This window comes from Burkholderia sp. APQ4-4ca (assembly GCF_057837105.1).
In genome coordinates this window covers 11,452-68,237 of the sequence record NZ_JBYQCG010000231.1, presented here as the reverse complement: position 1 = coordinate 68,237, position 56,786 = coordinate 11,452, and the positions used below count along the sequence as shown (strand labels likewise).

The 56,786-nt window shown below is 67.5% G+C and carries 48 protein-coding genes, 1 tRNA gene and 1 pseudogene (1 of these 50 running past the window's edge); 26 read left to right on the top strand and 24 right to left on the bottom strand.

The features are described 5' to 3' along the window. On the top strand, positions 1–275 hold the 3' end of the coding sequence (gene gluQRS, locus AC3IFE_RS27650; protein WP_489193262.1) for a tRNA glutamyl-Q(34) synthetase GluQRS. 622 nt of this gene lie to the left of the window's left edge; 275 of the gene's 897 nt are visible here — the last part of the coding sequence; its start codon lies off the left edge, out of view; the stop codon is at positions 273–275. A 254-nt stretch (positions 276–529) separates the two neighbouring features. Here the strand turns inward: gluQRS and AC3IFE_RS27645 are convergent, their stop codons facing one another. The 4 genes from AC3IFE_RS27645 to purT all read right to left on the bottom strand — a co-directional run bounded on the left by AC3IFE_RS27645 (position 530) and on the right by purT (position 4,354). Then, positions 530–2,011: a DEAD/DEAH box helicase gene (locus AC3IFE_RS27645; protein ID WP_489193260.1), complete on the bottom strand. Its 1,482-nt coding sequence runs from the start codon at positions 2,009–2,011 to the stop codon at positions 530–532. A gap of 450 nt (positions 2,012–2,461) precedes the next feature. Next, a complete protein-coding gene (locus tag AC3IFE_RS27640) occupies positions 2,462–2,842 on the bottom strand; it encodes an MliC family protein (protein ID WP_301739727.1) in 381 nt (126 codons plus the stop codon). Positions 2,843–2,935: 93 nt separating this feature from the next. Next, positions 2,936–3,121, bottom strand: a complete 186-nt coding sequence (locus tag AC3IFE_RS27635; RefSeq protein ID WP_089468073.1) for a DUF6726 family protein — start codon at positions 3,119–3,121, stop codon at positions 2,936–2,938. A gap of 18 nt (positions 3,122–3,139) precedes the next feature. Further along, positions 3,140–4,354, bottom strand: coding sequence for a formate-dependent phosphoribosylglycinamide formyltransferase (gene purT, locus AC3IFE_RS27630; RefSeq protein ID WP_489193257.1), 1,215 nt, complete (start codon positions 4,352–4,354; stop codon positions 3,140–3,142). Positions 4,355–4,570: 216 nt separating this feature from the next. On the opposite strand from purT, the gene AC3IFE_RS27625 reads away from it, so the two are divergent. Then, complete coding sequence (locus AC3IFE_RS27625) at positions 4,571–5,116, top strand: META domain-containing protein (RefSeq protein ID WP_089468075.1); 546 nt, start codon at positions 4,571–4,573, stop codon at positions 5,114–5,116. Between the two features lie 177 nt (positions 5,117–5,293). Then, positions 5,294–9,856, top strand: a complete 4,563-nt coding sequence (locus AC3IFE_RS27620) for a DNA translocase FtsK (protein ID WP_489193254.1) — start codon at positions 5,294–5,296, stop codon at positions 9,854–9,856. A 121-nt stretch (positions 9,857–9,977) separates the two neighbouring features. Here AC3IFE_RS27620 and AC3IFE_RS27615 read toward each other — a convergent pair whose 3' ends face one another. Next, on the bottom strand, positions 9,978–11,225 hold the full coding sequence (locus tag AC3IFE_RS27615) for a lactonase family protein (RefSeq protein ID WP_301739724.1): 1,248 nt from the start codon (positions 11,223–11,225) through the stop codon (positions 9,978–9,980). 167 nt (positions 11,226–11,392) lie between these two features. Here AC3IFE_RS27615 and AC3IFE_RS27610 point away from each other — a divergent pair, with 167 nt between their 5' ends. Further along, positions 11,393–13,222 carry a glycoside hydrolase family 15 protein gene (locus AC3IFE_RS27610; protein WP_489193252.1) on the top strand — a complete coding sequence of 610 codons (1,830 nt, stop codon included), beginning with the start codon at positions 11,393–11,395 and terminating at the stop codon, positions 13,220–13,222. Positions 13,223–13,433: 211 nt separating this feature from the next. Next, the gene (locus tag AC3IFE_RS27605) at positions 13,434–14,924 is read left to right on the top strand and encodes a polyhydroxyalkanoate depolymerase (RefSeq protein WP_089468079.1); all 1,491 of its coding nucleotides are present in this window, start codon (positions 13,434–13,436) and stop codon (positions 14,922–14,924) included. Positions 14,925–15,034: 110 nt separating this feature from the next. Here the strand turns inward: AC3IFE_RS27605 and AC3IFE_RS27600 are convergent, their stop codons facing one another. Continuing rightward, positions 15,035–15,667: a TetR/AcrR family transcriptional regulator gene (locus tag AC3IFE_RS27600; protein ID WP_006478198.1), complete on the bottom strand. Its 633-nt coding sequence runs from the start codon at positions 15,665–15,667 to the stop codon at positions 15,035–15,037. 263 nt (positions 15,668–15,930) lie between these two features. Between AC3IFE_RS27600 and rsxB the strand changes: the two genes are divergently transcribed. Continuing rightward, entirely contained in the window at positions 15,931–16,848 is a 918-nt protein-coding gene (gene rsxB, locus AC3IFE_RS27595) for an electron transport complex subunit RsxB (RefSeq protein WP_089468081.1), read from the top strand. Beyond that, a complete protein-coding gene (nth, locus tag AC3IFE_RS27590; RefSeq protein WP_089468082.1) occupies positions 16,845–17,489 on the top strand; it encodes an endonuclease III in 645 nt (214 codons plus the stop codon). Before rsxB ends, nth begins: the two co-directional genes overlap by 4 nt. Positions 17,490–17,592: 103 nt before the next feature. Here nth and AC3IFE_RS27585 read toward each other — a convergent pair whose 3' ends face one another. Beyond that, positions 17,593–18,522 carry a DMT family transporter gene (locus AC3IFE_RS27585; protein ID WP_089468083.1) on the bottom strand — a complete coding sequence of 310 codons (930 nt, stop codon included), beginning with the start codon at positions 18,520–18,522 and terminating at the stop codon, positions 17,593–17,595. A 217-nt stretch (positions 18,523–18,739) separates the two neighbouring features. Here AC3IFE_RS27585 and AC3IFE_RS27580 point away from each other — a divergent pair, with 217 nt between their 5' ends. Beyond that, positions 18,740–19,207 carry a DUF1841 family protein gene (locus tag AC3IFE_RS27580; protein WP_371090871.1) on the top strand — a complete coding sequence of 156 codons (468 nt, stop codon included), beginning with the start codon at positions 18,740–18,742 and terminating at the stop codon, positions 19,205–19,207. A 108-nt stretch (positions 19,208–19,315) separates the two neighbouring features. Here AC3IFE_RS27580 and AC3IFE_RS27575 read toward each other — a convergent pair whose 3' ends face one another. Both AC3IFE_RS27575 and AC3IFE_RS27570 read right to left on the bottom strand, forming a co-directional pair. Next, entirely contained in the window at positions 19,316–19,675 is a 360-nt protein-coding gene (locus tag AC3IFE_RS27575; RefSeq protein WP_089468084.1) for a c-type cytochrome, read from the bottom strand. A 40-nt stretch (positions 19,676–19,715) separates the two neighbouring features. Beyond that, positions 19,716–20,075 carry a c-type cytochrome gene (locus tag AC3IFE_RS27570; RefSeq protein WP_043189035.1) on the bottom strand — a complete coding sequence of 120 codons (360 nt, stop codon included), beginning with the start codon at positions 20,073–20,075 and terminating at the stop codon, positions 19,716–19,718. Between the two features lie 266 nt (positions 20,076–20,341). On the opposite strand from AC3IFE_RS27570, the gene AC3IFE_RS27565 reads away from it, so the two are divergent. From AC3IFE_RS27565 to AC3IFE_RS27545, 5 genes are all read left to right on the top strand, one after another. Continuing rightward, positions 20,342–21,184, top strand: coding sequence for an AAA family ATPase (locus AC3IFE_RS27565; RefSeq protein ID WP_489193248.1), 843 nt, complete (start codon positions 20,342–20,344; stop codon positions 21,182–21,184). A 21-nt stretch (positions 21,185–21,205) separates the two neighbouring features. Further along, positions 21,206–22,381, top strand: a complete 1,176-nt coding sequence (locus tag AC3IFE_RS27560) for a vWA domain-containing protein (RefSeq protein ID WP_034208037.1) — start codon at positions 21,206–21,208, stop codon at positions 22,379–22,381. A 55-nt stretch (positions 22,382–22,436) separates the two neighbouring features. After that, positions 22,437–23,648, top strand: a complete 1,212-nt coding sequence (locus tag AC3IFE_RS27555) for a benzoate/H(+) symporter BenE family transporter (RefSeq protein WP_489193245.1) — start codon at positions 22,437–22,439, stop codon at positions 23,646–23,648. Positions 23,649–23,816: 168 nt separating this feature from the next. Continuing rightward, positions 23,817–24,770 carry a transaldolase gene (tal, locus tag AC3IFE_RS27550; protein ID WP_175789460.1) on the top strand — a complete coding sequence of 318 codons (954 nt, stop codon included), beginning with the start codon at positions 23,817–23,819 and terminating at the stop codon, positions 24,768–24,770. A 241-nt stretch (positions 24,771–25,011) separates the two neighbouring features. Then, positions 25,012–25,467, top strand: a complete 456-nt coding sequence (locus AC3IFE_RS27545) for a VOC family protein (protein ID WP_489193243.1) — start codon at positions 25,012–25,014, stop codon at positions 25,465–25,467. A 63-nt stretch (positions 25,468–25,530) separates the two neighbouring features. Here the strand turns inward: AC3IFE_RS27545 and mctP are convergent, their stop codons facing one another. From mctP to AC3IFE_RS27530, 3 genes are all read right to left on the bottom strand, one after another. Continuing rightward, positions 25,531–27,081 (bottom strand): monocarboxylate uptake permease MctP, encoded by a 1,551-nt coding sequence (gene mctP, locus AC3IFE_RS27540; RefSeq protein ID WP_089468087.1) that lies wholly within the window; start codon positions 27,079–27,081, stop codon positions 25,531–25,533. Continuing rightward, complete coding sequence (locus AC3IFE_RS27535) at positions 27,078–27,320, bottom strand: DUF3311 domain-containing protein (protein WP_089468088.1); 243 nt, start codon at positions 27,318–27,320, stop codon at positions 27,078–27,080. The genes mctP and AC3IFE_RS27535 overlap by 4 nt, the downstream gene beginning before the upstream one ends. A 198-nt stretch (positions 27,321–27,518) precedes the next feature. Then, positions 27,519–28,436, bottom strand: coding sequence for a class I SAM-dependent methyltransferase (locus tag AC3IFE_RS27530; protein ID WP_489193240.1), 918 nt, complete (start codon positions 28,434–28,436; stop codon positions 27,519–27,521). Positions 28,437–28,581: 145 nt separating this feature from the next. On the opposite strand from AC3IFE_RS27530, the gene AC3IFE_RS27525 reads away from it, so the two are divergent. Both AC3IFE_RS27525 and AC3IFE_RS27520 read left to right on the top strand, forming a co-directional pair. Further along, complete coding sequence (locus tag AC3IFE_RS27525) at positions 28,582–28,737, top strand: YlcI/YnfO family protein (protein WP_489193297.1); 156 nt, start codon at positions 28,582–28,584, stop codon at positions 28,735–28,737. A 56-nt stretch (positions 28,738–28,793) separates the two neighbouring features. Continuing rightward, complete coding sequence (locus AC3IFE_RS27520; protein WP_306427123.1) at positions 28,794–29,186, top strand: nucleotidyltransferase domain-containing protein; 393 nt, start codon at positions 28,794–28,796, stop codon at positions 29,184–29,186. Between the two features lie 191 nt (positions 29,187–29,377). Here the strand turns inward: AC3IFE_RS27520 and AC3IFE_RS27515 are convergent, their stop codons facing one another. From AC3IFE_RS27515 to AC3IFE_RS27500, 4 genes are all read right to left on the bottom strand, one after another. Then, a complete protein-coding gene (locus AC3IFE_RS27515) occupies positions 29,378–29,854 on the bottom strand; it encodes a DNA-deoxyinosine glycosylase (RefSeq protein WP_089468089.1) in 477 nt (158 codons plus the stop codon). After that, the gene (locus tag AC3IFE_RS27510; protein WP_089468259.1) at positions 29,854–30,450 is read right to left on the bottom strand and encodes a chorismate--pyruvate lyase family protein; all 597 of its coding nucleotides are present in this window, start codon (positions 30,448–30,450) and stop codon (positions 29,854–29,856) included. Before AC3IFE_RS27510 ends, AC3IFE_RS27515 begins: the two co-directional genes overlap by 1 nt. A gap of 8 nt (positions 30,451–30,458) precedes the next feature. Next, entirely contained in the window at positions 30,459–32,357 is a 1,899-nt protein-coding gene (gene htpG / locus AC3IFE_RS27505) for a molecular chaperone HtpG (RefSeq protein WP_489193237.1), read from the bottom strand. A 198-nt stretch (positions 32,358–32,555) separates the two neighbouring features. After that, positions 32,556–34,016, bottom strand: a complete 1,461-nt coding sequence (locus AC3IFE_RS27500) for an aminotransferase-like domain-containing protein (protein ID WP_489193235.1) — start codon at positions 34,014–34,016, stop codon at positions 32,556–32,558. 230 nt (positions 34,017–34,246) lie between these two features. Between AC3IFE_RS27500 and AC3IFE_RS27495 the strand changes: the two genes are divergently transcribed. From AC3IFE_RS27495 to AC3IFE_RS27465, 7 genes are all read left to right on the top strand, one after another. Next, a complete protein-coding gene (locus AC3IFE_RS27495; protein ID WP_489193233.1) occupies positions 34,247–34,939 on the top strand; it encodes a VOC family protein in 693 nt (230 codons plus the stop codon). 55 nt (positions 34,940–34,994) lie between these two features. Next, entirely contained in the window at positions 34,995–35,903 is a 909-nt protein-coding gene (locus AC3IFE_RS27490; protein ID WP_069618088.1) for a DMT family transporter, read from the top strand. Between the two features lie 165 nt (positions 35,904–36,068). Then, entirely contained in the window at positions 36,069–37,250 is a 1,182-nt protein-coding gene (locus AC3IFE_RS27485) for an aminotransferase-like domain-containing protein (RefSeq protein WP_089468094.1), read from the top strand. A 43-nt stretch (positions 37,251–37,293) separates the two neighbouring features. After that, positions 37,294–37,752, top strand: coding sequence for a RidA family protein (locus AC3IFE_RS27480; RefSeq protein WP_006478174.1), 459 nt, complete (start codon positions 37,294–37,296; stop codon positions 37,750–37,752). A 13-nt stretch (positions 37,753–37,765) separates the two neighbouring features. Further along, entirely contained in the window at positions 37,766–38,650 is an 885-nt protein-coding gene (locus tag AC3IFE_RS27475) for a PhzF family phenazine biosynthesis protein (RefSeq protein ID WP_489193230.1), read from the top strand. A gap of 216 nt (positions 38,651–38,866) precedes the next feature. Next, positions 38,867–41,206: a bifunctional diguanylate cyclase/phosphodiesterase gene (locus AC3IFE_RS27470; RefSeq protein WP_089468260.1), complete on the top strand. Its 2,340-nt coding sequence runs from the start codon at positions 38,867–38,869 to the stop codon at positions 41,204–41,206. Positions 41,207–41,407: 201 nt separating this feature from the next. Then, the gene (locus AC3IFE_RS27465; RefSeq protein WP_489193227.1) at positions 41,408–42,613 is read left to right on the top strand and encodes a chromate transporter; all 1,206 of its coding nucleotides are present in this window, start codon (positions 41,408–41,410) and stop codon (positions 42,611–42,613) included. A gap of 45 nt (positions 42,614–42,658) precedes the next feature. Here AC3IFE_RS27465 and AC3IFE_RS27460 read toward each other — a convergent pair whose 3' ends face one another. Further along, entirely contained in the window at positions 42,659–43,105 is a 447-nt protein-coding gene (locus AC3IFE_RS27460) for a multidrug/biocide efflux PACE transporter (RefSeq protein WP_489193225.1), read from the bottom strand. Between the two features lie 112 nt (positions 43,106–43,217). Between AC3IFE_RS27460 and AC3IFE_RS27455 the strand changes: the two genes are divergently transcribed. Continuing rightward, complete coding sequence (locus tag AC3IFE_RS27455) at positions 43,218–44,102, top strand: LysR family transcriptional regulator (RefSeq protein ID WP_089468097.1); 885 nt, start codon at positions 43,218–43,220, stop codon at positions 44,100–44,102. Positions 44,103–44,154: 52 nt separating this feature from the next. Here the strand turns inward: AC3IFE_RS27455 and AC3IFE_RS27450 are convergent, their stop codons facing one another. From AC3IFE_RS27450 to AC3IFE_RS27430, 5 genes are all read right to left on the bottom strand, one after another. Next, positions 44,155–44,613: a CopD family protein gene (locus AC3IFE_RS27450; RefSeq protein ID WP_089468098.1), complete on the bottom strand. Its 459-nt coding sequence runs from the start codon at positions 44,611–44,613 to the stop codon at positions 44,155–44,157. Between the two features lie 263 nt (positions 44,614–44,876). Beyond that, positions 44,877–47,198, bottom strand: a complete 2,322-nt coding sequence (parC, locus tag AC3IFE_RS27445; RefSeq protein WP_489193222.1) for a DNA topoisomerase IV subunit A — start codon at positions 47,196–47,198, stop codon at positions 44,877–44,879. 227 nt (positions 47,199–47,425) lie between these two features. Next, positions 47,426–49,408 (bottom strand): DNA topoisomerase IV subunit B, encoded by a 1,983-nt coding sequence (parE, locus tag AC3IFE_RS27440; RefSeq protein ID WP_050017499.1) that lies wholly within the window; start codon positions 49,406–49,408, stop codon positions 47,426–47,428. A gap of 220 nt (positions 49,409–49,628) precedes the next feature. Continuing rightward, complete coding sequence (locus tag AC3IFE_RS27435) at positions 49,629–51,578, bottom strand: ATP-binding cassette domain-containing protein (RefSeq protein WP_489193220.1); 1,950 nt, start codon at positions 51,576–51,578, stop codon at positions 49,629–49,631. Positions 51,579–51,844: 266 nt separating this feature from the next. Further along, positions 51,845–52,249, bottom strand: a complete 405-nt coding sequence (locus tag AC3IFE_RS27430) for a DUF4399 domain-containing protein (protein WP_089468101.1) — start codon at positions 52,247–52,249, stop codon at positions 51,845–51,847. Between the two features lie 198 nt (positions 52,250–52,447). Here AC3IFE_RS27430 and AC3IFE_RS27425 point away from each other — a divergent pair, with 198 nt between their 5' ends. The 3 genes from AC3IFE_RS27425 (at position 52,448) to AC3IFE_RS27415 (ending at position 54,233) form a co-directional block, all read left to right on the top strand. Beyond that, the gene (locus tag AC3IFE_RS27425) at positions 52,448–52,630 is read left to right on the top strand and encodes a rubredoxin (protein ID WP_006478164.1); all 183 of its coding nucleotides are present in this window, start codon (positions 52,448–52,450) and stop codon (positions 52,628–52,630) included. Between the two features lie 150 nt (positions 52,631–52,780). Next, positions 52,781–52,855 (top strand) — tRNA-Arg (locus tag AC3IFE_RS27420). Positions 52,856–53,018: 163 nt separating this feature from the next. After that, positions 53,019–54,233 (top strand): tyrosine-type recombinase/integrase, encoded by a 1,215-nt coding sequence (locus AC3IFE_RS27415; protein ID WP_089446173.1) that lies wholly within the window; start codon positions 53,019–53,021, stop codon positions 54,231–54,233. A 111-nt stretch (positions 54,234–54,344) separates the two neighbouring features. Here AC3IFE_RS27415 and AC3IFE_RS27410 read toward each other — a convergent pair whose 3' ends face one another. Continuing rightward, positions 54,345–55,163, bottom strand: coding sequence for a toll/interleukin-1 receptor domain-containing protein (locus AC3IFE_RS27410; RefSeq protein ID WP_060254821.1), 819 nt, complete (start codon positions 55,161–55,163; stop codon positions 54,345–54,347). A gap of 766 nt (positions 55,164–55,929) precedes the next feature. Beyond that, positions 55,930–56,786 (bottom strand): annotated as a pseudogene (locus tag AC3IFE_RS27405) (DUF927 domain-containing protein); the annotation flags it as partial.

The following is a 56,786-nucleotide window of genomic DNA, read 5'->3' as shown; positions in this document are numbered from 1 at the left end:
CGACCGCGCGCCAGATCTACCTGCAGCGCTGCCTCGGCATGCCCACGCCCGCATACCTGCACGTGCCCGTCGTCATCGATGCGAACGGCGAAAAGCTGAGCAAGCAGACGGGCGCGACGGCGCTCGAACGCAACGATCCGCTGCCGGCGCTGCGGGCGGCCGCCGCGCATCTCGGTCTGTCGGAGGATGGCGATCTACCCGGCCATACGATCGACGCGTTCTACGCGGCCGCGACCGATGCGTGGGCACGTCGCTTCGGGCCGCGCACCGGTTGAACCGCGTGCACGGCGCCGCCCGCACCGATTATGTTCCAGCATCCATCCGCGGCGAATCCGCTCGCATGAAAGCGTGACGGCAGCCTGAGAGCCGCATCCGCTGCTACACAACAGCCTCGAAATATCCGCCGCCGCAGCCGACAAGCAATCGCTGCCGCGCGCACGCCCAACCCCGATCGCGTCGCCCAATGAAAAACGGGCACATGCTCGTCGCATGCACCCGCTTGTCCGGCAGCGCTGACGCGCCGCCCGGCTTACGCCGACGGCTTGCGCGGCATCCCGAACCCGCCGAGCAGCGCGGCGACCTGGCGCTTCGGCCCTTTCTTCTCCGGCTGCTGCGCGGGCTGCGCATCGTCCGGCTGCTTCGCCGACGCCGACGGCTCGTACGGTTTCAGGAAGAAATCGTCGACCGGCGCTTCGTGGCGGCGATGATGGCCGCCGCGCTCGGCGCTGCCCGACCGGCGACCCGATGCACCGCGATGCTCGTCGCGATCGCGACGACCGCCGCGCTCGCCACCGCGCTCGCTGTTGCGTTCGCCGCCGCGTTCGTCGTGACGCTGGCGCGACGGCTTGTCGAGCGTGAGCGTCTGCACGTCGAGCGGACGCTTGATCAGCTTCTCGATATCGGCGAGCTGCTTGCGCTCGTTCGGGCTGCACAGCGACAGCGCGTCGCCCGTCGCACCCGCGCGGCCGGTACGGCCGATCCGGTGCACGTAGTCTTCCGCGCTGAACGGCAGGTCGAAGTTGATCACGGCCGGCAGCTCGGCGATGTCGAGGCCGCGCGCGGCCACGTCGGTCGCGACCAGCGCCTCGATCTCGCCGCGCTTGAACGCGTCGAGCGCCTGCATCCGCTCGATCTGCGTCTTGTCGCCGTGAATCGCCGACGCGACCACGCCGTCGCGTTCGAGATTGCGCGCGAGACGGCTCGCGCCGATCTTGCTGTTGCAGAACACGATCACCTGCTTGAGGCCGCGATCGCGCAGCAACTGCACGACGGCCGCCTGCTTGTCGCCTTCGGCGACGTCGTAGACGATCTGCGTGACGTTCGCGTTCGTCGAGTTGCTGCGCGCGACCTCGATCGTCTGCGGGTTGCGCAGGTAGGTCGATGCGAGCTTCTTGATTTCGCCCGAGAACGTGGCCGAGAACAGCAGCGTCTGACGCTCCTTCGGCAGCAGGTTCAGGATGCGCTGCAGATCGGGCAGGAAGCCCATGTCGAGCATCCGGTCGGCTTCGTCGAGCACGAGGATCTGCACCTGGCCGAGGTTCGCCGTCTTCTGCTGCACGTGGTCGAGCAGGCGGCCCGGCGTCGCGATCAGGATCTCGACGCCGCGGCGCAGTTCGGCCGATTGCGGATTCATGTCGACGCCGCCGAACACCACCGCGCTGCGCAGCGGCGTGTGCTTCGCATACGCGTGCACGTTCGCGGCGACCTGGTCGGCGAGTTCGCGGGTCGGCGTGAGGATCAGCGCGCGCACCGGGTGGCGCGCCGGAGACGCGCTCGTGTTCGCTTGCGGCAGCAGGCGCTGGATGATCGGCAGCGAGAAGCTCGCGGTCTTGCCGGTGCCCGTTTGCGCGGCGCCCATGACGTCGCGGCCGGCGAGCACGACCGGAATGGCCTGCGCCTGGATCGGCGTCGGCGTCGTATAGCCCTGCTCGACAATGGCTTTCAGGATATCGGGGGCAAGGCCGAATTGATCGAAGGTTGCGTCGACGGGCTTGGCGACAGAATCGGACATGGTGGCGTTTCGCTCAAAAGGCGCGGCGGGGACATCGTGCGTCAGGCCGGCCGGGCCTGCGCTCATCACAATTCGGAAATAGACGGAGCCGCGGCGCGCCGCGCGGCGCCGCTCTGGTGCTTGGGACCGGTTCAATGCGAACGCTGGACGCCAGGCCGTGCGGACTCCGTTCGGCGCGAATGCCGGCGGAAAGGGCCGTATTGTAGCACCGTGCGGGAATCTGTCCGTGACAACGCCGCGAATGGTCGCGACGGCGGTTCATGCGGCGAGTCTGCCGGGGCTCGCGGGGGCGAGCAGCCGGCCGATCGGGGTAACCGTATCGGCCGGTGAACACTATTAGGGGTTCGATCGCGCAGTCTCGCCTCAGCATGCCCGCCGCCAGCCGCGCGTATCGGGCGTTCAACCCGACGCAGCCAGTCGACCCGGCCGTATAGGCTCCGCGCGCGCCGCTCAGCCCTTCTTCTTTTTCTTCTCGACCTGCACGCAGTCGGCCAGCAGCGGCGGCGACTTCGGGTCGGCAATCTCGTCGCGCAGCGTCGCCTCCTTGCCCTTCGTCCACCACGTATAGCGGCCGGCCTGATAGCGCGCGCCCGACCCCGACACCGTGTCGACGAACAGCATCTGCTTGCCGTCGACCGGCACGAGCGCGAAGCTCTGGCCGTTGCCCGCGAGCCAGTACGACACGCGTACCGGCGCCTTGTGGTTCGCGCACTGGTAGACGGTGGGCTGGCGCGCGTCGGCGTCGATTTCTTCGACGGTCAGTTGCGCGGCATGCGCGGCGGAAACGGCGCTGCCGGCGAGCGCAAGCGCGGCGAGGGTTCGGCGAATCATGCAGGTCCTCTCACGAGACGGTGGAAGCGCGCCGTCGAAGGGCGCGCGGTTATTGTTTATGAGGCTGGCGGGCAATCGCGCCGGCTGCCGGAATCAGGGGTCGATCACGTCCGCGCACGCATCGGTCGGCGCCGCGGCGACATGGCCGACGAGCGGCACGATCTTGAGCCCGGCCGACGCCACCCGGCACGGCGCGGCCGCGAGGCCGCAGCCCGCGAGACTCGCGACGAGCGCCAGCACGGCGCCCAGCTTTCCGATACGCGACCACCTCGACGCCATCGTCGTCTCCTCGTTCCGTCAGCGCGCCGACACGGGCCGCACAGCCGCGGCCGCGCGCTTCGCGCGTTCGCGCGCTTCGTCGACGGTTGCGCCGGTCGCCAGCGCGACGCCCATGCGCCGCTTCGCAAAACTTTCCGGCTTGCCGAACAGGCGCAGGTCCGCGCCCGGCACCGCGAGCGCGTCGCGTACGCCTTCGAACGCGATCCCGCGCTCGTCGAGCCCGCCGTAGATCACCGCCGACGCAGCCGGCGTGCCGAGCGCCGGATCGACCGGCAACCCGAGAATCGCCCGCGCATGCAGCTCGAATTCCGACTGGCGCTGCGACGCGAGCGTGACGAGGCCCGTATCGTGGGGCCGCGGGCTCACCTCGGAGAACCACACGTCGTCGCCGCGCACGAACAGCTCGACGCCGAACAACCCGCGCCCGCCGAGCGCCTCGGTCACCTTGTGCGCGATTTCGCGCGATTTCTCGAGCGCCGCCGCGCTCATCGGCTGCGGCTGCCATGATTCGACGTAGTCGCCCGCCACTTGCACGTGGCCGACCGGCTCGCAGAAATAGGTGCGCGTGTCGAGCGTCGCCGGGTCGATCGCGCGCACGGTCAGCTGCGTGATCTCGTAGTCGAAATCGACGAAGCCCTCGACGATCACGCGGCCGTGGTTCACGCGCCCGCCCGCCATCGCGTAGTCCCACGCGGCTTTCACGTCGGCGTCGGTCTTCACGACCGACTGCCCCTTGCCCGACGACGACATCACGGGCTTCACGACGCACGGCATGCCGATCTTCGCGACGGCCGCGCGGAAAGCGTCGAACGAATCGGCGAACGCGTACGGGGAAGTCGGCAGGCCGAGTTCCTCGGCTGCGAGCCGGCGGATCCCTTCGCGATTCATCGTGAGCTGCGTCGCGCGCGCGGTCGGGATCACCTCGGCGAAGCCGGCCGCCTCGATCGCCGCGAGCGCGTCGGTGGCGATCGCCTCGATCTCGGGAACGATCAGGTGCGGGCGCTCGGCCTCGACGACGGCTCGCAGCGCGGCCGAATCGGTCATGTCGATCACGTGCGCGCGATGCGCGACCTGATGGCCCGGCGCATCCGGATAGCGATCGACCGCGATGACTTCGACGCCGAGACGCTGCAACGCGATGATGACTTCCTTGCCGAGCTCGCCCGCGCCGAGCAGCATGACGCGCGTGGCCGAGGGTGAAAGCGGCGTACCGAGCCGCTGACCGATCTGCATGTGATTTCCCGCTGGTTCTGTTGGAGGACGAAAACGGCTTCGATGTTAACACGGGCATCGGAGCCGGTTTGGGCGGTTTGGCCGCAACCGCGCGTGATCGCGCGAGGCCCGTGGGCGGCCCGCGAACGTTTTCGCGCGCGAAGTGTCGGCTCGCCTGTCGCGGGGCGGGTGCGTTACTCTTACGCCTTGATCAGAATCCGAAGAGGAACGAGGCTCATGTCCCACCTGTCCGCCGCCGCACGCGCACGCACCGGCCTGCTTCGCCCGTTGCGCGCGCCGCTCTGCGCGTTGACGCTTGCCACGCTTCTCGCCGCCTGCGCGATGCCCACCCATCCCGATTCCGCCGCCCCCGCACCCGACCCGTACAACCCGGCCGCCGTCCAGCTGCTCGACGACACGAGCTGGGAACTCACCAGTTGGGTGAACGCCGACGGCACGCAACGCGCGATCCCGCACGGCGACAACGGCGAGCCGATCAAGCTCGCGCTGTCGACCGACTCGGGCATCCGGCGCGCGAGCGGGTTCTCGGGCTGCAACCGCTACATGGGCACCTACGCGATCAAGAACGGCCTGCTGAGCTTCGGCCCGCTCGCCGGCACGCGGATGGCCTGCCCGAACACGCTCGGCGGCCAGCTCGAAGCCGCGTACCTCGACGCGCTCGCCCACATCGAGAAGACCGGCGTGCAGATGCGCGCGCCCCAGCAATTGCAGATCGTGACCCAGGCCGGCGCAACGCTGACGTTCACGCACCGGAGCCCCTGATGCACGGCGCGCGCGAAGGCCGACCGACCGCCTTCGCGTGGCGCGCCACGCGCATGTGCCGTCCACGTGCGTCGTGCGGCGTGAATCGGAATCACGCCGCGTTAGAGTCTTGTTCGCCGGCCGGTTAAACTCGGCGGGTCGCGCCCCGCGCGCCCCTCCCCACTCCTGTTTCAAAGCATGCACACGGTTGTCTTCGGCTGGTTCGGCATCTCCGCCGTCTGGTTCCTCCTTCTCTTCTGGCGTCTCGTGCAGGCGATGCTGCCCGGCGGCGGCGGGCTTGCCGGCCGCGGCTCGATCCGCCTGTGGCTCGGCTTCGTCGCGGTATTCGTCGCCAGTTGCACGCTGACGAGCCCGCTGTCGGGCCCCGACACGAACGCGCTCGGCCATGCGTTCTCGGCCGGCTTCGCCCACGTGCTCGGCCCGATCGGCACGCCGGTCGCGATGGTCGTGCTGTTCTTCGCCGGCTTGCCCTGGCTGTCCGGCATCGGCTGGCGGCAGTTCGCCGCGTGGGTCGACACGTCGTTCGGCGTCAAGCTGTCGCGCGACGGCGGCGACGACGACGCGCGCGGAATCGCCGACCTGCCGCGCAGCGCGCTGCATCGCGACGACGACGTCGTACAGCCGACCACCGCACACACCGTCAATTCGATGGCGCCACGCCAGAATGGCCGGTATTCGCGTCCGACCGTGTGGAAACCCGATCCGCAGGCGCGACCGAAGCCGCGCGGCAAGACACCGCCGCGCCCGCTTGCGGAACCCGTCGCGCCGTCGGGCTGGCTGAAGCCGGCCACGCCGCAGCGCACGCCGGCGGCGCCCGCGCCGATGCCGGCCAGCGCGATGCCGCCGCCGACCACCGGCAGCACCGCCAGCCTCGCGCGCGCCGCGGCGAACGCGCAAATGCCGCGCCCCGCGCCGGCTCCGCTTCCGGCCGGATTCGAACCCGTCCGGCCGCGTCCGACCGTCGCGCGGCCGGCCACCGCCGCGCTGACGCAGACGCCGCCGCGCGCCACGGTCACGCCACGACCGGCTGCCACGCAGCCGCAGCGTCCGCCGGTGCGCCCGGTCGCGGGCACGACGGCAGCCGGCCTGTCGCCGGACGCGGCACGACGCCGCCCGGCGCCGCCCGCGCCGGCCCGCGCGCCGCTCTATGCGTGGAACGAGAAGCCGGCCGCGCCGATTACGCCCGCGCCGAGCGTTCACGACACGCTGCGCTCGATCGAGGCCAGCACCGCGCAATGGGCAACGCTGGGCGGCGCGCAGTCGGGCGATGCAACGCAAACGGCGACCGCAGCCGCTGCCGTGGCCGGTGGCGTAGCCGCGGCAGCAGGCGGCGTCGCCGCGCCGGCATCGGCGGCCGCGTCGAATACGTTCGCCTCCGTAGCGCAGGGCGTCGCGACCCGGGACGCCAATGTTTCGGCCGAACCCGCTGCCGCGCCCGCGTACGACGACGACGACGACGACGACGCACCGATCGTGCTCGACGCCTTCATGCCGGCGGCATCCGGCATCGCGCAGGCTCCGGTCGGCGATGGGCTCACTCCTGCCTTCGATAACGCCGAACCGCACGCACGGTCGAATGCCGGCATCGACGAGGCCGCGGTCTCGCATCGTGCCGACGACGAGATCCCTCCGGTCGACGAAGCGCCGGCCGCGCCGGCATTCGGACGCGCCGCCGCACCGTCGAGCGACGCAGCCATCGATCTCGCGCCTTGGGAAGACGTTGTCAGCCCGCCGGTTTCTGTGCTCGACGTGTCGACCCAAAACCCGCTCGCCGAGTCGCTGGCGCACACCGCGGGATCGGAATCCGCTCATTCGGCGTTCGCGCCGGCACGCGATGCAGTCGTTCGCGACGTCGGCACCAGCAAGCCGACCGGGTCCGTCGATATCGACGACAAGGAAGACGCGCACCCGGCGCCTGCAATGGATCGCGCTGCACCGGCTTATTTGCGTCAAGGGGTTGCCGATGCACACGCCGACGTGAAACCGGCCGACAGCATCGCTCCGTTCGCGGCCCTTCCCTCTTCGTCGATGGCGGGAACGTCGGCGCGCGCGCTTTCGGAGACCACGTCGATTGCGGCAACGTCCGCACCGGCCGGGTCGCGGATCGCACCGAACGCTGCGCAGCCGGTCGACGCGGAACCCGCCGCACCGCTGCCGGCCGTCGCTCAACGCGCGACGCCCGCTACATACTGGACGCCGCCGACGATGCAGCCGGCCGCGACACCGACGACCGTCGCCGCGGAATTGCCGAAATCGCCGACGGTTCAGCCGTTTGCCGCGGCATCGACGGCTTCGGTCGTCGCTACATCGTCGCAAGTCGGCACGGCGCCTGATTCGACCGCCTCCGCATCGAGCATCGCGCCCGTCGCCGCCGTTTCGCCGGTCGGCGTAACCGGCACCGCGTCCGCTTCGCTGTCGCAACCGGCCGCATCGGCGCCGCCCGTTACTTCGGCCGCATCAGCACCGCCTGCCGGTGTCGCGGGCATGACTTACGGCTCGCCTCCCCTCGCTTCGACGTCCGCATCGACCGATGCGCGCGCCGGGATGCAGTCGACGACCGGCACGCCGGGCTCGACGTTCGGTTCGACCGCACAAGCGCCCGCAACACCGGCGCCGGCCACCGCGACACTCGCGACTTTCACGTCCGCGCCCATCGCTGCACCGTCTTCCGCGCTGGCATCGACGTTGTCCACCGACACGGCAACCACGTCGATCGGCCCGACGACCTTCGCGACATCAAGCTCATCGGGCGCAGTCGCTCCGCAGCCGGCAATCGGCCTGCCCGTGTCGCCCGCCGCGTCGGCCACGGCGTCACCGTCCTCCGGTACGATCGCGCCGCCGACTACAACCGCCGCGACTCCGGCTTACCCGAGCGCAGCCGCGCCTGCCGCTGCGGCCGGATCGCCGACGGCCCTCGGTGCGGCCGCTGCGACGCAGGCTCCGTCGATCGCGGCCGTCCCTGCCGCAGTCGCAACCCAAACGTTCACGACACCGTCCGCGCCTGCCGCCTCGTCGGCAAGCTGGCCCATGTCGCATGACGTGACCACAACGCCGACCGCTGCACCGCCCACAGCAACCGTTCCCGGCGCGGCGCTCCCGGCCACGCCGGCAACCGTCATTTCCGCGCCGCCGCCCGTCGCGATCCCGCCGATCGGCGCACCGGCCACCGACGCGATCGAGCCGCCCGAACCGGCCCCGGCCGCGCCCCCCGCCCCTCAGCCGCGCCCGAACGCGTTCGAATTCCACGCACCGGCGTCGTTCAACGTCGAACTGCCGACGCTCGACCTGCTCGAGCCCGCGTCCGACGACGTCGAAACGATCACCGAGGAGCACCTCGCGCAAACCGCGCAGGTGATCGAACAGCGGCTGCAGGAATTCAAGGTGCCGGTGACGGTGGTCGGCGCGTCGGCCGGCCCCGTGATCACGCGCTTCGAGATCGAACCGGCGCTCGGCGTGCGCGGCAGCCAGATCGTCGGGCTGATGAAGGACCTGTCGCGCGGCCTCGGCCTCACGTCGATCCGCGTCGTCGAGACGATCCCCGGCAAGACCTGCATGGGCCTCGAACTGCCGAACGCGAAGCGCCAGATGATCCGCCTGTCGGAGATCCTCGAATCGCGCCAGTACCAGCATTCGCCGTCGCAACTGACGATCGCGATGGGCAAGGACATCACCGGCCACCCGGTCGTCACCGATCTCGCGAAGGCGCCGCACATGCTCGTGGCCGGCACGACGGGCTCGGGCAAGTCGGTGGCGATCAACGCGATGATCCTGTCGCTGCTGTACAAGGCGACGCCGGAAGACGTCCGGCTCATCATGATCGACCCGAAGATGCTCGAGCTGTCGGTCTACGAAGGCATCCCGCACCTGCTCGCGCCGGTCGTCACCGACATGAAGCTCGCGGCGAACGCGCTGAACTGGTGCGTCGGCGAAATGGAGAAGCGCTACCGGCTGATGTCGGCCGTCGGCGTGCGCAACCTCGCGGGCTTCAACCAGAAGATCCGCGACGCGCAAGCGAAGGAAAAGAAGATCGGCAACCCGTTCTCGCTGACGCCCGAGGATCCGGAGCCGCTGTCGACGCTGCCGCTGATCGTCGTCGTGATCGACGAGCTGGCCGACCTGATGATGGTCGCCGGCAAGAAGATCGAGGAGCTGATCGCCCGCCTCGCGCAAAAGGCGCGCGCGGCCGGCATCCACCTGATCCTCGCGACGCAGCGGCCGTCCGTCGACGTGATCACGGGCCTCATCAAGGCGAACATCCCGACGCGCGTCGCGTTCCAGGTGTCGTCGAAGATCGACTCGCGCACGATCCTCGACCAGATGGGCGCCGAGTCGCTGCTCGGGATGGGCGACATGCTGTTCCTGCCGCCGGGCACCGGTTATCCGCAGCGCGTGCACGGCGCGTTCGTCGCCGACGAGGAAGTGCACCGGATCGTCGAATATCTGAAGCAGTTCGGCGAACCGCAGTACGAGGAAGGGATTCTCGACGGCCCGGCCGCCGACGGCGCGACGCAGGACCTGTTCGGCGATGCGCCGGATGCGGAAGCCGATCCGCTGTACGACGAAGCCGTCGCGTTCGTCGTGCGCACGCGGCGCGCGTCGATCTCGTCGGTGCAGCGGCAGTTGCGCATCGGCTACAACCGCGCGGCGCGGCTCGTCGAGCAGATGGAAGCCGCGGGCCTCGTGTCGGCGATGGGCATCAACGGCAGCCGCGAGGTGCTCGTGCCGGCCGCGGCCGACTGAGGCCGGCGGCCCGCCGGCCGCGACTCGTCGATACGGGCGCGCCGCGCAAGCGGCTGCCCCCAATACGAAGGGCGCTGCCTCGGCAGCGCCCTTCCTGCATCGACCGGGAATCGGCCGCGATTTACTGCGCGACCGGCACCAGCTTGAAATCCACCGGCTTGCCGACCGCGACCTTCTGCGGATTCGCGCCGAGCTGTCCCGTTTCGACGTCGCGACTGAACACGTAGAACGTGTCGCTATCCTGGTTGCCGACGATCAGCCACTTGCCGGTCGGATCGATCAGGAATTCGCGCGGCGTCTTGCCGAGGCTCGACTGGCGGCCGACACGCTTGAGCCGGCCGTCGGCCTGGTTCACCGCGTAGATCACCAGGTCGTTCGCGTCGCCGCGGTTGCTCGCATACAGGAAGCGGCCGTCCGGCGACAGGTGGATCGCGCCGCCGCCGACCTTGCCCTTGAAGCCCGGCGCCGTCATCGGCACCGTCTGGACCGGCGTCAGCTTGCCGTCGTGATAGCCGAACACCTCGACCGACGCGTTGAGCTCGCTCGTCACGTACGCGAAGCGGCCGTCGGCGCCGAACACCATGTGACGCGGGCCGGAGCCGGCCTTCACCGGCGTGTAGCGCGTGTCGGTCGGGCTGATCAGCCCGCGGCTGCCGTCCACCGTGTAGCGATAGCCGTAGATCTTGTCCGTACCGAGATCCTGCACGAACAGGTAGCGGCCGTCCGGCGAAAACACCGTCGAATGCACGTGCGCGCCGTCCTGGCGGCCCTTCACGGGGCCGGTGCCTTCGTGATGAACGGTCAGCACGGCCTGGCCGACCGCGCCGTCGTCGCGCAGCGGGAACACCGCGAAGCTGCCGCCCGGATCGGCCGCGACCGAGTAATTGGCGGTCACGAGATACTTGCCGTCCGGCGACAGCGCGAGATAGCAGGGGTCGTTCCCTTCCGACGATACGCGATCGATGAAGCTCAACGCGCCCGTCTTCGCGTCGAAGCGGAACGCGCTGACGCCGCCGCGCTGCGTCGCGGGACCGTCGTCGCCGGGCAGCTCGTTGACCGCGTAGACGGTGCGACCGTCGCGGCTAGGCAACAGATACGACGGATTCACGGTCTTCGCCGACGATACCGGCGCGACGCTGCCGGTCTTGGTATCGAAGCGGTACACGTAGATCCCGTCGCTGCCGCCGCCCGTATAGGTGCCGACGAGCAGGTTGTAGACGCCGTCGGCCGGGGCGGACGATTGCTGCGCGAATGCGTGGGTCGCGGACAGGGACAGCACGATCGCGAAACCTTTCATCCAGTGAGCGAACCTAAGCGGGAACCCTCGTGTCGAAGCGCGTGCGTCACGCTCCCGTAAACGGTTGGGCATTGAATCCTCCTTGCATCGAGTCGCTTCAAGTGTTGAGATAGGACGAAACGCCGGCCGTTCATGCGCTCCGCCGCCCGGCCGAGTATACGGGGCGCGGCGCCCGGGCGTGAAGTCCGGGCCGCCGACGTCCGCATTGTGAAACTCGAATACCCAAGGATCGCCTGCCCATGCCCGCCCTGATCGAAGACTACGCCCTCGTCGGCGACGGCCATACGGCCGCGCTGATCGCAAAAGACGGCTCCGTCGACTGGCTGTGCTGGCCCCGCTTCGATTCGGGCGCCTGCTTCGCGGCGCTGCTCGGCACCCCCGAGCACGGCCGCTGGCTGCTTGCTCCGGCCGCCGACGCCGCGATCACGCACACGACACGCCGCTATCGCGGCGATACGCTGATTCTCGAAACCGATTACGAAAGCGCCGACGGCGCCGTCACCGTGATCGACTTCATGCCGCCCGGCAACGGCTGGTCCGAACTGGTGCGCATCGTCGTCGGCCGCCACGGCACGATGAAGATGCGCATGGAGCTCGTGTTGCGCTTCGACTACGGCTTCTCGATTCCGTGGGTCACGCAACTGACCCGCGAGGACGGCATGAAGGCCATCGCCGGCCCCGATACCGTCGTGCTGCGCACGCCGGTGCCGCTCACCGGCAAGAACCTCCACACGCTCGCGGAATTCACGGTGAGCGCCGACGAGCGCGTGCCGTTCTCGCTCGGCTACGCGGCGTCGCACATGCGGCTGCCGCCGGCGCGCGATCCGCTGTCGATGCTCGCGCGCACCGAGAACTACTGGCTCGAATGGTCGGGCCGCTGCCAGGTGCAGGGCCGCTACGCGGCCGCCGTGCGCCGCTCGCTGATCACGCTGAAGGCGCTCGCGTACGAGCCCACCGGCGGCATCGTCGCCGCACCGACCACGTCGCTGCCCGAGAAGATCGGCGGCAACCGCAACTGGGACTACCGCTACTGCTGGCTGCGCGACGCGACGATCACGCTGCTCGCGCTGATGCGCGGCGGCTACTACGACGAGGCGCGCGCGTGGCGCACGTGGCTCGGCCGCGTGATGGCCGGCTCGCCCGAGCAGATCCAGATCATGTACGGGATCGCCGGCGAGCGCCGGCTGCCGGAGATGGAACTCGACTGGCTGCCCGGCTACCAGGACTCGCTGCCGGTGCGCGTCGGCAACGGCGCCGCGAACCAGCTCCAGCTCGACGTGTTCGGCGAGGTGATGGCCGCGCTGCACCTCGCGCGCGTGGGCGGCCTGCAGGCCGACGACACGGTCTGGTCCGTGCAGTGCGCGCTGCTCGACCACCTCGAGAAGATCTGGCAGGAACCCGACGAAGGGATCTGGGAAACGCGCGGCGGCCGCCGCCATTTCACGTTCTCGAAGGTGATGGCGTGGGTCGCGTTCGACCGCGCGATCAAGTCGGCGGAAATGTTCCGGCTGCCCGGCTCGCTCGACCGCTGGCGCGCGCTGCGCGAGCGGATCCATGCGGACGTCTGCGCGAACGCGTGGCACGAAGGCAAGCAGGCGTTCGCGCAGAGCTACGGCAGCGACGAGCTCGACGCGAGCGTGCTGCTGCTGCCGCAGCTCGGCTTCCTGCCGCCGGAAGACCCGCGCATCGTCGGCACGGTCGAGGCGATCGAACGGGAATTGCTGCACGACGGGCTCGTGATGCGCTACCGCACGACCGAATACGACGACGGCCTGCCGCCGGGCGAAGGCACGTTTCTCGCGTGCAGCTTCTGGCTGGTCGACAGCTACGCGCTGCTCGGCCGGATCGACGACGCGCATCGGCTGTTCAGCCGCCTGCTCGCGCTGTCGAACGACCTCGGGCTGCTCGCCGAAGAGTACGACCCGGTGGCCGGGCGGCTCGTCGGCAATTTCCCGCAGGCGTTCTCCCACGTGGCGCTCGTGCACACCGCGATGAACCTGATGCACCACGAAGAAGCGATGGCGCGCGCGGCCGGCCAGCCCGCGCCGGCCGTGGCCGCCGGCCGCTGAGCGGCGCAGGCGGCCTTGTTCAGAGATCGTCAAATCGCAACACCATGATGAAAACCCGGGGAAATGTTGCATTGCACCACCGATCGTTGTCCGATATGATCGGCGAGATTGTCCGGCTGCAATGCAACATGGCCGGCCGCTGACCCACACGGCACGCCGCGACGCCACACGCCGCCCTTGCGCGCCGTCCCCCCACGCGGGAGTAGCCTGCATGCTTTACCAACTGCACGAATTCCAGCGGGCGATGCTGAGCCCGCTCACGGCCTGGGCCCAGGCCGCGTCGAAGTCGTTCGCGAATCCTTCCAGCCCGTTCTCGCTGATGCCCGGCGCGCCGCGGATGGCGGCCGCCTATGAACTGATGTATCGGCTCGGCAAGGATTACGAAAAGCCGGAATTCAACATTCATCAGATCGTCAAGGACGGCCACAACATCCCGATCGTCGAGCAGACGATCATCGAGAAGCCGTTCTGCCGGCTGCTGCGCTTCAAGCGCTATTCGGACGATGCCGACGCCGTCACGCAACTGAAGGACGAACCGGTCGTGCTGGTCTGCGCGCCGCTGTCGGGTCACCATTCGACGCTGCTGCGCGACACGGTGCGCACGCTGCTGCAGGATCACAAGGTCTACATCACCGACTGGATCGACGCGCGGATGGTGCCGGTCGAAGTCGGCCCGTTCCACCTGCACGACTACATCGCGTACATCCAGGAGTTCATCCGCCATATCGGCGCGCGCAACCTGCACGTGATCTCGGTATGCCAGCCGACGGTGCCGGTGCTCGCGGCGATTTCGCTGATGGCGAGCCGCGGCGAGGACACGCCGCTCACGATGACGATGATGGGCGGTCCGATCGACGCGCGCCGCAGCCCGACGTCGGTGAACTCGTTGGCCACGCAACACTCGACCGCGTGGTTCGAGAACAACGTGATCCACACGGTGCCCGCGAACTATCCGGGCGAAGGCCGCCAGGTGTATCCGGGCTTCCTTCAGCACACGGGCTTCGTCGCGATGAACCCGGAGCGCCACGCGCAATCGCACTGGGACTTCTACCAGAGCCTGCTGCGCGGCGACGAGGACGACGCCGAAGCGCATCGCCGCTTCTACGACGAATACAACGCGGTGCTCGACATGGCCGCCGAGTATTACCTCGAGACGATCCGCGTCGTGTTCCAGGAATTCCGGCTCGCGGAAGGCACGTGGGACGTCGAGGGCGAGCGCGTGCGGCCGCAGGACATCAAGCACACCGCGCTGATGACGATCGAGGGCGAACTCGACGACATCTCGGGCAGCGGCCAGACGCACGTCGCGCACGAGCTGTGCACGGGCATCCCGCAGGACGATCGCCGCAGCCTGACCGCCGAGAAGTGCGGCCACTACGGGATCTTCTCGGGCCGCCGCTGGCGCACGATCATCTATCCGCAACTGCGCGACTTCATTCGCGAGCATGCGCCGGAACCGAAGCACGGCGCGACGAAGTTGCCCGTCGATGCGCAGGATGCGACCACGATCGGCGTCGTGCCGGCCGCCAAGCCGGAGCCGGAAACGGCGGTGCGCGCCACCGCCGCGAAACGCACGCGCGCGAAGACGCCGGCCGTGACGGTCGCGCCCGCCCGGACGCCCGCCGCGAAGGCCGCGCCCGCCGCGAAACGCGCGGCTGGCAGCCCGCGCGCCAAAACCGTGCGGGCCCGCAAGGCCGCCTGACGCGCCGCGTTCCGACGCAAAAACGCCGCCGTTGCTTCGCGCAACGGCGGCGTTTTTTTATCCGGCCGCGGCCGCGAACGGGCGGCTCATCGGCTCGCCCACTCGTCGCGTCAGCGCCGCAGCAGATACGCGAGCAGCACCTCGGTGTTCATCCGGACCATTTCCGCGCGCTCGTCGGTGTCGGTGAAATCGCGGCCGAGCGTCGCGGCGAGCGTGAAGCGGTTCGACACGATGTAGTAGCCGAGCCCCGACAGCGTCACGTAGAAACGCAGCGGATCGACGTCGCCGCGGAACAGCCCGGCCTTCTGGCCGCGCATCAGCACGTTGCCGAGCTTCGCGACGATCGGCGACATCATCTCGCGGATCCGCGTCGACTTGTGCAGATAGCGCGCCTCGTGCAGGTTCTCGTTGTTGATGAGCCGGAGCAGCTCCGGATGGTCGCGGTAGTAGTCCCACACGAAATGCGCGAGCCGCGTGACGGCTTCGACCGGCGCGACGCCGTCGAGATCCAGCACCCGCTCGGCCTCCGTCAGCGCGGAGAACGCGTGTTCGAGCACCGCCGTGAAGAGCTGCTCCTTGCTGCCGAAGTAGTAATAGAGCATGCGCTCGTTCGTTTCGGCCCGGCGCGCGATCTGATCGACGCGCGCGCCGAACAGCCCTCCATTCGCGAACTCTTCGGCTGCCGCCATCAGAATGCGGCGCCGCGTGCCTTCAGGATCTCTTTTGATTTTTGGCTGATTCATGGTGGCGCTTTGCTATGTGAGCCGCTTGATTCGGACCGGCACCCCCACCGCCTCGGCGCCGGCCGCCCTGGAACGGGCGCGCCGCGGGCGGCCGCCCTCCTGCTGAGCCCCTGCAAAAAAGCGGTTCGATTATGCGCATAGACGGCGTCCGGCGCAATGCGGGAAATCGGCGATAATCGAGCTTTGGCAAACCTTTCCGGCCGAGCCCGACGCGGCCGAGAGCCATTCGGCGCCGCTGCGCCTGTTGTCAGCCTGTTGTCACCGTGACCGATTCCAAAACACTCGCGGATCGCATCGAAGATCTGCTTCCCCAGACGCAATGCACGAAGTGCGGCTATAACGGCTGCCGTCCGTACGCCGAGGCGATCGCCGCCGGCGACGCGAACTACAACCAGTGCCCGCCCGGCGGCGCCGAAGGCATCGCCCGCCTCGCGAGCCTGCTCGGCAAGCCGGTGATTCCGCTGAATCCCGTCAACGGCAGCGAGCATCCGCGCGCGATCGCGTTCATCGACGAAAACCTGTGCATCGGCTGCACGCTGTGCATGCAGGCGTGCCCGGTCGACGCGATCGTCGGCGCGCCGAAGCAGATGCACACGATCGTGGCGTCGCTGTGCACGGGCTGCGACCTGTGCGTGCCGCCGTGCCCGGTCGACTGCATCGCGATGCTGCCGGTGACCGGCGATCGCACCGGCTGGGATGCGTGGTCGCAGGAACAGGCCGACGCCGCGCGCGAACGCCACGACCTGCGGCTCGCGCGCCAGCGCCGCGAACGCGAGGCCGCCGAAGCACGTGCCGCCGCCCGCCGCGCGGCCAGTGCCGTGAAGCCGGCCGCGGAGCCCTCGGCCGCGCAGCCCGGTTCGCAGCCGGGCGCGCCGGCCGCCGCACCGGCCGACGACGCCGAAGCGAAGAAACGCGCGATCATCGCCGCCGCGCTCGAACGCGCGCGCAAGAAAAAGGAAGAACTGTCCGGGCAAGGCGCCGGGCCGAAGAACACGGAAGGCGTGAGCGCGGCCGTCCAGGCACAGATCGACGCGGCCGAGGCACGCCGCAAGCGGCTCGCCGAACAGCAGGCGCGGCGCGACGCCGAAACGGCGGCCGCGAGCGGCAGCGACGAACCGAACGACACAGACAACGACGAACCGGGCGGCCCGCCCGCGCCGCCCGACCAGAACGCTCCATGAACGCCAGCAAACGACGCGCGATCTACGAAACGCTGCAGAGCCTCAATCCGCATCCGACCACCGAGCTCGAATACTCGACGCCGTTCGAGCTGCTGATCGCCGTGATGCTGTCCGCGCAGGCCACCGACGTGTCGGTCAACAAGGCGATGCGGAAAATGTTCCCGGTCGCGAACACCCCGAGACAAATCGTCGCGCTCGGCGAGGAAGGCGTCACCGAGTACATCAAGACGATCGGCCTGTATCGCACCAAGGCGAAGAACGTGGTCGCGACGTGCCGGATCCTGCTCGAGCGCTACGACGGCGAGGTGCCGGCCGATCGCGAAGCGCTCGAAGGCTTGCCGGGCGTCGGCCGCAAGACCGCGAACGTTGTGCTGAACACCGCGTTCGGCCAGCCGACGATCGCGGTCGACACGCATATCTTCCGCGTCGCGAATCGCACCGGCCTCGCGCCGGGCAAGGACGTGCGGGCCGTCGAGGCCGCGCTCGAGAAGTTCACGCCGAAGGAATTCCTGCAGGATGCGCATCACTGGCTGATCCTGCACGGGCGCTACGTATGCAAGGCCCGCCGGCCGGAATGCTGGCACTGCGCGATCGAGCCGCTGTGCGAGTTCCGGCCGAAGACGCCGCCGCCCCAAGAGTGAGCGTCCGCCGCGGCTGACGTATCCACGCACCGCGCCGGCCGCTCGGGCCGCGCGCGACAATCGGCCGGTCCCGCTGCGGCGCCGGCGGCGCGCCCCTTCCCGCCTACGCGTTGGACGTCGCCGTCGCGTCGTCGGCGGCTGCGCCACCCGCGCGCACGAGCGCCAGCACGGCCGCCAGGATCGCGACGCCGCCGGCCCACTGCAGCGGCGACAACGCTTCCCCGAACAGCAGCGCCGCGAGCGCGACCGTCACGACCGGTTCGAGCGTCGACAGCATCGACGTGCGCGCGGCCCCGAGCCGTTCGAGCCCGGAGAAGAACGCGAGCATGGCCGCGACCGTCGACACGAGCGCGATCGCGAGCATCGACGCCCAGCCGCCGGCCGTGGCCGGCCAGCGCGGCGGCGCGCCGAACGCCGCCGTTCGCACGACCGCGATCGCGACGAGCGTCGCGGTGGCCGACAGGCAGATGATCGCGGTGGTCGCGAGCGGATCGACGCCGCGCGTCGCCTTCGTGCCGCCGACGATGTACAGCGAGTAGATCACCGCGGCGGCCAGCGCGAGCGCGATCCCGAGCGGCTCGCCGTGCCCGCCGCCGACCATCAGCGCCGAGCCCGCGACGCACAGCACCAGCGCGACGGCCTTGGCGCGCGTGAGGCGCTCGCCGAGCCACCACGCGGCCAGCAGCGTGACGAACGCCGGATACAGGTACAGCAGGAGCGCGACGAGGCTCGCCTGCGCGTGCTGCAGCGCGCTGAAATAGCAGAACGATTGCCCGACGTAGCCGAGCGCGCCCATCGCCACCAGCGGCGCGAGCGAGCGCCCGCGCGGCCACGCGACGCGGCGGTGCCGCGCGATCGCCGCGAGCACCGCGCCGCCGATCGCGAAGCGCACGATCAGCAGCCCGAGCACGTCGACGCCGGCCGCATACGCATAGCGGCCGAAAATCGCCATCGCGCCGAACGCGGCGGCGGACAACGCGACGTAGAGCGCGCCCTGCAGGGCGGCGGACGATGAGCGGACGGTGGCGGTCATGATGAAAGATGAAAGCGCGCGAGCAAGGCTGCCGTGACGGGAATCGTCGGAGTGTAGCGGCGCGGAGGCGGCGAGCCTAGCCCCCGCTTACCCGTTGCGCGGCGAGCGGCTGCAACGACCGTCGCCGTGCCGCCTGCCCGCCTCCCGCCAGCAACGGCCGGGACCGGGGCCGTCGCCAGCGCCGCCGGCCGCGCCGGCGTACAATGCGCGACGCGGCATGACGCCGCCCGAATCACGACGTTTCCCCACCATGTTCAATCCAAGCCGCGACGACGTGCGTCGCTTTTTCACCGAGACCTGGCGCAAGCAGCGCGCGGGCGAGATCCTGACGCCGCTGGAAGCGATCGCAGCCGACTGGATCGTCGAGCATCCCGAGTACCACGACGAACTGGCCGACGCCGACGGCGCGGCCGCGCGCAACTACACGCCCGAGGAAGGCCGGACCAACCCGTTCCTGCACCTGTCGATGCACCTCGCGATCAGCGAGCAGCTGTCGATCGACCAGCCGCCCGGGATCCGCGCCGCGCACGACAAGCTGGCCGCGAAGCTCGACTCGACCCACGACGCGCAGCACGCGATCATGGAATGCCTCGGCGAGACGATCTGGGAAGCGCAGCGCACGAACACGCCGCCCGATACCGACGCTTACCTGCAGCGCATCCTGCGCCGCGCGTCGCGCGACTGAGCGGCCGGGGCCGGCACATCGACCGGCGCCGGGGCAGTGGAGTGGACAAAAAAATGCCCCGCCGAGGCGGGGCATTCTTGCTGCGCGAGCCCGTGAGGCCCGTCGCGCTTACTTCTTGAACACGAGGTCGGTTTCCTTCAGCGACTCGATGTAGGACGCGATGTCCTTCATGTCGCTGACCGACAGGTTCTGGACCTGCGCCTGCATGATCGCGTTGTTGCGGCCGAGCAGCGGGTTCGTCAGCCCCATCTGGTACTGCCGCATCGCCCACACGAGATAGTCGGCGTGCTGGCCCGCGAGGCGCGGGTACTCCGCGTTGATCGGGTTGTTCAGCTGCGCGCCGTGGCAGGCCGCGCAGTTGTGCGATTCGACCAGTTCCTTGCCCTTCGAGATATCCGCGGCGTGCGCGGTACCGATCGCGAGGCCGGCCGCCAGTGCCGCCGCCGCCGTCTTGAATGCGTTGTTCATGAATGCTCCTGTCCCGCCGGAGAGATCGGCGGCGCGCGCTTTACTTGTAGGGGTTGTCCTTCGAGTCGGCCTTCTGGGCGGCGTAGTACGCCGACAGATCCGCGATGTCCTGGTCGGTCAGCGACCCGGCGATCGCGTTCATCGACGGGAAGTGACGATCCTTCTTGCGGTAGGCCTTCAGCGCGTTCTCGAGGTATTGCTGGTTCTGGCCGCCGAGGACAGGCACCCGGTAGACCTCCGGGTACGCCGCGCGGTAGTCCTGGATGCCGTGGCAACCGATGCACATGGCGGCCTTGCTCGCCCCGTCCTTCGGGTTGCCGACCACACCGGCCGCCTGCGCGCTGCCCGCGAGCGCCACGAGCGCTGCGACAACGACGTGTTTGCCGACGAATTTGTTCATAGCTCTTGTAACCTAGCTTGAGGGGAAACTGGCGCCGAAGCGGCAACGGCCCGCGCCGTTTTGCTTGTCGGTCGCCACGCAGGCCAAAAAAAACGGCCAGATTGTACCGCGTCGGCGGGGAATGCGTCCATACGGCGCCCCGGCAGGCCCCGCCACAGCCCCGCCACAGCCCCGCCACAGCCCCGCAACGATACGCGGGCGCGGCCCGCCCGGACAGCCCTTCTGACTTATACTGGGTTTTTTTCCCGTTGAAGAAGAGCGCCGCCATGCGTTTCGAAGGGTCCTCGCAGTACGTCGCCACCGACGATCTGAAGCTCGCGGTCAATGCCGCGCTGACGCTGCAACGCCCACTGCTGATCAAGGGCGAGCCCGGCACCGGCAAGACCATGCTCGCCGAGGAAGTGGCCGCCGCGCTCGGCATGCCGCTGCTGCAGTGGCACATCAAGTCGACCACCAAGGCGCAGCAGGGCCTGTACGAATACGACGCCGTGTCGCGGCTGCGCGATTCGCAGCTCGGCGACGCGCGCGTGAAGGACATCGCGAACTACATCGTCAAGGGCGTGCTGTGGCAGGCGTTCGACGCCGAGCAACCAAGCGTGCTGCTGATCGACGAGATCGACAAGGCCGACATCGAATTCCCGAACGACCTGCTGCGCGAGCTCGACCGGATGGAGTTCCACGTGTACGAGACGCGCGAGACCATTCGCGCGAAGCACCGTCCGCTCGTCATCATCACGTCGAACAACGAGAAGGAGCTGCCCGACGCGTTCCTGCGCCGCTGCTTCTTCCACTACATCCAGTTTCCCGATCCGTCGACGATGCAGAAGATCGTCGCGGTGCACTTCCCGAACGTCCGCGAGGAACTGCTGCGCGCGGCGCTCGAGAGCTTCTTCGAATTGCGCGGCGTGTCGGGCCTGAAGAAGAAGCCGTCGACGTCCGAGCTGCTCGACTGGCTGAAGCTGCTGCTCGCCGAAAACATCCCGGCCGACGCGCTGCGCGGCGCGGACGCGAAGCAGATCGTGCCGCCGCTCGCCGGCGCGCTGCTGAAGAACGAGCAGGATCTGAGCCTGCTCGAACGGCTCGTCTACATGAACCGGCACAACCGGTAATCCACCCGCGAAGGCCCGGCCATGCTGCTCAATTTCTTCTACGCGCTGCGCGCAGCCAAGCTGCCCGTCTCGGTGAAGGAATACCTGACGCTGCTCGAATCGCTGAAGGCCGGGCTGATCTCGCCGTCGATCGATGCGTTCTACTTCCTCGCGCGGATGACGCTCGTCAAGGACGAGCAGTACTTCGACAAGTTCGACCAGGCATTCGGCGCGTATTTCCACGGCGTGTCCGCGCTGCCGTCCGAGGCGTTCGACATCCCGCTCGACTGGCTCGAGAAGCGCCTCGAGCGCGAGCTGTCGCCCGAGGAGAAGGCGCAGATCGAAGCGATGGGCGGGCTCGACAAGCTGATGGAGCGTTTGAAGGCGCTGCTCGACGAGCAGAAGGAACGCCACGAAGGCGGCAACAAGTGGATCGGCACGGGCGGCACGTCGCCGTTCGGGCACGGCGGCTATAACCCGGAAGGCGTGCGCATCGGCGGCCCGTCGAACGGCAACCGCACCGCGGTGAAGGTGTGGGAAGCGCGTGCGTACCGCGACTACGACGATTCGGTCGAGATCGGCACGCGCAACATCAAGGTCGCGCTGCGGCGGCTGCGCCGCTTCGCGCGCGAAGGCGCGGCCGAGGAGCTCGACCTGCCCGGCACGATCCGCAGCACGGCCGCGAACGCCGGCTGGCTCGACCTGCGGATGGTGCCCGAGCGCCACAACAACGTGAAGGTGCTGATGCTGCTCGACGTCGGCGGCTCGATGGACGACCACATCAAGCGCACCGAAGAGCTGTTCTCGGCCGCGAAGGCCGAATTCAAGCACCTCGAATTCTTCTACTTCCACAACTGCGTGTACGACCACCTGTGGAAGAACAACCGCCGCCGCCACTCGGAGCGCACCGCGACGTGGGACGTGCTGCACAAGTTCACGCCCGACTACAAGCTGATCTTCGTCGGCGACGCGACGATGAGCCCGTACGAAGTGCTGCAGCCCGGCGGCTCGGTCGAATACAACAACCCGGAAGCCGGCGCCGTGTGGCTGCGCCGCCTCGCCGACCAGTTCCCCCACCATGCATGGCTGAATCCCGAGCCCGAGCGGCTATGGGAATACCGGCAATCGATCGCGATCATTCGCGACGTGCTCGGCCAGCGCATGTATCCGCTCACGCTCGCGGGCCTCGAAACCGCGATGCGCGCACTCAGCAAGTAACGACACCCGCCCGCAGATACCCAGGCCGCGTCCGAGCGGCCGCCCCGGAGAGAGCATGAACCCTTCGCCCCCCGCGAGCGCCAGCCGCGCCGGCGGCCGCCGCTTTTTTGCCGATATGTCGGTGTCCACGCTCGTGGCCGGCTTCGTCGCGATGATGACCGGCTACACGAGCTCGCTCGTGCTGATGTTCCAGGCCGGCCGCGCCGCCCACCTCACCGACGCGCAGATCTCGTCGTGGATCTGGGCGCTGTCGATCGGCATGGCGCTGACGACCATCGGCCTGTCGCTGCGCTTTCGCGCGCCGGTGGTCGTCGCATGGTCGACGCCCGGCGCCGCGCTGCTGGTGGCGTCACTGCCCGGCGTGCCCTACCCGGAGGCGATCGGCGCGTTCGTCGTATGCGCGCTACTGCTGACGGCCGTCGGCATGAGCGGGCTGTTCGACACGCTGATGAAGCGCATTCCGACCGGCATCGCGGCCGCGTTGCTCGCGGGCATCCTGTTCGAGATCGGCATCGAGATCTTCCACGCCGCGCAGTTCCAGACCGCGCTCGTGCTCGCGATGTTCTTCACCTACCTGATCGTCAAGCGGCTCGCGCCGCGCTATGCGATTCCGACGACGCTGATCGTCGGCACGGCGGTGGCCGGCAGCCTGGGGCTGCTCGACTTCAGCCGCTTCCACGTCGCGCTCGCGCAACCCGTGTTCACGATGCCCGCGTTCTCGATCGCGTCGATCGTCAGCATCGGCATTCCGCTGTTCGTCGTCGCGATGGCGTCGCAGAACGTGCCGGGCATCGCGGTGCTGCGCGCGGACGGCTATCAGACGCCTTCTTCGCCGCTGATTGCGACGACCGGCCTCGCGTCGCTGCTGCTCGCGCCGTTCGGCTCGCACGGCGTGAACCTCGCGGCGATCACGGCCGCGATCTGCACGGGCCCCGAAGCGCACGAGGATCGCGCGAAGCGTTACACGGCCGCCGTGTGGGGCGGCACGTTCTACCTGATCGCCGGCATCTTCGGCGCGACGATCGCCGCGTTGTTCGCCGCGCTGCCGAAGGCGCTCGTCGTGTCGGTGGCGGCGCTCGCACTGTTCGGCTCGATCATGAGCGGGCTCGCGAACGCGATGCAGGACGTGAAGCAGCGCGAAGCGGCGCTCGTCACGTTCATGGTCACGGCTTCGGGCCTCACGCTGCTGTCGATCGGCCCGGCGTTCTGGGGGCTCGTCGCGGGCGTCGTCACGCAGGTGATCCTGAACGCGCGGCGCCCCGCGTGACGCGGCTCGCCGCCCGCCGCGGCGCGCGCCCGACCCGCCAAAACGTGCTCGACACGAATCGGGCCTAAAATGATGGATCGGAAGCGGCGCCCGGCGCCGCTTCGCTTCGCCGCCGCGTTCGCGCGGCCCGTGAGAACCCGGCGCCCCGCGCTCTTCTTCCGAATCGCCATGACTACCGCACTCGACCAGCTGAAGCAGTACACGACCGTCGTCGCCGACACGGGCGACTTCCAGCAGCTTGCGCAATACAAGCCGCAGGACGCGACCACGAACCCGTCGCTGATCCTGAAGGCCGTCCAGAAGGATGCGTACAAGCCGATCCTCGAGAAAACCGTCCGCGATCATCGCAACGAAAGCACCGATTTCATCATCGACCGCCTGCTGATCGCGTTCGGCACCGAAATTCTGAAACTGATCCCGGGCCGCGTGTCGACGGAGGTCGACGCACGCCTGTCGTTCGACACGCAGCGCTCGATCGACAAGGGCCGCGAGCTCATCAAGCTGTACGAAGCCGCCGGCGTCGGCCGCGAGCGCATCCTGATCAAGCTCGCGTCGACGTGGGAAGGCATCCGCGCGGCCGAAGTGCTGCAGAAGGAAGGGATCAAGTGCAACATGACCCTGCTTTTCTCGCTCGTGCAGGCCGCCGCGTGCGCGGAAGCCGGCGCGCAGCTGATCTCGCCGTTCGTCGGCCGCATCTACGACTGGTACAAGAAGCAGGCCGGCGCGGAATGGAATGAAGCGCGCGACGGCGGCGCGAACGATCCGGGCGTGCAATCGGTGCGCCGCATCTACACGTACTACAAGACCTTCGGCTACAAGACCGAAGTGATGGGCGCGAGCTTCCGCACGACCAGCCAGATCACCGAGCTCGCCGGTTGCGACCTGCTGACGATCAGTCCCGATTTGCTGCAGAAGCTCCAGGAGAGCAACGACACGGTCGCGCGCAAGCTGTCGCCGGAAACGCTGCAGGACAAGCCGGCCGAGCGCGTCGCGATCGACGAGGCGTCGTTCCGCTTCCAGCTGAACGACGAAGCGATGGCGACCGAAAAGCTCGCCGAAGGCATCCGCGTGTTCGCCGCCGACGCGGTGAAGCTCGAGAAGCTGATCGACGCGCTGCGCTGAATCGCGCCGCGCGTCAGCGGCTGTCAGCAAGACTGACAACAGGCGTCAGCATACGCGCCGAAAACGGCTGCGAACTTCGTGTTCGCAGCCGTTTTATTTTTCATTCCATCGTCAAGCGCGCGCACTACAATCCACGTCACGGGTGCGACGGCCGCCTCCCGATGCGCCCTTTCCCCAGTCAATCTTGCACGACGCCACGCCAGCGCCGACGCGCCGGCCCGGCTCATCCCAGGAGACAGCGATGCAAGTTCAACCGTACCTGACGTTCTACGGTCGTGCCGACGAAGCCCTTCAGTTCTACGAAAAGGCACTCGGCGCAAAGACGATGTTCAAGATGCACTTCAAGGATGCCCCGCCGAACCCCGATTACCCGATGTCGCCGGAGATGGCCGACAAGGTGATGCACGCGAGCTTCACGATCGGCGAGTCGATGATCATGTGCTCGGACGGGGACTGCAGCCAGCCGGCCGGCGCCGCGCACGCCGGCTATTCGCTGTCGCTGAATCCGGCGACGATCGACGAAGGCCAGAAGCTGTTCGATGCGCTCGCCGACGGCGGCGAAGTGACGATGCCGTTCGGCAAGACGTTCTGGGCGCTCGGTTTCGGGATGGCGAAGGACCGTTTCGGCGTGCACTGGATGGTCAACGTCGAGGATCTGTCGCAGCGCGAGGATCTCGCGAAACGCGCGCAGGGCTGACGCAAGAACGAACGCCCGCCACCTCACGGTGGCGGGCGTTTTCGTTGCCGCGCCCGGCCCGTATCAGCCCTCGACGACGTCGAGATAATCCTCCGGCCGCGTGCGATCCTCCGCGTGCGTCATGCCCATCGCGCGCACCAGCACGCTCACCACCACCGACACCACCAGGTTCACGACCAGCGACCACACCGCCGCGTAGCCGGGAATCGCGAGGCCGAACAGGTGGATCGTGAAGATCGAACTCGCCAGCTTCAGCGACACAGCCATCCACGTGCCGCAGACGATGCCTGCCGCCCAGCCGGCCAGCAGGCCGCGATGGTCGAGCACGCGCGTGTACAGGCCGAGCACGATCGCCGGCAGCGTCTGGATGATCCAGATCCCGCCGAGCAGTTGCAGCTGGATCGCGTAGGTCAGCGGCAGCCCGAGGATGAACGCCACCGCGCCGACCTTCACGATCAGCGACACGAGCTTCGCAACGTGCGTCTCCTGGTCGTGCGACATGTTGCGGTTCACGAACTCGCGGTGGATGTTGCGCGTGTACAGGTTCGCGGCGGCGATCGACATGATCGCCGCCGGCACCAGCGCGCCGATGCCGATCGCCGCGAACGCGACGCCGACGAACCACGACGGGAAGTACTCGAGGAACAGCGCGGGCACCGCGAAGTTCGGGCCGAACGCCTTGAAGTACGGCGCGTACTGCGGCATGTCCTTCACGCCGGAGGCGAGCGCCATGTAGCCGAGCAGCGCGAGCAGGCCGAGCACGAACGAGTACGCGGGCAGCATCGCCATGTTGCGGCGGATCGAGTTGCCCGACGACGACGACAGGATCGCCGTGACCGAGTGCGGATACAGGAACAGCGCGAGCGCCGAGCCGATCGCGAGCGTCGCGTATGCGCTGTAGCCGTTCAGGCTCGCCGCGTCGGGCGCCTTCAGCAGCAGCTTCGCGGGCGGCACCGCGGAGAAGATGTGCCCGAAGCCGCCGAGCTTCGCGGGGATCACGATGACCGCGGCGGCGATCGTGATGTAGATCAGCACGTCCTTCACGATCGCGATCATCGCGGGCGCACGCAGCCCCGACGTGTACGTGTAGGCGGCGAGGATCGCGAACGCGATGATCAGCGGCAGATCGCCGACGAAGCCGGTCGTGTCGAAGCCGAGCGCGCCGATCACCACCTCGATGCCGACGAGCTGCAGCGCGATGTACGGCATCGTCGCGAGGATGCCCGTCACCGCGATCGCCAGCGCGAGCATCCGGCTGCCGTAGCGCGCGTTGACGAAATCGGCGGCCGTCACGTAGCCGTGCCGCTTCGCGATGCTCCACAGCTTCGGGAACACGACGAACGCGAACGGATAGATCAGGATCGTGTACGGCAACGCGAAGAAGCCCATCGCGCCGGCGCCGAACACGAGCGCGGGCACCGCGACGAACGTATAGGCCGTGTAGAGATCGCCGCCGAGCAGGAACCACGTGACGATCGTGCCGAAGCGGCGGCCGCCGAGGCCCCATTCGTCGAGATGGGCGAGGTCGCCGCGCCGCCAGTTCGCGGCCAGGAAACCGATGATCGTGACGCCGATGAACAGCAGGACGAAGACGAAGGTTGCGCCGAGATTCATCGCGCACCTCCTTGCGTGCCGCCCGCCTTCCACGCGTTCCTGGTCTTGAAATACACGAACGCGGTGATCACCGCGCTGATGAAGACCCACAGCAACTGGTACCAGTAGAAAAACGGAAAACCGAGCCATTGCGGTTCGATCTTGCTGTACGACGGCACCCAGACCATCGCGATCAGCGGCAGCACCAGCAGCCAGAGCCAGCGCTTGGCGGCCCGGTTGGCGTCGGCATCGTGAGCCATGACGTCTCCTCTTCTATCCCGGTTATCGATCTTGTTGAGCGGGTACGGCGCCGGGAGGAGCGGCAAAACGGGTAGGCTGCGGCTCCCCTGGCTTCGCGCCAGTATAGGAGCCGCGAGCACGCGGTCAAGCAGGGGCGAACCCGAGGTGATCCGCCCCTTGTCGCGTGGTGGCGCCGGCATGCGGCCGGCGCAGGCGCGTCAGATTGCGAACGAGGATTCGCGTGCGCCGGTCGTGGCTTTCAAAGCTTTCACCCACTTGCGCGCGGGCAGCTTCAGCGTGTCCTCGATCAGCTTCGCGCGGGCGTCGAGCTGCGCGAACGGCACGTCGAGCGCGGGGCCCGAGAACGCGATCGCGATCCGGTTGCCGTCGTGCACTTCGGGCAGCGCGATCACGCGGTGGTCGAACGCCGCGTTCAGATGCTTCATGTTGCGCACGAAGCTCGGATGATCGCCGAACAGGTTGATCGTCGCGATGCCGGCATCGGCCAGGCAGCCGCGCACCGCGCGGTAGAACGCGACGCTGTCGAGCACGGGGCCCCGCGCGGTCGCGTCGTACAGGTCGATCTGGATCGCGCCGGTCGTGCCGCGGTTGGCCGGGTCGTTGACGAAATCCCATGCGTCGGCTTCGTGCACGACGAGGCGCGCGTCGTCGGGCGGCAGCGCGAACATCGTGCGCGCGGCGACGATCACGGCCGGGTTCAACTCGACGGCCTCGACCTTCGCGTGCGGCAGGAAACGATGCGAGAACTTGGTCAGCGCACCGGTGCCGAGCCCGAGCTGGACGATCCGCCCCGGCGTTTCGAGGAACAGCAGCCATGCCATCATCTGCTGCGCGTATTCGAGCTCGATATGCAGCGGCTTCGAGATCCGCATCGCGCCCTGCACCCATTCGGTGCCGAAGTGCAGGAAGCGCACGCCGCCTTCCTCGGAGAACGTAACGGGCGCGAAGCGCGGCTTGCGCGGCGCCTCGAGCACCGGTACGTCGTCGTGTTCATCGATGTCCGGGCGGCGCTTCACGCGCGGCGGCTGGAGTTTTTCGGAGCCGTTGTAGGCGGACGCCTTGCGTTGCTTGAACGCGCGCGCCTCGGCGGACGCGCGCTTGATCAGTCGGGTCATGATGGTCGAATCTCGCTGGGTGATGCTGGATGACGCTGGATGAGCGGACGAGAGGATAGCATTGGTGGGGGGCCGGGACGCCGGTGGCGAAAGCGCTCGGTCGACTGGCCATTCGGGTGACTGGCAGGCCACATGGGCGCGCGGGATGATGTATCGCAATTGCGATGCAAACGAGGCCACGATGAAAACCGCGACTTTTCCGTCTGTGCGGGTCGAACCGGAATTGCGCGATGCTGCCGGGAATGTCCTTCAGGAACGCGAAACGCTGTCGAGCTTCGTCGAGCAATCGATTCACAACTGAATCGTCTCGAAAAAGGTGGCCTCATCGAAACCCGACGCATCGCCAATCTCAAACAGGTGCGAGCGTTCGCCGGCAGCCCGATTTTCAGCGAGTTGCGTCTCATCGTCATCAAGACCTTCGGGGTCGTCGACGTGCTCCGCGGAGCGCCGTCACCGCTGACCTCGGAGATACAACTCGCCTTTGTATACGGTTCGGTTGCCCAAGGCAGCGACCACGCCGGTGGCGACGTCGATGTCATGTTGGTCAGCGAGACGCTCAGCTATCGACAAATCATGGCCGCACTCGAATCGGCCGAAAGACGGCTCGGCCGCTCGGTCCGGATCACACAATACACTCACGAGGAATTTCTCGAACGGAAACGCAAAAGTCATCCGTTCCTCGCGGAAGTGCTGCGCCAGTCGAAGCTGATGATTATAGGAACCGAGGTCGACATTGACCGCACTGGATAACCTCGCACGCATCGGAAAACTCAAACCCTTTCCGGCGAACCGCGGCGAATTCGAGCATCTGCTCGGCCTTGCTCGAACCTTGCGCGATACCGTCACAAGCAGTAACGGAATGGGGACGGAGAACCACTACTCGACCACCTGCTGCCGTCCACCTGATCCTGCTTCTCGGGACACTCTGAATCCAACGAGTTTCAAGGACGTATCCCGCGCCAAAGCACCAGCTTCTGCTCGAACGACAGCATTGCATTCGCCGGGCTCGACGAAGGCAACACGAGCGTCTCGTACCCGGCCTGGCCGATCACGTCGGCGAACCGCCCCGCCGTCTTGCCGTTGAAGCACACGCGCTTGAGCAACGGCGCATGCGCGCGCAGCGAATCGAAGTCGTTCGGCTTCGCATTCCTGATCGCGGAATCGAGACTGCCCTGCCGATGGCACGCATCGAGCACATCCCAGATGCCGATGCCGTGCGACAGCACGCGCGCAAGCCGCGCATCGTACGGCAGCTCATGCAGCGACGGCTCGCCGAGCACCGCGCCGAGCAGCCGCCAGAACTGGTTGCGCGGATGCGCGTAGTACTGCGCGGCGTCGAGCGACGCCTCGCCCGGAAAGCTGCCGAGGATCATCGTGTGCGTGTTCGGCGCGACGACCGGCGGAAAGCCCTGCAACATCACGCGTCTCCATGCGACCCGACCGATCGCGGCCCGTCGCCGTGCGCGGCGAGATGGCGCCACAGCGTCGGCAGCATGCACTCGGTGACCATCAGCGGCTTGCCGTGACGCTGGAACACCGAGCGCCGCGCGGCAAACGCGTGCGGCGCGCGCGCGCCCTGCAATGCATGGCTCGCGAGCGCATACAGCGGATGACCGGCGATCACGCGCCGGCTCACGAGCGCCGAGCGCTCGACCTGCGGATCGCTGTACAGCAGCTCCGCGAGCGGCCGCGTGCGCAGCCGCCGCATCGCCTGCCACACGCCCTTGCTGGCCGCGAGCGGCGCGATGCTGTGCGCGGCGACGTACGGCGTGCCGTCGACCGACAGGATCACCTCGCGCACCCACATCGGCGCGCGCGGCGAACTCGCGAGTGCGTCGGGCTCGTCGAACCACGGCGCGTCGACGGCCTCGCGCGTCACGCGCACGGTCACGCGGCCCAGCCGCGCGAGGTGCGCGGTCAGCGATCCGCCGCGCGTCAGCCAGTCGCGCTGGTCGAGCGTGCAGCCAGGCCGCGGCGTCTCGCGCCAGCCGGCCTGCGCGCCGTCGAATCGCATGCGCGCGTTCACGCGGCCCGCGACAGCAGCAGCGCGTTGGTCCGCTTCACGAAGCTCGCCGGATCGTCGAGCATGCCGCCTTCGGCCAGCAGCGCCTGATCGAACAGCAGATGGCACCAGTCGCCGAAATCGGCGCTGTCGGCGTTCAACTGCTTCACGAGCGCGTGCTCCGGGTTGATCTCGAGGATCGGTTGCATCGCCGGCGCGTTCTGGCCGGCCGCCTTCAGCATCCGCTGCAGGTAGCCGCTCATGTCGTTGTCGTCCGCGACGAGACACGACGGCGAATCGGTCAGGCGGAACGTGACGCGCACTTCCTTCACCTTGTCGCCGAGCGCTTCCTTCATCTTCTCGATGACCGGCTTGATCGCCTCGCCGGCCTGCTCCTGCGCCTTCTTCTCCTCGTCGTTCAGCTCGCCGAGATCGAGATCGCCGCGGGCCACGCTCGCGAGCGGCTTGCCGTCGAATTCGTGCAGGAACGACAGCATCCATTCGTCGACGCGATCGGTCAGCAGCAGCACCTCGACGCCCTTCTTGCGGAACACTTCCAGATGCGGGCTGTTCTTCGCGGCCTGCCACGTATCGGCGGTCACGTAGTAGATCTTGCTCTGCTCGGGCTTCATGCGCGACACGTAGTCGGCGAGCGACACGTCCTGCGCGTCGGTGTCGCCGTGCGTCGACGCGAAGCGCAGCAGCTTCGCGATGCGCTCGCGGTTCGCGTGATCCTCGCCGAGGCCTTCCTTCAGCACCTGGCCGAACGCGCCCCAGAACGTCTTGTACTTGTCCTTGCCGGCATCGTCTTCCGCGTTCGCGAGTTCCTCGAGCATCGACAGCGCGCGCTTGGTCACGCCTTCGCGGATCGCCTTCACGTCGCGGCTTTCCTGCAGGATCTCGCGCGACACGTTCAGCGGCAGGTCGGCCGAATCGACGACGCCCTTCACGAAGCGCAGGTATTGCGGCAGCAGTTGCTCGGCGTCGTCCATGATGAACACGCGCTTCACGTACAGCTTCAGGCCGCCGCGATAATCGCGGTTCCACAGGTCAAACGGCGCGTGCGCCGGCACGAACAGCAGTTGCGTGTATTCGCTGCGGCCCTCGACGCGGTTGTGCGTCCACGTGAGCGGATCCTGATGATCGTGCGCGATGTGCTGGTAGAACTGCGTGTACTGCTCGTCGGTGACGTCGCTCTTCGAACGCGTCCACAGCGCGCTCGCCTGGTTGACGGTTTCGTCCTCGTCCTTCAGGACCATCTCGCCCTTTTCCTGATCCCACTCTTCCTTGCGCATCAGGATAGGCAGCGCGATGTGGTCGGAATACTTCTGGATGATCGATTTCAGGCGATGCGACGACAGCAGGTCGTCCTCGCCTTCGCGCAGGTGCAGCGTGATCGTCGTGCCGCGCTGTGCGCGCTCGATCGCGTCGATCGTGAAATCGCCCTCGCCCGCGCTTTCCCAGCGCACGGCTTCGTTCGCCGGCAAGCCCGCGCGGCGCGTTTCGACGGTGATCTTGTCGGCCACGATGAAGCCCGAGTAGAAGCCGACGCCGAACTGGCCGATCAGCGCCGCATCCTTCTGCTGGTCGCCCGACAGCTTCGTGAAGAATTCCTTGGTGCCCGAACGCGCGATCGTGCCGAGGTTCGCGATCGCCTCGTCGCGGCTCATGCCGATGCCGTTGTCGTCGATCGTGATCGTGCGCGCGGCCTTGTCGTAGCCGATGCGGATGCGCAGGTTCGGATCGTTCTCGTACAGCGCGCTGTCCGCGAGCCCTTCGAAACGCAGCTTGTCGGCCGCGTCGGACGCATTCGACACCAGTTCGCGCAGGAAGATTTCCTTGTTGCTGTAGAGCGAATGGATCATCAGGTGGAGGAGTTGCTTGACCTCTGCCTGAAAGCTCATCGTTTCGTGTGCCATGGATGCTGTTTCCTCTTACTTGAACTGAAAGGGGGGCGCCGGCGCCCGGCGCGCGATGCCGGCGGACCCGCGAAGGACGGCCCGTTTGGGACGGCCCGTTCGGGGCGGCCCGTTGGGGACGACCGCCTGGCGCAGGCGATTTGCGCGCGTATCTGGGGACGGCACGCGGCATTTCAAGAGCCGGCGTGCCGCGCCGCGTCACGACGCGCGCCGCACCGCCGAGTCGATATAGCGTGCCAGCAGCCCGGGCAGCGCCGGATCGCCGCAATTCGCGACGTTGAAGCGCATCCACGTGGACGGCGATTGCTGCGGCGAGAACAGGCTGCCCGGCGTCAGCAGGAAGCCGGCTTCGTGCGCGACCGCCGCGAGCGCGTCCGAATCGACGCCCGTGTCGGCCCACAGGAACATCCCGGCCGCCGGCATCGTGAAAAGCCCGAGCCCCGTGCGCTCGAGCATCCGCGCGGTCTTGTCGCGCACGCCGTCGAGCCGCGCGCGCAGCCGCTCCACGTGACGCCGGTAATGGCCTTCGGTCAGGATCTTGTACAGCACGCGCTCGTTGAGCTCGGGCGTGGTCATCCCGACCAGCATTTTCTGGTCGGTGACCGCCTTCGCGATCTCCGGCGCGCAGGCCACGTAGCCGACCCGCAGGTTCGCCGCGAGCGTCTTCGAATAGCTGCCGAGATAGATCACGCGCTTCAACTGGTCGAGGCTCGCGAGGCGCGTGGCCGGATAGCTCGGCGGGCACAGGTCGCCGTACACGTCGTCCTCGACGACGAGGAAATCGTACGCCTCCGCGAGCTTCAGGATCCGGAACGCCTGCGCGGCCGACAGCGACGTGCCGGTCGGGTTCTGCAGCACCGAGTTGATCACGAGCATCTTCGGCCGCCACATCTGCACCAGGGTTTCCAGCGAGTCGAGGTCGGGACCGTCGGGCGTATACGGCATCCCGACGAGCTGCGCACCCTGCGCGGCGAAACGGCCGAACATCTGGAACCACGCGGGATCGCCGACGATCACCGCATCGCCCGGTCGCATGTAGAGCCGCGAGATCAGGTCGATCGCCTGCGTGATGCCGGAAACCAGCACGATCTGTTCGGGCTTCGCGCCGATCTCGACTTCGGCGAGGCGCGTCTGCAGTTGCTGGCGCAGCGGCAGGAAGCCCTGCGCGGTGCCGAAGCCGAGCATCTGCGCGCCCGACTGACGCCCGAGGGCGCGCAGCGCGCCGGTGATCAGCTCGCCGTCGAGCCAGCGGCCCGGCAGGTAGCCGAGGCCCGGGCCCTTCTCCGGGCTGACCGTGTGCAGCATGTTGCGCAGCAGCCAGACGACGTCGATCGTGTTGTGCACGGGCGCGGCCTCGGCCGTGCGCGCGACACCGTCGGCCGGCTGCGGGCCGGCGCCCGTGCGCTCGCGCACGTAGAAGCCGGAACCGCGCCGCGAGTCGAGGTAGCCCTGCGCGACGAGGCGCTCGTAGGCCTCGACGACGGTGAAGCGCGACACGCTCTTGTCGAGCGCGAGCTTGCGGATCGACGGCATGCGCATGCCGGGACGGAACACGCGTTCGTCGATACGCCGCCGCGCCCACTGGACCAACTGGTCGACGAGCGTGAGCGTGGCCGTGTCGTGCGGCGCGGGAATCTGGGCGAGTGGGACGGTGGACATGGGCGGCAGCTCCAACTGTACCGAAGGCTATCGCGCCGATTGTACCGTTACTGTGCCGGTAGCGACGATTACAGTTGTCCCGAATGGCGATCGTGCGGCCGCCGTTGCGGCTCCGCCGCACGGGGCGCTGCGCCCGCCGGCCCGTGTCGCGGCCGGTGCGCCGGCCGGTCCGGCCCCCGCCCGGCCCGTCGCCCGCCTACCATGACACTTTCGCTTCCCGACCGACGCTCATGCCAGCCCGCTCCCTGACACTCGATCATCTCGTGATTGCCGCGCGCACCCTCGACGAAGGCGTGCGCCATGTCGCCGACGCGCTCGGCATCGAACCGGCCGGCGGCGGCCGCCACCCGCTGATGCGGACCCACAATGCGCTGTTCGGCGCGTGGGGCGGGCTCTACCTCGAAGTGATCGCGATCGACCCCGACGCGCCCGCGCCGGGCGACGCTGCGGAGCCGCCGCGCGCGCGGCTGTTCGGGCTCGACGATCCGGCGATCCACGCGCGACTCGCGCAAGGCCCGTTTCTCGCGCACTGGGTCGCGCGCGTCGACCGCCCGCGCCGGCTTGCGCTGTGGCAGCGCCAGTACCCGGCCCGCATCGCGCCGGTCGTCGCGATGCGGCGCGGTGACCTGAGCTGGGGTCTCACGGTGCCCGACGACGGCAGCTTCCCCGCGTGGCAGGGTGCGGGCGACGGCCTCGTGCCGTCGCTGATCCAGTGGGACAGCCCGCGCCATCCGGCCGAATCGCTGCCGAACGACGGCGTCGCGCTGAAAGCGTTCAAGGGTGTCCACCCGCGTGCGGATACGATCCGCGAGCAGCTCGACTGGCTCGGCGCCGCTCACCTGCTCGCCGTCGAATCCACCGACGGGCCGCCGGCGCTCGTCGCCGAATTCGACACGCCGCACGGCGCGCGCACGCTTCGCTGAGCGCTCCGCCACCTGTTCCATTCCACACACCCGGCAATACGGAGACACCCAGCCCATGAATTCGCGCGAAACCCGGGGCATGCTGCTCGGCCTCATCGGCGTGATGATCTTCAGCCTGACGCTGCCGATGACGCGGATCGTCGTATCCGAACTCAATCCGCTGCTCAACGGGCTCGGCCGCGCGCTCGCCGCCGCCGTGCCGGCCGGCCTGCTGTTGTGGTGGCGCCGCGAGCCGCTGCCGACCCGCGCGCAACTGAAAAGCCTCGCGATCACGTCGGCCGGCGTGATCATCGCGTATCCGGTGTTTTCCGCGTGGGCGATGAAGAGTGTGCCGGCCTCGCACGGCGCGGTGGTCAACGGGCTGCAACCGCTGTTCGTCGCGCTGTACGCGGCCTGGCTGTCGCACGAACGGCCGTCGAAGGCGTTCTGGGCCAGCGCGGTGGCCGGCAGCGCGCTCGTGATCGCGTTCGCGCTGCGCGACGGCGGCGGCGCCGTGCAGGCCGGCGACGCGCTGATGCTCGTCGCGGTCGGCATCGGCGCGCTCGGCTATGCGGAAGGCGCGCGCCTCGCGCGCCAGATCGGCGGCTGGCAGGTGATCTGCTGGGCGCTCGTCGTGTCGGCGCCGTTCCTCGTGCTGCCGGTCGGCTGGCTTGCATGGATGCAGCACGCGGCGCATCCGGGCCCGCTCGCGCCGCGCACGTGGCTCGCGTTCGGCTACGTGACCCTCTTTTCGCAATTCATCGGCTTCTTCGCGTGGTACGCGGGGCTCGCGATGGGCGGCACCGCGCGCGTCGGCCAGGTGCAACTGCTGCAGATTTTCTTCACGATCGCCTTTTCCGCGCTGCTGTTCGGCGAAACGGTCACGTCGTCGACGTGGCTGTTCGCGGCCGCGGTGATCGCGACCGTGGTGCTCGGGCGCCGCTCGGCGGTGGCCACGGCGCCGCGCGCCGCTCGCGCCGGCTGATGAGGTGCGCCATAATGAACGTTTTGCCTGATCGGTTTTGCCTGACTGGCCGTGCTTACCCAGCCGTGAAGGCTTCATCGTGCCGGCACTGCCCACCCGGCGGCGTCGAAGCGATGCGCCCGAACGACCTTTCTTGACTGACCACGATATCCGAACGAGGAGACTATGAATCCGAACGACCTGCATCCGCCGCACTGGCAGCTTTCCGAACGCGCCCGCAAGCTGACGAGCTCCGCGATCCGCGAGATCCTGAAGGTCACGGAACGCCCCGAGGTCATCTCGTTCGCCGGCGGCCTGCCCGCCCCCGCGACGTTCCCGGCGGAACGCATGCGCGCCGCCGCCGACCGCGTGCTGCGCGACGCGCCGGCCGCCGCGCTCCAGTACAGCGCGACCGAAGGCTACCTGCCGCTGCGCGAATGGATCGCCGAGCGCTACAGCGTGCGCGTGTCGCAGGTGCTGATCACGACCGGCTCGCAGCAGGCGCTCGACCTGCTCGGCAAGGCGCTGATCGACCCGAACAGCCCGATCCTCGTCGAAACGCCGACCTACCTCGGCGCGCTGCAATCGTTCTCGCTGTACGAGCCGCGCTACGTGCAGGTGCCCACCGACGAGCAGGGCCTGTTGCCGGAAGGTCTTACCCCCGAACTCACGCAGGGCGCGCGCCTGCTGTACGCGCAGCCGAACTTCCAGAACCCGACCGGCCGCCGCCTGCCCGTCGAGCGCCGCCGCGCGCTCGCCGCGTTCGCGCAGTCGAGCCCGTTCCCGGTGCTGGAGGACGATCCGTACGGCGCGCTGAACTATCAGGGCGAGCCGCTGCCGACGATGCTGTCGATGGCGCCCGACCACGTCGTGCACCTCGGCACGTTCTCGAAGGTGCTCGCGCCGGGCCTGCGGATCGGCTACATCATCGCGCCCGAGGAACTCCACTTCAAGCTCGTGCAGGCCAAGCAGGCCACCGACCTGCACACGCCGACGCTCACCCAGCGCATCGCGCACGAAGTGATCAAGGACGGCTTCCTCGACGAGCACATCCCGACGATCCGCGAGCTGTACAGCGCGCAGTGCGACGCGATGCTCGGCGCGCTCGCGCGCCACATGCCGGAAGGCGTCACGTGGAATCGCCCGGAAGGCGGGATGTTCATCTGGGTGAACCTGCCCGCGCAGATCGACAGCATGAAGCTGCTTGCCGCGGCCGTCGACAACCACGTCGCCTTCGTGCCGGGCGCGCCGTTCTTCGCGGAGAACGCGCAGCAGAACACGCTGCGCCTGTCGTTCGTGACGGTGCCGCCCGAGAAGATCGAGGAAGGCGTCGCGCGCCTCGGCAAGCTGCTGCGCGAGCGCCTCTGATCCCCTTTTTCCCTGTCACGACTCTCTACGAGGAATCGAACGCATGGCTAACGTCTACGACAAACTGAAGTCGCTCGGCATCGAGCTCCCGACCGCCGGCGCACCGGCCGCGGCCTACGTGATGAGCGCGCAAAGCGGCAACACGGTCTACCTGTCGGGCCACATCGCGAAGAAGGACGGCAAGGTCTGGGCCGGCAAGCTCGGCGCCGATCTGCAAACGGAAGACGGCAAGGCCGCCGCCCGCTCGATCGCGATCGACCTGCTCGCGACGCTGCACGCGCACACCGGCGACCTGAACAAGGTCACGCGCATCGTCAAGCTGATGAGCCTCGTCAACTCGACGCTCGACTTCACCGAACAGCACGTCGTGACGAACGGCGCGTCGGAGCTGATCGCCGAAGTGTTCGGCGACGCGGGCAAGCATGCGCGCTCGGCGTTCGGCGTCGCGCAGATCCCGCTCGGCGCGTGCGTCGAGATCGAACTGATCGCCGAAGTCGCGTAACGGGCGCCGCGCGATGCCCGGCCGTCTCGTTCGTTTCAAGCAGGTCGACGTGTTCACGTCGGTGCCGTTCAAGGGCAATCCGCTCGCCGTGGTGTTCGACGCCGATTCGCTCGGCGACGACGCGATGCACGAGATCGCCCGCTGGACGAACCTGTCGGAAACGACGTTCCTCTGCACGCCGACCGATCCGCAAGCCGATTACCGCGTGCGGATCTTCACGACGGGCGGCGAACTGCCGTTCGCCGGCCACCCGACGCTCGGCACCGCGCATGCGTTCCTGGAAAGCGGCGCGCGGCCGCGCACGCCGGGCCGGCTGATCCAGCAGTGCGGGGTCGGCCGCGTCGCGCTGCGCGAGCAGGCCGACGGCTGGGCGTTCGCCGCGCCGCCGGCACGCGTCACGCCGCTCGACCGTTCGGACTACGCGGCACTGGCCGCCGCGCTGCGCAGCGACGCGCTCGACCTGGACGCCGAGCCGTGCGCGGTGGACAACGGCGCGCCGTGGCTGGTCGTGCGGCTGAAGTCGGCCGACGCGTGCATCGGCCTGTCGCCCGATCCGGCCGCGCTGGCGGCGCTGACCCACCGCTACGGCGTGGACGGCCTCGCCGCCTACGCGCCGCATGCCGAAGGCGGCCCGGCGACGTTCGAGGTCCGCTGCCTGATGACGGGCGGCCAGTTCGGCACGCCCGGCGAGGATCCCGTCACCGGCAGCGCGAACGCCGCGCTGGCCGGGCTGCTGACGCGGCAGGAACGCCGCCCCGGCCCGTCGTATACGGCCCGCCAGGGCACGGCGATCGGCCGCGACGGCCGCATCTTCGTCAGCTACGACGCAGACGGCACGACGTGGATCGGCGGCCACGTCGTCACGGTCGTCGACGGCACGTTCCGGTCGCCCGACTGACGTTTCGCGATGTGCGATGGCGCCGGCTCGTCCGGCGCCCCGCGCTTCGCCCAACTATCGCAAAAACGTTCCAGCCAGTAATATCGGGCCTAATCCGTTGTTTCGGAGGTCTGTCCATGGTTGCGCGTCCCGCGAACGAACAGACGTCGGGACAATCCGAACCCTAGTCGGCCATCCAGACGGATGGCGCACGCGAGCAGGACGCCGCCCTCTTCGATGAGCTCCGCCCGGTCCAACCACACGCCGCCGAACCGGCCGCTGCGCGCGCCGCGCAAGTCGCGCCGGCGTGCGCTGTTTGCCATCCCGCTGCTCGGAATGCTGGCGCTCGCGCTGCTGTGGGCCGTGATCATCGCGCGGCTGTCCGTTGAAAAGGACAGTGCGTACAAGGAAGCGGCGGCTTCCGCGGCAATCCTGTCGTCCGCGCTCGAACAGCATACGGTCAAGGCGATCCACCAGGTCGACCAGATCACCCGCTTCGTCAAGTTCGAATTCGAGAAGTCGCCGGCGCGCTTCAATCTCGCGAGCGCCGTCGAGAAAGGCGTCGTGCCGAGCGACACGCTGATCCAGGTGTCGCTCGTCAACGCGAAGGGCATCCTGTTCGCGAACACCGCCGAAGCCCATCCGCAGCCGATCAACCTGTCCGACCGCGAGCACTTCAAGGTCCACCTCGCGCACAACGACGACCGTCTCTTCATCAGCAAGCCCGTGCTCGGCCGCGTGTCGAGCCACTGGACGCTGCAGATGACGCGGCGCCTGAACAATCCGGACGGCAGCTTCGCGGGCATCGTCGTGGTGTCGGAAGACCCGAGCTACTTCACGAACGATTTCTACAACAACGCGGCCATCGGCAAGGAAGGCGTGATCGCGGTCGTGTCCGACACGGGCGCGGTGCTTGCGCGGCGCACGGGCTCGGTCAGCAACGCGCCGGGCGCGTTTTCGGCGTCGGGCGTCTACCCGATCGCGGAGCGCGTGACGGGCACGATCATCGACCCGATCGACGGCGTGACGCGCATCGTGTCGTACCGCCACCTCGACGGCTACCCGCTCGCGGTGATGGTCGGGCTGTCGCAGACGGAAGAGTTCGCGGACTACACCCACACGCGCAACGTCTACCTGCTGATGACGAGCTTCATCACGCTCGCGATGCTCGCGTTCTTCGGCGTCGCGACGGGCCTGATCGGCAAGCTGCTCGGCCGCGAGCGCGAAATGACGCAGCTCGCCGAATACGACCTGCTCACCGGCCTCGCGAACCGCTATGCGACGCTGCGCGGGCTGCGCAACGACGTGTCGATGCCCGCGAGCCTGTCGCGGCTCGGCCTGCTGTTCATCGATCTCGACAACTTCAAGACCGTCAACGACACGCTCGGCCACAACGCCGGCGACATCGTGCTGCAGATGACCGCGTCGCGCCTGGCCGATGCGGTCGGCGACGAAGGCTCGCTCGCGCGCATCGGCGGCGACGAGTTCGTCGTCGTGATGAAGGGCGACGACGTCGAGCGGCGCGCGGTGCGGCTCGCCGAAGCGATCATCCAGATGTTCAGCGAGCCGTTCGACGTACGCGGCAGTTCGTTCGTGCTGCATGCGAGCATCGGCATCGCGCTGCATACCGTCGCGAACGAAAGCGAGATCGACCTGCTGAAAAAGGCCGACCTCGCGATGTACAGCGCGAAGGACGCCGGCAAGAACTGCTACCAGTTCTATGCGCCGCACCTGTCGCACCGCGCCGACCACCTGATGCGCTGGGAACAGCAATTGCGCGTCGCGCTCGCGGAAGGGCAGCTCTTCCTCGCGTACCAGCCGAAGATCGACCTCGCGCACCGCACGATCACCGGCTTCGAGGCGCTCGCGCGCTGGGATCACCCCGAACACGGCGTGATCTCCGCGAACGAATTCATCTCGATCGCCGAATCGACCGGCCTGATCGTGCCGATCGGCGACTTCGTGATCCGCACCGCGTGCGAGCAGATCGCGCGCTGGCGCGACGAAGGCCACGACACGCTGACGCTCGCGGTCAACATCTCGCCCGTGCAGTTCTGGCGCGGCGACCTGATCGAGACGATCTCGCAGGCGCTGAAGGATACCGGCATCGACGCGAACCGGCTCGAGATCGAGATCACCGAAACCGCGATGATGGAATATCCGGAACTCGTGTCCGAGAAGATCGTCGCGCTGAAAAAGCTCGGCATCCGGATCGCGCTCGACGATTTCGGCACCGGCTATTCGTCGCTGTCGTACTTGCACCGCTTCTCCGTCGACACGCTGAAGGTCGACCGCTCGTTCGTGCAGGCGATTCCGACCGATCGCAGCGTGTGCGTGATGGTATCGTCGATCGTGCATCTCGCGCGCTCGCTCGGGCTGACCGTCGTCGTCGAGGGCACCGAAACCGAGGAACAGATCACGTGGCTGTCCGCGCTCGGCGAAATCGAGGCGCAGGGTTTCCTGTTCTCGCGCCCGGTGCCGGCCGATGCGATTCCCGCGCTGATCGCACGCTTCGGCGTGCGCGGCGAGCATCCGAACGTCGTCGCGCATCGCGCGACCGGCAGCACGGGCGGCTGACCCGCACCGCTGCGGCCGCGGCGCGCGTTGCGCGCCGCCGCAATTGTTGCGTTTTCCGATCCGGTCGTTTAGTTCATTAACTAGCGTTTTCGCGCATGGCAGTGTCACGATGCGCGGCGGACAATCGGGAGGGCCGACATGTCGGCGGGCCGTCGGCACGGCCCTACGCGAGAGATCCGGCCCTGCGCCAACCACACAATCATGACAACCGTCGAAGTCGAAGCGACCGCGCGTGTCGAAGAGGCACCGGCATCCCTATGGGCCTTGTTCAAGGTCGTCGCCAGCATTTCGGCCGTCTCGTGGGGCGGGCTTTCGATGATGGCGCAGCTCGAGCGCCATTACGTGGAGCGGCTGCGGCGCATCGAGCCGCACGTCTTCGGCGATCTCGTCGCGCTCGCGTGGCTCGTGCCGGGCCCCGTCGGCTGCAATGTCGCCGTGCAGGTCGGCCAGACGCTGCATGGCCGTGCCGGCGCATGGATCGCCGGCATCGCGAGCGTGCTGCCGTTCTCGGTGCTGATGACGCTGTTCGCGATCTTCTATCAGACGCCGCTCGTCCGCTCGCTGGCCGCGCCGGTGCTGATCAATCACTTCGGGATGGTGCTCGCCGCGCTGATCGGCGTCACGTGGGTCAAGCAGTTGCGCTCGCTCGCGCGTACGCGGCTCGAACAGGCGATCGCCGCGCTATCGACGATTCTGCTTGCTTTCGCGCATGGTCCGGCCGCTTTCGTCGCGATTCTGCTCGCCGCGTTTGCAGCGGGCTGGCTGACGGGGCCGTCGCAACGCGATGCGATCGATTTCACGCTGTCCAAGCGCGATCGCGGCCTGCTCGTGCTGCTCGGCGTGCTCGTCGTGCTGTTCGCGATGCCGCTGCCCGGCAATTACCAGGCGGATCTGCTGTGGCCGCGCCTCGCGGGCGCCGGCATGACGCTGTTCGGCGGCGGTTTCTCGGCGCTGCCGGTGCTCAAGACGCTGTTCGTGTCGCCGGCGACCGGCATCTCCGATCACGACTTCACGCTGGCGTTCGCGCTGTCGCCGGTCGCGCCGGGGCCGTTGCTGAACGTCGTGCCGTTTCTCGGCTACCTGACCGACGGCTGGGTCGGTGCGCTGCTCGCCACCGCCGCGCTATTCATTCCGTCGGGGTGCCTCGTCGTGTTCGCGCAGAACCATCTGTTCCGGCTCAAGCGCCATTCGCGCTTCGAGCACGGGATGCGCCTGCTGCGCGCGGCGACGACAGCCTTTCTCGTGGTCGCCGTCGTGAAGATCCTCCACCGCGAACCGGGCGACCCGGTTTACTGGCTGACAGGCGCGTTCGCGACGCTGTGCTTCACGCGCTTCAAGGTGCCCGTCTATGCCGTGTACGGCGTGGTCGCCGCCGTGTGCAGCGTGTGGCTGTGGGCGGCGCACTGACGGGCCACGGCCGTCGCCCTGCGCGCCCCGCTCGGCCTTGACGCCTCAACCGGCCTGCACCGCGACCCGGCGCGCCATCCAGCGGGCGCGCAGCGCGTCGTACGCGAGGTTGAAGCAGAACGTGTAAGGCAGGAAGAACAGCACGATGCCGAGGTCGAGCAGCAGCGCCTCGACGAGGCTCACGTTCAACCACCACGCGGCCACCGGCACCACCATCGCGACGAGGCCGAGTTCGAACATCGCCGCGTGCGCGACCCGCATGCCGAGCGTGCGCGACAACCCGGCCCGCCGCTCGAAGTGGTCGAACAGCGTGTTGAACGTCATGTTCCACGCCATCGCGATCAACGACACCATCACCGTCAGCACGCCGACGTGCGACACCGGCATGTCGAGCAGCCACGCGCCGATCGGCGCGCACAGCGCGATCGCCACCAGTTCGAACGTCAGCGCGTGCAGCAGGCGTTCCGTCACCGTTTTATTCGTCTGTTTCATGATGCCCTCCGATGCATTGCTTGATCCATGGCGGCCATTTTGATCGGTAGAACCGTGCGAATCCAGTTTGATATCATCGGTTTTACCGATATAACGCTACGAGGAGCCTTGCATGCATCACGCCCCCGAAGCCCTGCTCGCATTCGCCGAAGCGGCACTGCTCGGCTCGTTTACGGCCGCCGCCCGCAAGCTCGGCAAGCGTCAGTCGACCGTGTCGGAAGCAATTGCGAATCTCGAGATCGATCTCGGCGTGCAGTTGTTCGACCGCTCGACGCGCACGCCGGCGCTCACCGATGCCGGCCGTGCGCTGCTGCCGCAGGTGCAGCGCGCGCTCGAGGCGAGCGCGGCGATCGACCGCACGGCCGCGCGGCTCGCGCACGGCGAGGAAGCGCGACTCACGCTCGTCGTGTCCGATACCTACCAGTCGAAGCGCTACGAGGAGACGTTGATGGCGCTCGAACGGCGCTTTCCGGCGCTCGAGCTCGAATGCCAGATCGCCGAGCACGACGACGTGCTCGACCTGATCCAGCAGGGCCGCGCGCAACTCGGGCTGATGGCCGCGCGCGCGGCCTACCCGGCCGATATCGGCGCGGCGACGGTGGCGGAGGAATCGGAGATCGGGCTGTTCGTCGGCCGCACGCACGCGCTCGCCGAATACGGCGACGCCGAGGTGCCGCACGCGGCGCTGCGCGACGTGCGCGAACTGCGCCTCAATACCTACGTGAAAACGGAAGGCCGCGGCACCGACGACCGGATCGTCGTCGGCACGCAGCACTGGCTCGCGCCGAGCTACCTGATGCTGCTGGAGATGGCCGTGCTGGGGTTCGGCTGGGCGGAACTGCCGCGCTGGATGGTCGAGCATTTCGCGCGCGACCGCCTGTGCGAGCTGCGTGCGCGCGGCTGGCCGCGCCGGGTGCGGGTGGATGCGGTCTGGTCGCGCAACCGGCCGCTCGGGCCGGCCGGCTCATGGCTGCTCGACGCGATGCTGGCCGCGTAGCGGCGCGTGCCGCCCCGGCCTGGAGCCGAGAACGAAGGACCGACGTCGCCGGTCAGAACCCGCGCGACAGCACGGCCGCGCCGATCGTGACGACGCCGAGCACGAGGTTCACGACGACGAGCAGGCGCACCGCATTCACCGCGCGGGCACCGTCCGGCCAGTTCTGCGCCTGGACCGCACGGCGAATCCGCGGGAACAGCGCGAAGCGGATGTGTCCGAAGATCAGCATCATCACGACGCCGAGCCCGGCCATCGCATGCAGCGACCACGTCGCGTGCGCACCGCCGAAGCTCATCAGCAGGAAGCCGCCGGTGAGCAGGATCACGATCACGGCCCCCGACACCCAGTTGAAGAAGCGGCCGAACACGCCTTCGATCAGCGGCAGCCGCAGTTGCGGCGACAGGTCGGACAGCGCGGGGCGCAGGCAGAAGTGTGCGAAGACCATCCCGCCCACCCACACGGCAACGGCCAGCAGGTGAAGAAACAGCGCGACGGCAACGGCGTGGGACATGGGGACGATCCTGTGATGAGTGGGGTGCAGCGAACGGCCGCGTCGCACGCGGCATCAAGCGACGTTCGACCCGCCAGTCGCGCGGCGGTTCGGACCCTCGACGCGATTTCACACTATTTTGCAAATTCCGCGTGACAGCGCCACGCTTGCTTACCCGAATCCCCGCATCGGAAAGAAAAAGCCGCACCCCCGCCGAAGCGGACGTGCGGCCTTCGATCGCGGCCGAACCGGACGATGCCGACGACCCGGCCAACGGCGCGGCGTCAGCCGAGCAGCGGACGCAACTCGGTGACGACCTTGAGCTTCGTGTCCGGCGCGCGGCCCTTGCGGGCACGCTTGCCGATGTGCGGCGCGAGCCCGGCATACGACAGCGTCTCGTCCTGCACCTTGCCGCCGCGGCCGGTGCCGATCAGCACGACGCCGGCCGGATCGATCGCCAGCGCCTGCACGAGCGTTTCCTTGTCGTCGAGCGCCATCAGGATCACGCCGCGCCCGCCGCCGGACAGCGTCTTCATCTCGTCCATCCCGAACACGAGCAAGCGCCCGCCGCTCGACAGGCAGGCGACCTGCGTCGCGTTCGGCAGCACCGGCATCGGCGCGAGCGGCACCGCGCCCGCGTCGATGGTCATGAACGACTTGCCGGCCTTCAGGCGGCTCACCATGTCGCCGACCTTCGCGAGGAAGCCGAAGCCGTTGCTCGACGCGAGCAGCAGTTGCTGGTCGGCCGGCGCCGCGTAGTAGTGCATCAGGTGCGAGCCCGATTCGAGCTCGATCAGCGACGTGACCGGCACGCCGTCGCCGCGCCCGCCCGGCAGCACCGACACGTCGACCGAATACACGCGGCCGCTGCTGCCCCACGCGATCAGGCGATCAGGCGTGCGGCACTGGAACGCCGCGTAGAGATGGTCGCCGGCCTTGAACGTGAAGCCGGCCGGGTCGAGCCCGTGGCCCTTCAGCGCGCGCACCCAGCCCTTCTGCGACACGACCACCGTCACCGGCTCGTCGACCACCTTCGCCTCGAACGTCGCGCGCTTTTCCTGCTGGATCAGCGTGCGGCGATCGTCGCCATACTGCTTCGCATCGGCCTCGATCTCCTTGATCATCAGCCGCTTCATCGCGCTTTCGTTCGCGAGCAGCTCCTCGAGCTTCGCCTTCTCGTCGCGCAGCGCTTCGAGTTCCTTCTCGATCTTGATCTTCTCGAGCCGCGCGAGCTGGCGCAGGCGGATTTCGAGGATGTCCTCGGCCTGCCGCTCGCTCAAGCCGAACGCGCTCATCAGCGCGGCCTTCGGCTCGTCCGATTCGCGGATGATGCGGATCACCTCGTCGATGTTCAGGAAGACGATCATCCGCCCTTCGAGGATGTGGATGCGGTCGTCGACCTTCGCGAGACGGTGGCGGCAACGGCGCGTCATCGTCAGCTGGCGGAACTTCACCCACTCGTCGAGGATCGTCAGCAGGCCCTTCTGGCCCGGCCGGCCGTCGGCGCCGATCATCACGAGGTTCAGCGTCGCGTTCGATTCGAGGCTCGTGTACGCGAGCAGCGTGTTCACGAATTCCGTCTGGTCGATCGTGCGCGACTTCGGCTCGAACACGAGCCGCACCGCCGCTTCCTTGCCCGACTCGTCGCGCACCGCGTCGAGCAGGTCGAGCATCGCCTTCTTCGTGTTCAACTGCTCGGGCGTCAGCGTCTTCTTGCCGAGCTTGAGCTTCGGGTTGGTCAGTTCCTCGATTTCCTCGAGCACCTTCTGGCCCGACGTGCTCGGCGGCAGCTCGGTCACGACGAGCTGCCACTGGCCGCGCGCGAGATCCTCGATCTTCCATTTCGCCCGCACCTTCAGGCTGCCGCGGCCCGTTTCGTACGCCGCCGAGATTTCGGTATCGCTCGAGATGATCTGGCCGCCGCCGGGGAAATCCGGGCCGGGAATCAGGTTCATCAGCTCCGCGTGCGTGAGCTTCGGATTGCGGATCAGCGCGACCGCCGCGGCCGCGACTTCGCGCAGGTTGTGCGACGGGATTTCGGTGGCGAGGCCGACCGCGATGCCCGACGCGCCGTTCAGCAGCACGAACGGCATGCGGCTCGGCAGCGTCTTCGGCTCCTCGAACGAGCCGTCGTAGTTCGGCATGAAGTCGACCGTGCCCTGGTCGATCTCGTCGAGCAGCAGCTTCGCGATCGGCGTGAGACGCGCTTCCGTGTAACGCATCGCCGCCGCGCCGTCGCCGTCGCGCGAGCCGAAGTTGCCCTGCCCGTCGATCAGCGGATAGCGCAGCGAGAAATCCTGCGCGAGACGCACGAGCGCGTCGTACGCCGACTGGTCGCCGTGCGGATGGTATTTACCGAGCACGTCGCCGACCACGCGCGCCGATTTCACCGGCTTCGCGTCGGGCCCGAGGCCCATTTCGTTCATCGCGAACAGGATCCGGCGCTGCACCGGCTTCTGGCCGTCGCACACGTCGGGCAGCGCGCGGCTCTTCACGACGCTGACCGCGTAGCTGAGATACGCCTGCTCCGCGTAGTTGCCGAGCGTCAGCGCGTCGCTCTCTGGCGCGTCGGGGCTGGCAAAGAGATCGGAAGTATTGTCGTCCATCTGAATTCCGTATTCGTAAGTGGCGTGAGGCCGGGCCGGGGGGCATGCCCGGCCGCGCGGAAAGCGGCGGTGCAGTGTTCGATGTCAAGCGGTGCTGATGCGCCGGCGGATTCGCGTTCGTGGCAAGAAGCAAACCGCAGCGATGCCAGACGCATCGCGAGGATTTGCGACGCCGCCACGGGCGCGAAGCCGCAGCGCATCAGTGCCGATTGGCGTCGAACACTGCACTAAATGTCCGCTTCGACGTCGTTGCCCTTTTCCTCGAGCCAGCCGCGCCGCGCGGCTGCCTCGCCCTTGCCCATCAGCATCGTCATCCGCGCGACGGTCGCCTCGTAGTCGAGCTCGCCGAGCTTCACCGGCATCAGGCGGCGCGTGTCGGGGTTCATCGTCGTGTCCCACAACTGCTCGGCGCTCATTTCGCCCAGGCCCTTGAAGCGGCTGATGCTCCACTGCGTGTCGCGCACGCCGTCCTTGCGCAGCTTGTCGAGGATCGCTTCGAGCTCGCCGTCGTCGAGCGCATAGAGCTTCTGCGCGGGCTTCTTGCCGCGCGCCGGCGCGTCGACGCGGAACAGCGGCGGGCGCGCGACGTATACGTGGCCGCGCTCGATCAGTTGCGGGAAATGCTTGAAGAACAGCGTGAGCAACAGCACCTGGATGTGCGAGCCGTCGACGTCCGCGTCCGACAGGATGCAGATCTTGCCGTAGCGCAGGTTCGACACGTCGACGGTATCGTCGGGGCTGTGCGGATCGACGCCGATCGCGACCGAGATGTCGTGCACCTCGTTGTTCGCGAACAGGCGATCGCGTTCGGTTTCCCACGTGTTCAGCACCTTGCCGCGCAGCGGCAGGATCGCCTGGTACTCCTTGTCGCGGCCCATCTTCGCCGAGCCGCCCGCCGAGTCGCCCTCGACGAGGAACAGTTCGTTGCGCGCGATGTCTTCCGTCTCGCAATCGGTCAGCTTGCCCGGCAGCACCGCGACGCCCGAACTCTTGCGCTTCTCGACCTTCTGGCCGGCGCGCGTACGCGCCTGCGCCTGCTTGATCACGAGTTCGGCGAGCTTCTTGCCGTGCTCGACGTGCTGATTCAGCCACAGTTCGAGCGCCGGACGCGAGAACGACGACACGAGCTTCACCGCGTCGCGGCTGTTCAGCCGTTCCTTGATCTGCCCCTGGAACTGCGGATCGAGCACCTTCGCGGACAGCACGAACGACACGCGCGCGAACACGTCTTCCGCGAGCAGCTTCACGCCCTTCGGCTGCAGGTTGTGCAGTTCGACGAAGCTCTTCACCGCCTGGTAGAGACCGTCGCGCAGGCCCGACTCGTGCGTGCCGCCGGCCGGCGTCGGGATCAGGTTCACGTACGACTCGCGCACGAGCGACCCTTCCTCGCTCCATGCGACGACCCACGATGCACCCTCGCCTTCGGCGAAGGTTTCGTCGGTCGAACGCGCATCGGCGAAACGCTCGCCTTCGAACAGCGGAATCAGCAGCTCGCTGCCGTTCATTTCGTCGAGCAGGTAGCCGCGCAGGCCGTCTTCATACTTCCACGTCTGGCGCTCGCCCGTCTTTTCGTTGACGAGCACGACCTCGACACCCGGCAGCAGCACGGCCTTCGAGCGCAGCAGGCGCTGCAATTCGCCGAGCGGCAGGTTCGGCGAATCGAAGTATTTCGGATTCGGCCACACCTGCACGCGCGTGCCGGATTTTTTCTCGCCGCGGCCCGCGCCTTGCGTGGACAGCGGCTTCACGACGTCGCCGTCGGCGAAGCCGAGCTCGGCGATCTTGCCGTCGCGCCACACCGTCACGTCGAGACGCGTCGCAAGCGCGTTCGTGACCGACACGCCGACCCCGTGCAGGCCGCCCGAGAACGTATACGCGCCGCCCGCGGCCTTGTCGAACTTGCCGCCGGCGTGCAGGCGCGTGAACACGATCTCGACGACCGGCACGCCCTCTTCGGGATGCATGCCGAACGGGATGCCGCGGCCGTCGTCTTCGACCGATACCGACTGGTCGGCGTGCAGCGTGACCGTGATCTGCTTGCCGTAGCCGCCGAGCGCCTCGTCGGACGCGTTGTCGATGACTTCTTGGATGATGTGCAGCGGATTCTCGGTACGGGTGTACATGCCGGGCCGCTGCTTGACCGGCTCGAGACCCTTGAGCACCTTGATCGATGCTTCGCTATAGGCCGCGCTGGGTTTCTTTGTTGACATAGGCGCTGAATTTCGTCATTCATCGGGACGTTGTCCACACCTCGTGTGGATAACGTCGTGGACAAAACGTTGAGTTCCGTAAAAAAGCGAATCGAAACAACGGTGTGCTTGGACTGCTCCGAAAGCGGGCGCGCGGCGTGTGCGGCGCGCCCCTGGACGCGCGGTATTTTACTGGTTCCGCGTGGCGCGCCAATCGCGGGATCGACGCGCACCGCGCGCGTCACACCGGCTTGCGCTTCGCCTCGAGCGTTTCCCACCGTTCGAGCGCGGCGAGCAGCTCGTCGTCGATCGCCGCGAACCGCTCGGTCAGGCGCGTGCCCTCCTGCGGATCCTTCGCGAAAATCGTGCCGTCCTCGAGCTGCGCATTGATCGTCTTCTGCTCCGCTTCGAGCGCGGCGATCTTCTCCGGCAGCGAATCGAGCTCGCGCTGCTCGTTGAACGACAGCTTCACCGTGCGCTGCGCGTTGCGGCCGGCCGCGCTCTTCGCCGGTTCGTCCTTCGCGGGCGCCGCTTCCTTGACCGCGCGCTTCGCCGCTTCCTGCTGCGCGAGCTGCTCCGAGCGCTCGCTCTGGATCTGCCAGTCGGTGAAGCCGCCGACATATTCGCGCCACTTGCCGTCGCCCTCCGCCGCGATCACCGACGTCACGACGTTGTCGAGGAACGCGCGATCGTGGCTGACCAGCAGCACCGTGCCGTCGTAATCGGCCAGCAGTTCTTCGAGCAGTTCGAGCGTCGGGATGTCGAGGTCGTTGGTCGGTTCGTCGAGCACCAGCACGTTGGCCGGGCGCGCGAACAGGCGCGCGAGCAGCAGCCGGTTGCGCTCGCCGCCCGACAGCGACTTCACCGGCGAACGCGCGCGCTCCGGCGCGAACAGGAAATCGCCGAGATAGCTCATCACGTGCTTGCGCACGCCGCCGATCTCGACCCATTCGCTGCCGGGGCTGATCGTATCCGCGAGGCTCTTTTCCTGGTCGAGCTGCGCGCGCATCTGGTCGAAATACGCGACCTGCAGGTTCGTGCCGGTGCGCACCGTGCCTTCGTCGGGCTTCAGGTCGCCGAGGATCAGCTTCAGCAACGTCGTCTTGCCGGCGCCGTTCGGGCCGACGAAGCCGATCTTGTCGCCGCGCATGACCGTCGTCGAGAAGCGGTCGACCACCGTGCGGCCGCCGTAGCGCTTCGTCACGTCGGTCAACTCCGCGACGATCTTGCCGGACTTCTCGCCCTGCGCGACGTCGAGCTTCACGTTGCCCTGCGCATTGCGGCGCTCCGCGCGCTCGTTGCGCATCTGCACGAGCCGCGCGATGCGGCCGACGCTGCGCGTGCGGCGCGCCTCGACGCCCTTGCGGATCCACACTTCTTCCTGCGCGAGCAGCTTGTCGAACTTCTCGTTCTCCACGCGCTCGACTTCGAGCTGCTGCGCCTTGCGCGTCTGGTACGCGGAGAAATTGCCCGGATACGACAGCAGCCGGCCGCGATCGAGCTCGACGATGCGCGTCGCGACGCGGTCGAGGAACGCGCGATCGTGGGTGATGAACAGCAGGCCCGCGCGCTGCGCGACGAGCAACTCCTCGAGCCAGCGAATGCCGTCGAAGTCGAGGTGGTTGGTCGGCTCGTCGAGCAGCAGCACGTCGGGCTGCAGCACCAGCGCGCGCGCCAGCGCGACGCGCTTCTGCATCCCGCCCGACAGCGCGTCGACGCTCGCGTCGCCGTTCGTCAGGCCGATTTGCGCGAGCGTCATCGACACGCGCGTACGCCAGTTCCATGCGTCGTGCGCGTCCAGCGACGACTGCAGCGCGTTCATTCGCGCAAGCAGCGCATCGTGCTCGGCGCCTTCCGGTATCTCCGCGAGGCGGTGCGCGATCGAATCGTATTCTTCGAGCAGTTCGCGCGTGTGGGCCAGCCCCGACGCGACCGCGTCGAACACCGTCGCGCCCGGCTCGAATTCGGGCTCCTGCGGCACGTAGACGGTCACGAGCTCCTGCTGGCGCGTGATCAGCCCGTCGTCGGGCTTCGCGAGATCGGCGACGATCTTCAGCAGCGACGACTTGCCCGCGCCGTTGCGGCCGATCAGGCCGACCCGTTCGCCGGCTTCCAGCGAGAAATCCGCGTGATCGAGCAACGCGACGTGACCGAACGCGAGCTGCGCGCCGGTAATGGAATAGAGCGACATGGGGAGACGGCGAAGAGAGAAATCGGAAGCGCCCATTGTACCGGGCGCGGAGGCCGGCATCGGCTCGGCTGGATGGACGAGTGCCGCGGGACGTTCCCGACGGGCGCTGGCGCGGTATCGTGGGTACGGTGTAGCCGACCTCCGGTTTTCGGACGCCGGCTACGGTTTGCGTGCCCGCATGAGCATGCGAATGCCGGCCGGATGCCCGCGGCCGGCCGATCGGCAGATCCCGCGCGGCGCATCGGGCGCCGGCGCGGGATGCACGGTTATTTCACGTTGACCGTGATCGTCGAGCTCAGTTCGGGACCGTACGACCGGTGCGCGCCGTCACCGAGTTGCAGCGTCAGCGTGTGCTGGCCGGGCGGCAGCTTCACGTCGGTTTCGGTCTGGGCCTTGCCGAAATGCAGCGAATGGTCGGTCGCCGGGATCACGTCGCCCTTCGGCACCGGCTTGCCGTCGATCAGCAGGTGGTGGTGACCGGTATCCGGTGTCATGTCGCCGGCCGGCTTCAGCGCCATGCCTTCGAGACCGAACTTCACGTGCACGGGGCTCGACACCGTCGCACCGTCCTGCGGCTCGACGAAGAACACACGCGCCTCGGCGCGCGCGAGCGTCGACACGGCCAGCGCCGCGACACAGACTGCACCCGCGATCCACTTTCTGTTGATCATCCTTTCCTCCTACAGATTGACAGGCCCACGAAGCATACACTGCATGCCCGACCGATGCGACGCCGCCGGTTGTTCGCGATGCGCACGTTTAAAACGACGTTGCGCAGACGTTCGGCGAAATTCCGGTAACATTGCGCCTTTCGTCCGCCGGCCACGCCGCGGACGGCATCGCCGAATTTTCATTATCCCGAGCGCAACATGAGCGAAGTAACCGAATACCAGAGCTGGGTCTGCCTGATTTGCGGGTGGGTCTACAACGAAGCGGAAGGACTGCCCGACGAGGGCATTCCGGCCGGCACGCGTTTCGCCGACATTCCCGCCGACTGGCGCTGCCCGCTGTGCGACGTGGGCAAGGAAGATTTCGTCGTCGTCGATTTCTGATTTTCCGTTTCGATCGCGGGTGATCTCGCGATACGCGCGTTGGGGTGGTGCATTCCGCCCCGCCGACGCGCCGCGCGTTTGCTATACTCTGCGCGCTGTCCACACTGCCGTCCGGCTCGCGGTTTTTCGCGCGATTGCCCGGACTTGGCTCTCCCCGTAGTTCAATGGATAGAACAAGCGCCTCCTAAGCGCTAGATACAGGTTCGATTCCTGTCGGGGGGACCAGTCATGCCCCAAAGCTCCCCAAAGATTCACAAGAAACTCCCCGCTCAAGCCCGTCTGGCGGCCTTCTCACGCCCATCGTTACCCAACATTGCTCAGTGACAGCCAGAGAAAGTGTTGGTATTTTTGTTGGTATCAGCAGATACCAACAACACAGATACCAACAATGCCTCTCACTGACATACAGGTACGGAACGCAAAGGCCAGCGCCGCACCGTACAAACTCACGGACGGCAACGGGATGTTCTTGCTCGTCCAACCGAACGGCGCGAAGTACTGGCGCTTGTCCTACCGCTTCCTTGGCAAGCAGAAGACGCTCGCCCTCGGCGTGTATCCGGCCGTCACGCTTGCGACGGCACGGAAGAAGCGCGACGAGGCCCGCGAGCAGATCGCGGCCGGCACCGATCCGGGCGAGGCGAAGAAGGACGCAAGACGGGCCGCCGAAATCGCGGCGGCCAACTCGTTCGAAGCGGTAGCCCGCGAGTGGTTCGACTCTCAACGTCCGGGCTGGAGCGACGGCTACGCGGAGAAGGTGTTGAATTCGCTTGAGGTCGACGTGTTTCCGAAGATCGGCCCTCGCCCAATCACGGAGATCGATTCGCCGCAGATGCTCAGCATCGTTCGCGAGGTCGAGGCGCGCGGCGTGCGCGAGACGGCGAAGCGGATTCTCCAGCGCTCGCGCGCGGTCTTCCAGTACGGGATCATGACGGGGCGATGCTCCAGGAATCCAGCGGCCGACATCGATGCGCAGACGGTCTTGAAGAAAGGTCCGGGCGTACAGCACATGGCACGCGTCAAGGCGACGGAGATCCCGCAGCTCATGCGCGACATTGACGCCTACCAAGGCGACCTAGTTACCCGGCTCGCGCTCCGCCTGATGGCGCTGACCTTCGTGCGGACAACGGAAATGATCCGTGCAGAGTGGTCAGAGTTTGACGAAGCCGCCGCAGAATGGCGCGTGCCGCCGGAACGCATGAAGATGCGCGATCCGCACATCGTGCCCCTATCGCGGCAGGCACTCGACGTGCTCGCCCAGCTTCGCGCGCTCAACGGCCAGCATCGATTCGTGTTCTACAGCGTGCAGGGCCGGAGCCACATATCGAACAACACCATGCTTTACGCACTCTATCGCATGGGCTACAAGTCGCGAATGACGGGGCACGGGTTTCGCGGCCTTGCGGCTACGGCTCTGCGTGAACTTGGCTTCGGCCGAGACGTTGTAGAGCGCCAGATGGCACACGCCGAACGCAATCAAGTGACGGCCGCGTACGTTCACGCTGAATACCTACCGGAACGCAGACGAATGATGCAGGTGTGGGGAGATCACCTCGACAAACTTAAAGCCGGGGCGGAAATCATCCCGATCGCGGCGGCAAGATAGAGCCGTGCCGCCGCGCGTATGAGCCTGAGTCAGATCAGGTCCGAGATCGCTTGGGCCGTGATCGACTCTCCGCCGTAATGTTGAAGCACGCTTTAAACGGCGGCCGTCGCTTCACTTCCTCCAAACTGTCGGCCCCAGTTGCAAGGGGAGCGCCTTAACGATCTCAATAAACGCTTCCAATTCCGTCGCGGGCGACTTCCACACATACGACTTCAAGAGCTCCGGCACCTCACCGACCTTTCCCTCACTGTCCGCGAGAACCAACGTAACGATAGAGAATCGATCCCCCTTCCGCCGCTTCTCCTGGATTGCATAGTTGACCTCGCTTGCAAGATATCCGCTATCCGCATAGTTTGGTGTTACGAAGAAAACCGCAGCGCAGGAACTCTTAAAACCAGCCAGCAGCGCCCGTTCAAGCTCGGCACCCGCGACCATGGCTTCCTCGTCCAGCCATGGCTCAAACCCAACCACCTCCAATGCGGCCTTGAATCTCCGAATCACGGGCTTATCGACACCCTTGTGACTCAGGAAGATTTTTCTCTCCATTTTTTCCCTCACAATTTCCGGCGTAATCACGAACTTAACGTACGTCCGATCCTCTTCTCGATCAAACACAGGCACTCGCCTAATATCGTGGTCCATTTCGAGCTCGAAATCCCCACTCAACCAACTTCCAGCTTCGTAGCCGGGGAAGAAGTCTTTGAACTTGTCCGAACGGAACAGCCAAGCCCCTCTGTCGAGGCGAAGCCATTCGACCGAATTTTGTGCGAGCGCCTCTGCAACAATTTTGCTTGCTTCCTTGGTAGTCGCTCTATGAAAGATGGGCAAACTAATCGTTATTCCGTCCTCGGCATATGCGCCGCCCATAGGACCGAGATCCTCCCATTTGATGGCCCCTCCGACAAGAAGGTGACAAACGATGAATTTCATTCGTTCAGGATCCTATCTTCACTGGTGCAGTTATCGGCATTTCATATGATGCCACGCGAGCGGCCGCTGACTGACGCGAAACCGACACCCGAACGTCAGACCCATGCCCGAGTGAAACGACGCGTGATGGCCGAAATGAGTCAGACGATCTAGCGCTACCAGCCCATATGCCCCCCTTGCAGCGCACCTCCCACCGATTTTTCCGAGTTGGCACCGCACTGTCAGCTCCCTGCATTTCGGTATGAATATGACCCCCCTTGGGCGGGCCGGGAGTAGGAAAAACACGCGGGTGTGAGCCCCCGCGCCTTTGCCCTAGACGCAGGGTCCCCCGCATTCCGGCCACCCCGACACTTGCGGCCGGCGCAACAATGCCCGATCGGTGCGTGTCGCGGACACCCCCCCTTCGAAACACGTTGTCGACGCCGCTTGAATCCCGGAGAACCTTGCCCCGTCTGGCGTTGCGGTCGACGCGGACGGTCGACGCCTGCCCGCTCAGTGCAAAACGAGTTGGAGATTTGGAGATAAACGCCTGAATCGGCCGCAAAGCCTTATGGGGTAAGGCTTCGCGTGTCTCCAAACGATTTGGAGAACGCTGGAGATACTGGAGATAAACCGGCCCGGATTGTTACCGCTATGGCAAGATTCGCGGCAGCCGCCGACCCGGTTCCCTCTGGAGCGGATCGCTCAAAGTAACTTTGACGCACGGGCCAAAAATGCCGCGCAAAGGAATGCCCGCCACCGCCCTCCCGGACGGCGGCGGTGCATTTCACAGCTCAAGCGTGAAGATGGACGGCAGCACGCGATAGACCATGAACTTGCCGTGGCCGGGGATGTACTCCTGCCGGTACGGATAGCCGTCGCTGCGCGGCATCAGCACGCCCCGCTTCATCAGTGCCTTGGCGACGATCTTGTGATCGAAGCCGGCGCACACGTCCTTGCGGAACACGGCCGCTTCGATCAGGTATTCCGTCTCGACGCTTTCGGCATCGTCGGCGCTCATCTTGCCGCCGAACTCGGCGTAATACTCGCGATCGGAGGCGATGGGCGTGCGCCGCTCGTCGCGTTTCACGTGCTGCTTGAAACCCGCTCGATGTGGCACGTTCGGCCGATGGTCGTCCTGCGCCCGGTTCATCCACACGAAGCGGTTGTCGCCGTGCGCGGCGAGGAAGTGCTGTACCTGCCGCACGGCTTCGGCCTCGTCCGAATTGCCGGTGCCGCCACGCAGTTCGAGCCAGCCTTCGAAGCAGCGACGCGCGGCTTCGACCGCTTCGCCCTGCGGCCAGCCGGTCAGCCCGTGCGCCGTCGCCAGCTCGCCGGCTACCGCAACGAGGCAGAACCGCTTGGCGACACGCGCGACCTGCGAATGTGAGCCGTCCGGCACCCATTGCCCGACCAGCTCATCGACGCGCATGCGCAGATGCTCGGCCAGCTCGCCGGCCTGCGACGACGCCCACTCGATGAACGCGGGGCCGGCCGTGCCGTAGTGCATGCCGGCGTGCCGCTCTAGATGCTCGATCAGCGCGGCCGGCGTCGGGAAGCCGTGCAGCTTCTCCACGACGCCCATTTCGCCAACCTCGGCCGGGATCGCGGGCAAGCGCACCTCGATCCCGCCTTTCATCGGCT

Bases quoted from the DNA above. Each gene is read 5' to 3' on its own strand.
- AC3IFE_RS27455 (WP_089468097.1), top strand. From the start codon at position 43,218: ATGCATCACGCCCCCGAAGCCCTGCTCGCATTCGCCGAAGCGGCACTG.
- AC3IFE_RS27625 (WP_089468075.1), top strand. From the start codon at position 4,571: ATGTCCCACCTGTCCGCCGCCGCACGCGCACGCACCGGCCTGCTTCGC.
- AC3IFE_RS27560 (WP_034208037.1), top strand. From the start codon at position 21,206: ATGCTGCTCAATTTCTTCTACGCGCTGCGCGCAGCCAAGCTGCCCGTC.
- AC3IFE_RS27435 (WP_489193220.1), bottom strand. From the start codon at position 51,578: ATGTCGCTCTATTCCATTACCGGCGCGCAGCTCGCGTTCGGTCACGTC.
- AC3IFE_RS27615 (WP_301739724.1), bottom strand. From the start codon at position 11,225: ATGCCCAACCGTTTACGGGAGCGTGACGCACGCGCTTCGACACGAGGG.
- AC3IFE_RS27500 (WP_489193235.1), bottom strand. From the start codon at position 34,016: ATGTCCACCGTCCCACTCGCCCAGATTCCCGCGCCGCACGACACGGCC.
- AC3IFE_RS27460 (WP_489193225.1), bottom strand. From the start codon at position 43,105: ATGAAACAGACGAATAAAACGGTGACGGAACGCCTGCTGCACGCGCTG.
- AC3IFE_RS27565 (WP_489193248.1), top strand. From the start codon at position 20,342: ATGCGTTTCGAAGGGTCCTCGCAGTACGTCGCCACCGACGATCTGAAG.
- AC3IFE_RS27470 (WP_089468260.1), top strand. From the start codon at position 38,867: ATGAGCTCCGCCCGGTCCAACCACACGCCGCCGAACCGGCCGCTGCGC.
- AC3IFE_RS27575 (WP_089468084.1), bottom strand. From the start codon at position 19,675: ATGAACAACGCATTCAAGACGGCGGCGGCGGCACTGGCGGCCGGCCTC.
- AC3IFE_RS27475 (WP_489193230.1), top strand. From the start codon at position 37,766: ATGCCCGGCCGTCTCGTTCGTTTCAAGCAGGTCGACGTGTTCACGTCG.
- AC3IFE_RS27555 (WP_489193245.1), top strand. From the start codon at position 22,437: ATGAACCCTTCGCCCCCCGCGAGCGCCAGCCGCGCCGGCGGCCGCCGC.
- AC3IFE_RS27645 (WP_489193260.1), bottom strand. From the start codon at position 2,011: ATGTCCGATTCTGTCGCCAAGCCCGTCGACGCAACCTTCGATCAATTC.
- tal (WP_175789460.1), top strand. From the start codon at position 23,817: ATGACTACCGCACTCGACCAGCTGAAGCAGTACACGACCGTCGTCGCC.
- AC3IFE_RS27510 (WP_089468259.1), bottom strand. From the start codon at position 30,450: ATGCGATTCGACGGCGCGCAGGCCGGCTGGCGCGAGACGCCGCGGCCT.
- AC3IFE_RS27465 (WP_489193227.1), top strand. From the start codon at position 41,408: ATGACAACCGTCGAAGTCGAAGCGACCGCGCGTGTCGAAGAGGCACCG.
- AC3IFE_RS27425 (WP_006478164.1), top strand. From the start codon at position 52,448: ATGAGCGAAGTAACCGAATACCAGAGCTGGGTCTGCCTGATTTGCGGG.
- AC3IFE_RS27640 (WP_301739727.1), bottom strand. From the start codon at position 2,842: ATGATTCGCCGAACCCTCGCCGCGCTTGCGCTCGCCGGCAGCGCCGTT.
- AC3IFE_RS27490 (WP_069618088.1), top strand. From the start codon at position 34,995: ATGAATTCGCGCGAAACCCGGGGCATGCTGCTCGGCCTCATCGGCGTG.
- AC3IFE_RS27535 (WP_089468088.1), bottom strand. From the start codon at position 27,320: ATGGCTCACGATGCCGACGCCAACCGGGCCGCCAAGCGCTGGCTCTGG.
- AC3IFE_RS27620 (WP_489193254.1), top strand. From the start codon at position 5,294: ATGCACACGGTTGTCTTCGGCTGGTTCGGCATCTCCGCCGTCTGGTTC.
- AC3IFE_RS27545 (WP_489193243.1), top strand. From the start codon at position 25,012: ATGCAAGTTCAACCGTACCTGACGTTCTACGGTCGTGCCGACGAAGCC.
- htpG (WP_489193237.1), bottom strand. From the start codon at position 32,357: ATGGCACACGAAACGATGAGCTTTCAGGCAGAGGTCAAGCAACTCCTC.
- AC3IFE_RS27525 (WP_489193297.1), top strand. From the start codon at position 28,582: ATGATGTATCGCAATTGCGATGCAAACGAGGCCACGATGAAAACCGCG.
- AC3IFE_RS27495 (WP_489193233.1), top strand. From the start codon at position 34,247: ATGCCAGCCCGCTCCCTGACACTCGATCATCTCGTGATTGCCGCGCGC.
- AC3IFE_RS27570 (WP_043189035.1), bottom strand. From the start codon at position 20,075: ATGAACAAATTCGTCGGCAAACACGTCGTTGTCGCAGCGCTCGTGGCG.
- nth (WP_089468082.1), top strand. From the start codon at position 16,845: ATGAACGCCAGCAAACGACGCGCGATCTACGAAACGCTGCAGAGCCTC.
- AC3IFE_RS27610 (WP_489193252.1), top strand. From the start codon at position 11,393: ATGCCCGCCCTGATCGAAGACTACGCCCTCGTCGGCGACGGCCATACG.
- AC3IFE_RS27485 (WP_089468094.1), top strand. From the start codon at position 36,069: ATGAATCCGAACGACCTGCATCCGCCGCACTGGCAGCTTTCCGAACGC.
- AC3IFE_RS27515 (WP_089468089.1), bottom strand. From the start codon at position 29,854: ATGTTGCAGGGCTTTCCGCCGGTCGTCGCGCCGAACACGCACACGATG.
- AC3IFE_RS27585 (WP_089468083.1), bottom strand. From the start codon at position 18,522: ATGACCGCCACCGTCCGCTCATCGTCCGCCGCCCTGCAGGGCGCGCTC.
- AC3IFE_RS27450 (WP_089468098.1), bottom strand. From the start codon at position 44,613: ATGTCCCACGCCGTTGCCGTCGCGCTGTTTCTTCACCTGCTGGCCGTT.
- AC3IFE_RS27410 (WP_060254821.1), bottom strand. From the start codon at position 55,163: ATGAAATTCATCGTTTGTCACCTTCTTGTCGGAGGGGCCATCAAATGG.
- AC3IFE_RS27415 (WP_089446173.1), top strand. From the start codon at position 53,019: ATGCCTCTCACTGACATACAGGTACGGAACGCAAAGGCCAGCGCCGCA.
- purT (WP_489193257.1), bottom strand. From the start codon at position 4,354: ATGCAGATCGGTCAGCGGCTCGGTACGCCGCTTTCACCCTCGGCCACG.
- AC3IFE_RS27605 (WP_089468079.1), top strand. From the start codon at position 13,434: ATGCTTTACCAACTGCACGAATTCCAGCGGGCGATGCTGAGCCCGCTC.
- mctP (WP_089468087.1), bottom strand. From the start codon at position 27,081: ATGAATCTCGGCGCAACCTTCGTCTTCGTCCTGCTGTTCATCGGCGTC.
- AC3IFE_RS27480 (WP_006478174.1), top strand. From the start codon at position 37,294: ATGGCTAACGTCTACGACAAACTGAAGTCGCTCGGCATCGAGCTCCCG.
- AC3IFE_RS27635 (WP_089468073.1), bottom strand. From the start codon at position 3,121: ATGGCGTCGAGGTGGTCGCGTATCGGAAAGCTGGGCGCCGTGCTGGCG.
- AC3IFE_RS27530 (WP_489193240.1), bottom strand. From the start codon at position 28,436: ATGACCCGACTGATCAAGCGCGCGTCCGCCGAGGCGCGCGCGTTCAAG.
- parE (WP_050017499.1), bottom strand. From the start codon at position 49,408: ATGTCAACAAAGAAACCCAGCGCGGCCTATAGCGAAGCATCGATCAAG.
- AC3IFE_RS27600 (WP_006478198.1), bottom strand. From the start codon at position 15,667: ATGAATCAGCCAAAAATCAAAAGAGATCCTGAAGGCACGCGGCGCCGC.
- AC3IFE_RS27580 (WP_371090871.1), top strand. From the start codon at position 18,740: ATGACGCCGCCCGAATCACGACGTTTCCCCACCATGTTCAATCCAAGC.
- parC (WP_489193222.1), bottom strand. From the start codon at position 47,198: ATGGACGACAATACTTCCGATCTCTTTGCCAGCCCCGACGCGCCAGAG.
- AC3IFE_RS27430 (WP_089468101.1), bottom strand. From the start codon at position 52,249: ATGATCAACAGAAAGTGGATCGCGGGTGCAGTCTGTGTCGCGGCGCTG.